This is a genomic window from Bdellovibrionales bacterium (assembly GCA_016714165.1).
In the GTDB taxonomy this organism is placed as follows: domain Bacteria; phylum Bdellovibrionota; class Bdellovibrionia; order Bdellovibrionales; family UBA1609; genus JADJVA01.
Genome location: JADJNU010000006.1, coordinates 1 through 41,363 on the forward strand (window position 1 = coordinate 1; position 41,363 = coordinate 41,363).

The 41,363-nt window shown below is 44.1% G+C and carries 41 protein-coding genes and 1 pseudogene; 34 read left to right on the forward strand and 8 right to left on the reverse strand.

Annotation, left to right across the window (positions count from 1 at the left end; translation table 11 throughout):
* The first annotated feature begins 1,571 nt into the window (after positions 1–1,571).
* From IPJ71_18085 to IPJ71_18110, 6 genes and pseudogenes are all read left to right on the forward strand, one after another.
* Positions 1,572–1,874: a hypothetical protein gene (locus IPJ71_18085; protein ID MBK7845558.1), complete on the forward strand. Its 303-nt coding sequence runs from the start codon at positions 1,572–1,574 to the stop codon at positions 1,872–1,874.
* 771 nt (positions 1,875–2,645) lie between these two features.
* Positions 2,646–2,927: pseudogene (locus IPJ71_18090) on the forward strand (hypothetical protein).
* Positions 2,928–3,211: 284 nt separating this feature from the next.
* Entirely contained in the window at positions 3,212–3,562 is a 351-nt protein-coding gene (locus IPJ71_18095; protein ID MBK7845559.1) for a hypothetical protein, read from the forward strand.
* A gap of 161 nt (positions 3,563–3,723) precedes the next feature.
* Positions 3,724–4,182 carry a hypothetical protein gene (locus IPJ71_18100; protein ID MBK7845560.1) on the forward strand — a complete coding sequence of 153 codons (459 nt, stop codon included), beginning with the start codon at positions 3,724–3,726 and terminating at the stop codon, positions 4,180–4,182.
* A 192-nt stretch (positions 4,183–4,374) separates the two neighbouring features.
* A complete protein-coding gene (locus tag IPJ71_18105; protein ID MBK7845561.1) occupies positions 4,375–4,788 on the forward strand; it encodes a hypothetical protein in 414 nt (137 codons plus the stop codon).
* A gap of 76 nt (positions 4,789–4,864) precedes the next feature.
* Positions 4,865–5,257, forward strand: coding sequence for a hypothetical protein (locus IPJ71_18110; protein ID MBK7845562.1), 393 nt, complete (start codon positions 4,865–4,867; stop codon positions 5,255–5,257).
* A 246-nt stretch (positions 5,258–5,503) separates the two neighbouring features.
* Here IPJ71_18110 and IPJ71_18115 read toward each other — a convergent pair whose 3' ends face one another.
* On the reverse strand, positions 5,504–5,926 hold the full coding sequence (locus IPJ71_18115; protein ID MBK7845563.1) for a hypothetical protein: 423 nt from the start codon (positions 5,924–5,926) through the stop codon (positions 5,504–5,506).
* A gap of 758 nt (positions 5,927–6,684) precedes the next feature.
* A complete protein-coding gene (locus tag IPJ71_18120) occupies positions 6,685–6,972 on the reverse strand; it encodes a hypothetical protein (protein ID MBK7845564.1) in 288 nt (95 codons plus the stop codon).
* A 1,210-nt stretch (positions 6,973–8,182) separates the two neighbouring features.
* Here IPJ71_18120 and IPJ71_18125 point away from each other — a divergent pair.
* Positions 8,183–9,073, forward strand: a complete 891-nt coding sequence (locus IPJ71_18125; protein ID MBK7845565.1) for an IdeS/Mac family cysteine endopeptidase — start codon at positions 8,183–8,185, stop codon at positions 9,071–9,073.
* A gap of 178 nt (positions 9,074–9,251) precedes the next feature.
* Here the strand turns inward: IPJ71_18125 and IPJ71_18130 are convergent, their stop codons facing one another.
* Positions 9,252–9,836, reverse strand: a complete 585-nt coding sequence (locus IPJ71_18130) for a hypothetical protein (protein MBK7845566.1) — start codon at positions 9,834–9,836, stop codon at positions 9,252–9,254.
* A 901-nt stretch (positions 9,837–10,737) separates the two neighbouring features.
* Between IPJ71_18130 and IPJ71_18135 the strand changes: the two genes are divergently transcribed.
* The 19 genes from IPJ71_18135 (at position 10,738) to IPJ71_18225 (ending at position 27,731) form a co-directional block, all read left to right on the forward strand.
* Positions 10,738–11,010 carry a hypothetical protein gene (locus IPJ71_18135; protein ID MBK7845567.1) on the forward strand — a complete coding sequence of 91 codons (273 nt, stop codon included), beginning with the start codon at positions 10,738–10,740 and terminating at the stop codon, positions 11,008–11,010.
* 4 nt (positions 11,011–11,014) lie between these two features.
* Positions 11,015–11,416, forward strand: a complete 402-nt coding sequence (locus IPJ71_18140) for a hypothetical protein (protein MBK7845568.1) — start codon at positions 11,015–11,017, stop codon at positions 11,414–11,416.
* 507 nt (positions 11,417–11,923) lie between these two features.
* Entirely contained in the window at positions 11,924–12,745 is an 822-nt protein-coding gene (locus IPJ71_18145) for an IS3 family transposase (protein MBK7845569.1), read from the forward strand.
* A 441-nt stretch (positions 12,746–13,186) separates the two neighbouring features.
* Complete coding sequence (locus tag IPJ71_18150; GenBank protein MBK7845570.1) at positions 13,187–14,224, forward strand: FAD-dependent oxidoreductase; 1,038 nt, start codon at positions 13,187–13,189, stop codon at positions 14,222–14,224.
* Entirely contained in the window at positions 14,225–14,641 is a 417-nt protein-coding gene (locus IPJ71_18155; protein MBK7845571.1) for a hypothetical protein, read from the forward strand.
* A 298-nt stretch (positions 14,642–14,939) separates the two neighbouring features.
* Positions 14,940–15,332, forward strand: a complete 393-nt coding sequence (locus IPJ71_18160; protein ID MBK7845572.1) for a DUF4337 family protein — start codon at positions 14,940–14,942, stop codon at positions 15,330–15,332.
* Positions 15,224–15,532: a DUF4337 family protein gene (locus tag IPJ71_18165; protein MBK7845573.1), complete on the forward strand. Its 309-nt coding sequence runs from the start codon at positions 15,224–15,226 to the stop codon at positions 15,530–15,532. Before IPJ71_18160 ends, IPJ71_18165 begins: the two co-directional genes overlap by 109 nt.
* A 527-nt stretch (positions 15,533–16,059) precedes the next feature.
* Positions 16,060–16,638, forward strand: coding sequence for a hypothetical protein (locus IPJ71_18170; GenBank protein MBK7845574.1), 579 nt, complete (start codon positions 16,060–16,062; stop codon positions 16,636–16,638).
* Positions 16,639–17,004: 366 nt separating this feature from the next.
* Positions 17,005–17,526: a hypothetical protein gene (locus tag IPJ71_18175; GenBank protein ID MBK7845575.1), complete on the forward strand. Its 522-nt coding sequence runs from the start codon at positions 17,005–17,007 to the stop codon at positions 17,524–17,526.
* A 78-nt stretch (positions 17,527–17,604) separates the two neighbouring features.
* Positions 17,605–18,003, forward strand: a complete 399-nt coding sequence (locus tag IPJ71_18180; GenBank protein MBK7845576.1) for a hypothetical protein — start codon at positions 17,605–17,607, stop codon at positions 18,001–18,003.
* A 577-nt stretch (positions 18,004–18,580) separates the two neighbouring features.
* Entirely contained in the window at positions 18,581–19,900 is a 1,320-nt protein-coding gene (gene aroA / locus IPJ71_18185; protein ID MBK7845577.1) for a 3-phosphoshikimate 1-carboxyvinyltransferase, read from the forward strand.
* Positions 19,897–21,378 (forward strand): hypothetical protein, encoded by a 1,482-nt coding sequence (locus IPJ71_18190; GenBank protein ID MBK7845578.1) that lies wholly within the window; start codon positions 19,897–19,899, stop codon positions 21,376–21,378. The genes aroA and IPJ71_18190 overlap by 4 nt, the downstream gene beginning before the upstream one ends.
* Entirely contained in the window at positions 21,375–22,529 is a 1,155-nt protein-coding gene (gene aroB / locus IPJ71_18195; protein MBK7845579.1) for a 3-dehydroquinate synthase, read from the forward strand. Before IPJ71_18190 ends, aroB begins: the two co-directional genes overlap by 4 nt.
* Positions 22,513–23,010, forward strand: coding sequence for a type II 3-dehydroquinate dehydratase (gene aroQ, locus IPJ71_18200; protein ID MBK7845580.1), 498 nt, complete (start codon positions 22,513–22,515; stop codon positions 23,008–23,010). Before aroB ends, aroQ begins: the two co-directional genes overlap by 17 nt.
* Before the next feature lie 50 nt (positions 23,011–23,060).
* Complete coding sequence (aroC, locus tag IPJ71_18205) at positions 23,061–24,140, forward strand: chorismate synthase (protein MBK7845581.1); 1,080 nt, start codon at positions 23,061–23,063, stop codon at positions 24,138–24,140.
* 41 nt (positions 24,141–24,181) lie between these two features.
* Positions 24,182–25,048: a prephenate dehydratase gene (locus IPJ71_18210; GenBank protein ID MBK7845582.1), complete on the forward strand. Its 867-nt coding sequence runs from the start codon at positions 24,182–24,184 to the stop codon at positions 25,046–25,048.
* Positions 25,045–25,923, forward strand: a complete 879-nt coding sequence (locus tag IPJ71_18215) for a prephenate dehydrogenase (protein ID MBK7845583.1) — start codon at positions 25,045–25,047, stop codon at positions 25,921–25,923. Before IPJ71_18210 ends, IPJ71_18215 begins: the two co-directional genes overlap by 4 nt.
* On the forward strand, positions 25,916–26,365 hold the full coding sequence (locus IPJ71_18220; protein ID MBK7845584.1) for a chorismate mutase: 450 nt from the start codon (positions 25,916–25,918) through the stop codon (positions 26,363–26,365). The genes IPJ71_18215 and IPJ71_18220 overlap by 8 nt, the downstream gene beginning before the upstream one ends.
* A 1-nt stretch (position 26,366) precedes the next feature.
* The gene (locus tag IPJ71_18225) at positions 26,367–27,731 is read left to right on the forward strand and encodes a 3-deoxy-7-phosphoheptulonate synthase class II (GenBank protein ID MBK7845585.1); all 1,365 of its coding nucleotides are present in this window, start codon (positions 26,367–26,369) and stop codon (positions 27,729–27,731) included.
* 80 nt (positions 27,732–27,811) lie between these two features.
* Here the strand turns inward: IPJ71_18225 and IPJ71_18230 are convergent, their stop codons facing one another.
* Positions 27,812–28,339 carry a hypothetical protein gene (locus tag IPJ71_18230; protein MBK7845586.1) on the reverse strand — a complete coding sequence of 176 codons (528 nt, stop codon included), beginning with the start codon at positions 28,337–28,339 and terminating at the stop codon, positions 27,812–27,814.
* Between the two features lie 390 nt (positions 28,340–28,729).
* On the opposite strand from IPJ71_18230, the gene IPJ71_18235 reads away from it, so the two are divergent.
* Both IPJ71_18235 and IPJ71_18240 read left to right on the forward strand, forming a co-directional pair.
* On the forward strand, positions 28,730–30,529 hold the full coding sequence (locus IPJ71_18235) for a hypothetical protein (GenBank protein ID MBK7845587.1): 1,800 nt from the start codon (positions 28,730–28,732) through the stop codon (positions 30,527–30,529).
* A gap of 385 nt (positions 30,530–30,914) precedes the next feature.
* Complete coding sequence (locus tag IPJ71_18240) at positions 30,915–32,249, forward strand: hypothetical protein (protein MBK7845588.1); 1,335 nt, start codon at positions 30,915–30,917, stop codon at positions 32,247–32,249.
* A 174-nt stretch (positions 32,250–32,423) separates the two neighbouring features.
* On the opposite strand, the gene IPJ71_18245 is transcribed toward IPJ71_18240, so the two are convergent.
* From IPJ71_18245 to IPJ71_18255, 3 genes are read right to left on the reverse strand one after another with little or no spacing between them, the layout of a single operon-like run.
* The gene (locus IPJ71_18245) at positions 32,424–32,681 is read right to left on the reverse strand and encodes a hypothetical protein (GenBank protein MBK7845589.1); all 258 of its coding nucleotides are present in this window, start codon (positions 32,679–32,681) and stop codon (positions 32,424–32,426) included.
* On the reverse strand, positions 32,662–33,717 hold the full coding sequence (locus IPJ71_18250) for an aminotransferase class V-fold PLP-dependent enzyme (GenBank protein ID MBK7845590.1): 1,056 nt from the start codon (positions 33,715–33,717) through the stop codon (positions 32,662–32,664). Before IPJ71_18250 ends, IPJ71_18245 begins: the two co-directional genes overlap by 20 nt.
* Positions 33,718–33,729: 12 nt before the next feature.
* Positions 33,730–34,689 carry a hypothetical protein gene (locus IPJ71_18255; protein ID MBK7845591.1) on the reverse strand — a complete coding sequence of 320 codons (960 nt, stop codon included), beginning with the start codon at positions 34,687–34,689 and terminating at the stop codon, positions 33,730–33,732.
* An 18-nt stretch (positions 34,690–34,707) separates the two neighbouring features.
* On the opposite strand from IPJ71_18255, the gene IPJ71_18260 reads away from it, so the two are divergent.
* The 3 genes from IPJ71_18260 to IPJ71_18270 all read left to right on the forward strand — a co-directional run bounded on the left by IPJ71_18260 (position 34,708) and on the right by IPJ71_18270 (position 37,516).
* Positions 34,708–34,866, forward strand: a complete 159-nt coding sequence (locus tag IPJ71_18260) for a hypothetical protein (protein MBK7845592.1) — start codon at positions 34,708–34,710, stop codon at positions 34,864–34,866.
* A 222-nt stretch (positions 34,867–35,088) separates the two neighbouring features.
* Entirely contained in the window at positions 35,089–36,177 is a 1,089-nt protein-coding gene (locus tag IPJ71_18265) for a hypothetical protein (GenBank protein ID MBK7845593.1), read from the forward strand.
* 430 nt (positions 36,178–36,607) lie between these two features.
* On the forward strand, positions 36,608–37,516 hold the full coding sequence (locus tag IPJ71_18270; protein ID MBK7845594.1) for a mechanosensitive ion channel family protein: 909 nt from the start codon (positions 36,608–36,610) through the stop codon (positions 37,514–37,516).
* On the opposite strand, the gene IPJ71_18275 is transcribed toward IPJ71_18270, so the two are convergent.
* Positions 37,513–38,514 (reverse strand): PAS domain S-box protein, encoded by a 1,002-nt coding sequence (locus tag IPJ71_18275; protein ID MBK7845595.1) that lies wholly within the window; start codon positions 38,512–38,514, stop codon positions 37,513–37,515. The two genes, IPJ71_18270 and IPJ71_18275, sit on opposite strands and share 4 nt — an antisense overlap.
* Before the next feature lie 268 nt (positions 38,515–38,782).
* On the opposite strand from IPJ71_18275, the gene IPJ71_18280 reads away from it, so the two are divergent.
* The 3 genes from IPJ71_18280 (at position 38,783) to IPJ71_18290 (ending at position 40,807) form a co-directional block, all read left to right on the forward strand.
* Entirely contained in the window at positions 38,783–39,469 is a 687-nt protein-coding gene (locus IPJ71_18280; GenBank protein ID MBK7845596.1) for a carbonic anhydrase, read from the forward strand.
* Between the two features lie 116 nt (positions 39,470–39,585).
* Complete coding sequence (locus tag IPJ71_18285) at positions 39,586–40,074, forward strand: hypothetical protein (GenBank protein ID MBK7845597.1); 489 nt, start codon at positions 39,586–39,588, stop codon at positions 40,072–40,074.
* Between the two features lie 403 nt (positions 40,075–40,477).
* Entirely contained in the window at positions 40,478–40,807 is a 330-nt protein-coding gene (locus IPJ71_18290; protein MBK7845598.1) for a hypothetical protein, read from the forward strand.
* The last annotated feature ends 556 nt before the right edge of the window (positions 40,808–41,363 follow it).

Here is a 41,363-nt window from a genome sequence, read left to right on the forward strand (position 1 = left end):
GATGGATCAACTTGAAAGAATACAGTTGAAAAAAATCAAGCAAATGACCTGGGATCAGGTATACTCGCCTCATCAAAGAACCCAAAAGCGAGGTCTCAACTGGGGAGCCGATTGAAGGCCAGCTCGCAGTCGGGTAAAACCATAGCTTCCAATCGAACATCAAAGAAATTTCGTGCGAGGGGTTGGTCAGAGATGGAAAATTCATGGTGTTCATTCATACATCCAGATCATGACAGTGCCTATAATGAAGGCGGTGGTGAAGACCTTTAGCTTCCCCAGTGCTTTCACGCGAGGACACCCTTGAAGGTGCACATTCGGCAAAATGACGGATTGGGCTTTCAAATTCGAGAGCCGCTGAGTCCTCGAGAGAGACGGTTATGGGCCTAAAAAAATCCAATCAGGTGACGGTTTTTCTTAACTCGAGTGAGGCTCATCCAATTAAAATGGCTTAATCGTGACGGGCGGAAGGACATTATCGCCGTCAAATTCTGCGCCTTGTTAGCGCGAATTGAATTGCATGAATATTGCTGGAGGGAGGACTAGCAACGGTGCCAGTCCAATTGAAATGGTTTACGGAGCCTTTTGCATGTCGATTATTGGATTTTTTGTGTGACAAAGTGTAACGGTAACTGGAACCAAGGAGACAAGGTGAAGAATTAATACTGGTAGCGGCCCCGACAAGGCGTAGTGCCTATCAAGTTTCGCAGAAGAAACTAAAGGAATCAAGGCCTTCACGGTATAACTGCAATATCGTTTCAGAGACTGGGAAATGCTGGGCCGTCTTACCTGTCAGGAAAGACAGTGTTGGCAGAATCTCAGAAACCAAGCCACAGCTACTTATCTCCTCACATTAAAGCGAGCACGGTATCCAGGCTGGTATCCGTCCCCCCGCATGACTGCGGGGACTACGATGGCCAAATACGCTTTTCTTTGCGCGAAGTATCTTGCGAGTTAATTAAATAGCTTTCTCCGCCGTAATGCTATTCTAAGGTGGGCGCATGGTGTTACGTATTGTTCTATGCTGGAAAGGCCCAGGAATCCTTACCTGGGCCTCTCCATAAACTCCCAGACCCGTCCATCTTATTGTTTACACGTTCACTGACCGCACCCTAACGCGAAAGAGATAGTGGTGAAGACCTTTAGCTTCCTAGCGCTTACGTTGAGAAGCCGTTCTTGAATGTAGGACTTTTCTTACGAACAGAGGATTGACACTGCGCATTTAATTGCACTAGATTCAGCCACCCTGATTTTGTTGGCTCCTCTCAATATTGCGGCCAATGGGAAGATTGGTTGGAAGGTGTCTTTTTTTCGGGCCCCATAATGGGAGCAAATCGGTGTCGTCTTGGAAGTATTTTCTTTTTTCAGCTACGATGATTCCGGTTTTGAAGTTGGTTTTGAAGCCAGAGCTTCTCGTTAAATTCTAAGTCTTGCAGATTATTTGTATCAACAGACTCATCCAAGCGTGATATCCACCCTTTCCTATGGTGACCTTTCCCAGTGGCTTTCAAAGAGCCTTTGTTTTCAAGTCTTCCTGGGTGGTGACCTCCAGAAGAGATAAGTCTTAAGGGTTGGTGGTTCAATCGACCGAGGAAGTTGAGGCAAGGCTTGTGATATCAACTGAGCTCAAGCGACTTTACTGGCCAAGTCGTGGCCTCACGGGTGGAGTCTCTCCCAGAGATATTATTCTACAAGCTTTAGTTGGAACGCAGTTTCATCCCTACAATTCAACAGCCGGTGGGCCAAAAATCCTAAAAGATTCTCAACGAGAGGCTGTTCGAGTCATAGAGTCTTTTCGCAACCGTGGTCGTGATAGAATATTGCTGGTAGCCCCTCCCGGGTTTGGCAAGACCGAGGTTGCAGTTGAATTTTTATAAGGCTAGATCTGCTTCTGGTCTTCGCCTTATTGCAGACCGAGTACTTAATCTAAGAGATTTTTCAAAGAGTCTGAATCTCAGGGTATTCCACATAGTCTGTGGTCAGCAAGTTCGCAAGAGCGTCCTAATTTAAGAGCGGCTGCGATCGAACGCAGGGGTCAGCTGAAAAATATGTCGTCACAACGACGGCCACCCTTAGAAATCAATTTAAAAGTTTGAAAGAGAAAGAAAGAGATGAACTCGCGAGCGTCTTAAAATTGATGGTCTATGATGAAAGCCAACATTTGGGAGCTCCTCTCATGCGTGAGTTTTGGAAGACGTGAGTGCCAGGGATATTTATTCTGGGTTTATTCTGGGTCTTACGGCAACACCTGTCCATCGAGATGTCTCTCTTCAGGAGATGTTCTACAATCAGAGCTTTTGGGTTCATCTTGATAGCGCTGAAAGGTGATGAATCAGACTGAATTTTTCGAAAGAAATGTCAGTGATGTGGTTGAGCAGCTTTATCAAACTTTTTCAAAGGAGAACTGACTCCATTTGATCAATTATTTTTCTCTCAAAAGAGATCTTTGAAATTGAGGATCTCTTCGTTCAAGGTCTGGACAGTCTTGATGTACCAGGCGGCCGCTACGTGATAAATCCAAAATACTACGAATATATTGCTCGCTTTTTTAAAGAGTTTGATTCAAGAGAAGAATAAGGTACTGATTGTTGCAAACTCAATTGAAGAGGCTGAGTCTTTGAGCAGGAGTTTTCAAAAATGTATTTACAGATTTTTTCGTCGAGTTTATCCACTCAAAACAAGAGGTTGATAGAAATATAGAGATTTTAGAAAAGTTTAAAACCCCAAAGGGAATCATTCTGTCAGTTCGTATGCTTGATGAGGGGGTTAATCTATCAGATCTTGATCTATTGGTCGATCTTAACTCCACGGCCAGTGTCACTCAGTTTTTGCAAAGACTTGGTCGTCTTCTCCGACTTAAGGAAGGAAAGTCTTGGGTAGATGCTGTAAGCCTTGTTGAAATAAATGAAGACACAGCAGGGAGTTGCTGAGCATCTTGAGTGAGCTAAAAAAACATAACTCAACCCAGATCAAATGGTCAAAAGCCATTGAAGAGGCAGTATCCATCAGTCTCGGCAGTAGGCATAGACCAACATATTTTCGCACAGGACTCGTGGAATAAGCTTGAATCAAGTATTCAACAGTTTTGGCAACGAAGGCAGTCCACGTGGCGGCCTTTTGAAGAGGCAAGAGAATGGGCGAGAAATAGCGGGATTAAATCCAGTCCTGAGTGGAAGAAGGCCTCAAAAGGGGCGTTTGCCTGTGGATATTCCGGGTGCTCCACATACTGTATATAAAGGAAAATTCAAAGGTTGGGGCGACTGGCTTGGGACAGGTAGGATTTCTAAACTTGGGACTGATTGGAGATCCTTTGAAGAAGCGAGAGAATGGGCGAGAAGTAGCGGGGATTAAATCCAGTCGTCAGTGGAGGGAGGCCACTAAAGAAGTGCGTTTACCTGATGATATTCCAAGCTATCCCGATGTTGTGTATAAGGAAAATTCAAAGGTTGGGGCGACTGGCTTGGGACAGGTAGGATATCTAAACTTGGGACTGATTGGAGATCCTTTGAAGAAGCGAGAGAATGGGCGAGAAGTAGCGGAATTAAATCCAGTACTGAGTGGATAAAGGCTTCAATAGAGGGCGTCTCCTGAAGATATTCCAAGTAATCCCAATGTTGTGTATAAAGGTAAATTTCAAGGTATGGGCGACTGGCTTGGGACTGAATGGCGATCCTTTGAAGAGGCGAGGGAATGGGCGAGAAGTAGCGGGATTAAATCCGGTCCTGAGTGGATAAAGGCTTCAATAGAGGGGCGTCTCCTGAAGATATTCCGGGTACTCCAAGTACCGTATATAAAGGAAAATTCAAAGGTTGGGGCGACTGGCTTGGGACTGAATGGCGATCTTTTGAAGAAGCGAGAGAGTGGGCGAGAAGTAGCGGGATTAAATCCGGTCCTGAGTGGAATAAGGCCTCTAAAGAGGGGCGTCTCCCTGAAGATATTCCAAGTAATCCCAATGTTGTGTATAAAGGTAGATTTCAAGGTATGGGCGACTGGCTTGGGACTGAATGGCGATCTTTTGAAAAAGCGAGAGAATGGGCGAGAAGTAGCGGGATTAAGTCCAGTTCTGAGTGGAAGAAGGCCTCAACAGAGGGGCGTTTGCCTGTGGATATTCCGGGCAATCCCTATGCTGTGTATAAAGGCAAATTTCAGGGTATTGGCGACTGGCTTGGTAGAGAGATCAAGTGACACAGAACTTGAGAAGGTCCTTTTTTACTAGGTTCAGACGGATGCCTTTAGCCAGAAGCTCCAGCACGTCACAATCATCCAGATAGATTATTGGAGTTTTCTTACGTCGATGGCAGAAATAATGCTTGACGTTATTTAGCTCAACGAGTCATATGGCGGAAATCTACTCGATACCAGCCGAAGGAGGCGAAAATGAGAGTATCTAAAACTGCCATGATTCTTCTCGCCGCTTTTCCGTTCATTGGTATCTCAGGCTTAGCTGGCGAACACATTCCCATCATCAGCATTACTCCATCACCTTCACAAATTCAATTGGGTGAGAAGATTAACACTGAAGTTTCTATTGAGAATTCGGATGAGATCTTCGGGGACAATAATGGTTACGCCATTAAGGTTGAGGGGCCTTCGGCTCGCAAAGCCTATGACATGTTGAAGAATGTCGCCGCTAAGAAGTGGTATGCGACCGTTGATGTAAAAACGGGAAAAGATGTTGTTTGTGTTCATGGGGTGCAGAAGTATGGGTTTCGAAAAACGAAAGAAAGAGATACTTATACATGTTGGTTTAAATTTGAAACTGAAGTGGGTTCAGTTGAGTCATCAGAATAATTAAAAATACGAAAGTAAAGTATAGATGAGCGCGTCCAATCGGCCTTCCTTAATTTTTTAACCGAGAGGTGAAGTGGTGGATAGCAAATTGATTTTGTGTATAGGCTTAGCTTTTGGGTCTGCAGCTGGAGCAGTGGAGTTGAAAACACTGAATGTCGGAGACCGTGGAATATTAACGGGTCCAATTGAGGAAGCAAAAATTACCTGTATAGATAAGCAAACACGTGAAGTAAATGAATTTTCAGCCACTCTCGCTCCCTTGAATTCGTTTGGTCTTGAAGTAATAGGTGTGGATGACCTGACCGTAGTTGCTGTATACTGGCCCAGAGGCAATTTGAGCGAAATATTTGCCAAATACAAAGTCACATTTAAAAGTGAAGGACTTGACATAGGGATGGGTGCCCTTTGTGCTATCAATGTTTCTAAACCGGAATTTGGATTTAGAATAAATAAAGACTCTTCCAAATGAAGTAGGGTGAGGGCAAACAGCGGTCCTCTAAATGCTTTTCCATATTTCCGCAGATAATGTGACAATTGAGGGTAAAAATTTTTTATAAATTTTACTTTGTGACTACCTGAAGAACTGATGCACTAAGTTGTGAATCGTCTCGACCGAGAGAGTCATGTCCACGCAACTAAAAACTTCCGCAATTGAAGAACCGAAACACATAACGATCAAGAATTCATTCTTCCGCCTCAGCTTCCTTAACCGATTTCAGTGGCAAACAACCGATTCCGTTTTACCCCAATATTTCCATTCAAGAATAAATTGCAAATTCTGATCATCCTCTTCATCTTCAGGTCCCTTAACTTCTAAGGAAGAATAACTCGTATTGAGTGCTACTAAGTCTTTAATCTTTCTAAGGCACTCTTCTGCGTTCTCTATCTGATAGGTGCTTCCTAAAATGGAGTCCGTTCTCGTTCGATAAGGAATTGTAATCTTATCGTTATCTATCACCTTAAGACGACTTAATAGATTCACAATATTCTCTGTTCCATCTATTATTGTGAGGGTCCCTTTCGGGAAGTCTGATCCGCCACCCATTACAACCCATCTTCCATAGCCATTCTCAGCGTAAAAAGAAAAAATAGAGAGGAAAATCACGATCGGGATTAATGGCACTTTCATCGTTCTCATTTGGAGAGCTCCTCATGTTACAAGTTAAATAGGCAAGGCCCTAGCTTTGTGACATTATGCATTAATTGACGTCAAGGATTATTCTTTCTGTCATGTAAGAAAATTCCTATAACCTTACAGTTTTAGGGGCCAACCACCCACCAGGTAAATCTATTTGGGCAGCCTCGGAACAAGTGCCGCTTTGACGGCACTCGTTTGAATCCCGGGTGTACAGAACACTATTTCTTTCTTGGCATGACCTGGGTTCTTTCTTGCTGATCATTTCCAAAGATTCTGGACCGGCTTTGCTCGGTTTTGTTTACCGATACACAAAAATCGCGCAATAAAATATCAGAGATCCAATCAGCTACTACTGCATATAGCGCCTTATAACTTTCGCTGGGATCTTATGGTTGTGTGCTCATCTCACAATTTGTGGCGTTCAGCTCGAGATTTCTGGTCTTCATGTTTAAACTCAAGTATCCGTAGCAATTCTCATGCGGTGCTCTTCGTCCTTGAGAGCCTTGACCCCGGATCCCATCCACTCTCTTTTGCCTGAGTGAGCATTGGTATATTTCACTGTCCACTCTTTGATTTATGGCAAAATCGGGGGGAAATTGTTAGTAAATTATCGAGCGCGAATAAAATATCCATGTCCATTTGATCCATCCAAGATTATCTTGAGATGTTTTGGAGTTCTTTGCCTAAACGCATGGGTAAATCATTACTTCAACTATTCCTGGGGCTAGCTCATAGCCGAGCTCGTTCTAACTAGGCAATTAACCAATAATGACTCCAGCCGGCTTACAAGCTTCTTTAGCTTTATTCTCCAGCTCTTCAATTCCATCTTGCTCAAAAATGTTAAAGTAATTAAATTTAAAGAACTCATCATGTGCATCTGTCGGGGTGTTATACATTTTTGGGCCTCTGCATACACAGCCAGCTACCATTTCATCAGTTGCTTCAAAGCAAGTGTAAAACAATCTATCAGCACCACTAATTGATTTCCAAAATATATAGCGCTTTACAGGATTTTCCCAAGAATCAATTCCTTTTTCTACCACCATTGGCCCTGGTCAGCTGCCATAGCGTGCAGTAAGGGCACACAAAAACCACCAAAATCAGTACGATCAATTTTTTCATAAAACCTCCATCCAAAACTCGATCAAATATATTTAAAAAACACCTTTAACGTACTCTTCCATCTACAAATAAAAATCTATTCTTTCGAAACCACGATAGTCTGGATCAATTCCTCAGGTCTTCCAAAACTAAAACAATGGGTTGTGCTGTCCACATCCCTCAATGCCGATCCCGAAAAAGAACAAACTACTATTCACTGGTCCTGACAATTCCTGAACCTAACAACCCGCTGCCTACAATGCCGCGAACAGGGAGAAAACAATTCACAACGAACCATACGGGTTCCTGACACATAATTCTCTTGGCGGTTAATTACTCAATGCATTTATATAATGTCAAGCGTCAAGTCTGTGTCGACGTAAAGAAAACTGCAATAATCATACATGACAGAACGCAGAATCCAGGGTCCAAAAAGGAAGTCACCTACTTGCGCAAGCAACTAGAAGGCAAAAATATAGCCAAAGCAAAAAAAGGAGGCCTGAACCAAGAAAACTTCTGCGCGTCTTTTTACCTTCAATGAAGGCTGCGCGACTTATTACTTTCTTCCTCGCTCTATAGTTATTGGCTCTCAAACTTCCAACACAAAGGTGCGTTCCGCTCCAGACTTCTGGGATTCGTGTTTAAACTGGAGTGCTCGTTGTTATACGTCTCGTATCCTTGAACTTAATCGATTCCCCCGAACCTTGCCGACTCTCGCGCCTGAGATAAAGACCCCCTCTTTAGAGCCTCCTTTGGAATCGAAGAACGGTCCTTGCGTTGCTATTTTTCACGGTCACCTTTGCTCGGAATGGGATATCAAAATAGTGGACATTTTGCCATAACAGGGCTACCAAAGACTAGAAAAACAGAGTTTATTGAAGTCTATATGGGCTCGCGGTGTTTTATTGGCTTCGGGCAAGTATACGTGCCGCTTTGACGGCACTCCTTGCTGCCGAGGAGAAAAAATGACTACCTATTGCTACCTGTTGCAAAAAAATGAATATCAAACGGGAAGGCTTGTTTGAGCTGCTCGCATTTTGTTTACCCATACACAAAAAAGCCAGATGACCAGGAGGGCAGTCGCCAAAATAATAGTCCAACCCATATTCATGGCCCTAATTATGCACTATGGTATCCAATATGAACAGACTGCGAATGACGCGCATATTGATGCTATTTGTAGTGACATTTATTGGCCTGCCTGTACTGGCTCAAGACAGTGTAACCAAAATTATATTGCCAATCTCTCGCGTAAAAATGCAGGGCCATACTACTCTTTGCTGGGTTTATTCGACCCTAGGAACCATTGAAACGAACTATCTCCTTGGTCATCCTGGACAATCCATCGATCTTTCCCCTTCCGCCCTTCAATTACAAACTTGGAAGGACCGCTATCTGCGTCGCCTTGATGGAACCGAAGAGCGCTTGATTGAATCTGGAGCGGCAATCGACGCGATTTCATTAATTCGAACTTATGGGCTCTTTCCCGAGGAGAGCTTCGCACGTCCAGTCAAACAATGGGATCGCGAGCCATTAGACCCATTCGGATACAATAACAATCCTTTTACCTTTCAGTCATTGAACGCTTTATTGAGCCAGATGTTCGGATCTCTGCCTCAAATCATAGAGTGGCAATCATTTTCGTGTTCACCTCGAGATTTTGCTTCCCTTATTTTGGGCGAAAGCACCTGGAAAGCGTATGGCGTTTCAAGAAATGGAAAATCCGGCGAGGGTGCTCACTGGGACATCGATGCTCGCAAAGGAGCCCTTGCCATTTATCTGCCCTTAAATGAAATTTTAAAACTTATAAGAAAATCTCTGGAACACGGACATGCGATGGTCGTTTCTTTTGGCCCTACTGATTTGAATGAGGGAGGCCACGCCGTGCAGGTTTACGGTGCAGAATATGATAGCCAGGGTAATCCTGTCCTTTACCACATCAAAGATTCTAACCAACGTGATGATCCGCGACAGAACATCTGGTCCATGGACGCGGAAGGCTTCAATTCGATACTGCGCGGAATAACAACTATATCTCTCGATTAAACGAACGTAACTGCTCCCTTGGTTATGCGAAAAAACCACCAAGGCCCCTAGTGTCCTAAGACAAAAACGGGCCACCGGCTTCAAACCTCTGCGGAAGTATTCTTGGTTCAGGCCTCCTTTTTTTTGCTTTAGCTATATTTTTTCATTCTAGTTGTTCGCGCAAGTAGGTGACTTCATTTTATGGAGCAACAGGGATCAAATGAAATCTTGTCCAATCTTCAACCTTCATATTTGCTTTGATTGGCACCTGTATTTTATCTCCTTCTCCTGTGGCATAAGAGTCTAATTGAAGCAAAAGCTGATTTACATTAGTTGTTAAAAGCTCGAATTCAAAAACTTTTTCGTAACCAGTATTTTCTATCTTAACTGGGGTATACTCCTTACCGTCAAAAACAATTTTCAGCTTGTGGCAAATACCCGGCTTTTTAAAGTTGATAAAATTCTCTACCCTACAACCTATTTTAAAATTTCTAGATTCCAACTCAAACTGATTTTCACTTAAATAGAAAATTGGAAAAAAAGGAATAATTATCCCAAATGTATAGTTCCCAGTTGCCGAGTTAAGGATTTCCATTCTCACACGTCCGACATTCTTGCCATTCTTTTTTAGGAAGTCAGACCAGTAAACATTACCTGGGAAAATTGCAGATATTGATTTTTTACCATATTGAGATTCCATATCCTTAAAATAGATATCACGACGAACCGTGGTACAGCTGGAAACAAAAATTACAAAAAGAATAAGTGATAACCTACTAATCATCGAGTAGAATTACCTCACACCTTCATGAAGAGTGCAAGGTAAGACCCTCACAGATCCCGGCGTGCGAATTTCCCGCACCGGGCTCTTCAAAATTTGATTCAACAACATTTCAGTAAGCATTTTGTTTACCCATACACAAAAATCGCGCAATAAAATATCAGAGATCCAATCAGCTACTACTGCACACATAGCGCCTTATAACTTTCGCTGGGATTTTATGGTTGTGTGCTCATCTCACAATTTGTGGCGTTCAGCTCGAGATTTCTGGTCTTCATGTTTAAACTCAAGTATCCGTAGCAATTCTCATGCGATGCTCTTCGTCCTTGAGAGCCTTGACCCCGGATCCCATCCACTCTCTTTTGCCTGAGCGAGCATTGGTATATTTCACTGTCCGCTTTTTGATTTATGGCAAAATCGGGGAAAATTGTTAGTAAATTATCGAGCGCGAATAAAATATCCATGTCCATTTGATCCATCCAAGATTATCTTGAGATGTTTTGGAGTTTTTTTGCCTAAACGCATGGGTAAATCAGTATTTTGTATAATTCTAAAAGGTTTTTCTCAATATCATCAAAAAAAGATCAGAAAAGAGAGGACTATGACTGGATCGAGATGCTATGGAAGCTAAGTTTGAGAGCCTCGGAGGAGGACTTGAGAAACGCCGATAAGCCAAAAAAATCAAATAGTTGAATCTTCATCTTGATGCGGATATATAATCTTAACGGGCGGGGAGAGCCTTTTGGGCCTCGGATTCTGCACTTAAATATGTCTGATTATGTGGCTCGTCTCAAATTTGTTAGCAAGTCAGATATAACCGCTTCTGTGACTCATCAATGATCTTCCGATAACAATTGCATAAAATCCTAAATTAGGATATCATGATTCGAGCTAAGGAGTTCTGATGGGAGTTAAAAACGTCAAATTATTAAAAGTTCCTGCTAATGGCCAAATCAGTATTGGCAAGGCTTGGGCTGGCAGACAGATTTTGGTCGAGGAACTCGATGGCAACGAAATACGAATTTCATCGGGGACGTTTATTCCTGATTCGCAGAAGGTGTTTCATACCAAAGAGGCTAATGAATCTTTGAATGAATTTAATGAGTGGGAATCAAAAAGAAGGCCAAAGGCGACAGACACGAAGAAATTATTTGCTTCTCTAAGAAAGAAGAAGTGATCGTGTGAAGTCAAAGAAGACGGAAAAGAAGTCGACTCCTAAGAGTGTTTCGTCTGTATCTACGCAGCATGAACTGATTGAATGCGATTTGGAATTTCCACGGTTTATTGTGGAACTGTCTGAGCTTAATTCTCCAGAGCTCGATCTACTCGAGGCCACCCTTGAAAAAATCAAGCAAATGACCTGGGATCAGGTATATAAGACCTCATCGAGAACCCAAAAGCGAGGTCTTAACTGGGAGCCTATTGAGGGCCAGGTCACGCAGTCAGGTAAAACCATAGGCTCCATCCGAATATCAAAAAAGTTTCGTGCCCGGGTTTGCCGAGATGGAAAATTCATGGTTTTCATTTCCCTACATCCGGATCATGACAGTGCTTATGATGAAAGTGGTGGCGAGGACCTTTAGCTTCCACAGCGCCTTTATTGCGAGGGTCCGTACCCTGAATGTGGCACATCCCGCAGTACGACTGAATGGGTTTTAAAATTCGAGTGCCGATGAGGCCTCGAAAAATTTCAATAAGACTTAAAAAATAGAATAGTTAAATCACTCTCTTAACCCGAGAGCGAGAGAGTCATGTCCACGCAACTAAATACTTCCGCAGCACGTGAAGTATATAAAAAAACTCGGCGAACTTGTAGCCTCAGGAAAATTTAAGGATCAAACAAGCGCAATTGAAGCTGCGATCGAACGACTCTAAGGTTCCGCTCAAGGTAGGGCATTGAATAAAGCTCTACCTGTGCAAAATTTCATCTGAAGAACTGGAGCTTGAGGTTCGAGAACTCAGAAAAGAAAATGAGTATCTGAACAAAGTCAGCGATGTTCTAAAAAAAAGCCTAGGGATTATATCAAAGGATCAAATGAGAAATTCCAAATGATTTTCGATCTTTCAAATGAAGTTCCTATCATCCGGCTATGCAGACATTTTGGAGTGAGCACCAGCGGGTATTACCAGTGGAAAAAAATGGCCAGTTGAAATCCATGGCGAGAAAAATGGAAATCTGCAAGAAAATTGAGGAGATTTTCAAGGCGAGTAAAAGTACTTATGGGTCACCTAGGATCTTTCATGAGCTGAGAAGCGAGGGGTTCTCTGTAAGTGAAAATACTGTCGCGAAGTATATGAGGGAGATGGGATTGGATGCTAGGTTAAAGAAGAAATATCGAGTGAGAACGACTAATTCGAACCACGAGGGTCCAATTGCTCCACGAGTTTTCAGGATCGAGGATGATCTGCCTAAAGAGTCTAATCAGGTCTTGGCCGGAGATATAACCTATCTAAGATTTGGATCTGGCTTTTTCTATCTGGCCATAGTTCTCGATGTTTGTACCCGAAAAGTTGTGGGTTGGTCGGTCACTGACAGTTTGGAAACCACCGGAGTCTTAAATGCTCTGCGGATGGCGTTGGCTAATTGCAGAAATAGGGCGAACATCGTCTTCCACTCGGACCGCGGAATTCAGTACGCGAGCAAATTATTTTTGGCTTTGCTGAACAAAAATAATGTGATTCCGAGCATGAGTCGCAAGGGAAACTGTTACGATAATTCGATTGTTGAGAGTTGGTTCAAGTCATTCAAGTCTGAGTGGCTTTACCGTCATGACTACAAAACAGAAGCGGAGTTGAGAACCTTGGTTTTTGAGTATATTGAAATCTGGTACAACAAAAAGAGATTGCATTCATCGCTTGGCTATCAGAGTCCTTTAGAGTATGAGTCAACACTAAACGTAAATGCCGCCTGAGAAACTATCCACTTTTTCTGGGGAATTCCAAGCCAGTTCCATTTATCGAGAAAGAAAAGGTGTGATATTTCTCATCGTTGATGGATCCCCTCTGATTGTCTCGATAAGGCTCATAGCCTATTGAAAGCAAAAAATGTTTGGAACTTCCAATTTCTAAACCGCGACTATTCCTGGGGTTAGCTCAATTGAGTATTCTTTGGGATTTATGTCAGGTAAATCATTTTTGAAAAAGGGTCCGGAGTATTTGAGAAATCTATCAAAACCACCCATCGCCTTTCCTACTGGCTAATAATTACAATCGCCACGTATGGTTTGCTCAAAAGTGGGTATCGTCAGAAAGTTGAAACAATAGATTTTAGATTTTAGATTTTAGATTTTATATTTTGATTTTATATTTTTGAAATATATCGGGCGGCGGGCTCGTCGCAAGGGGTGGGGAGCATGAACAGGGCGAATGTCATCTTGGCGTGGGTTTTATCCTGTCATGTTTTCATGCATCTATCTCTCGAGGCTTCAGCTGAACCTACTGAAACAGTGGATGTTGTGATTATAGGAGCTGGGGCTTCAGGTTTGACCGCAGCCAAAGAATTGAGCGACGAGAATATTCTCTACACTGTTTTGGAAGCCTCTTCTCGCGTTGGAGGAAGAATTAGAACTGACCCATTCCCGTTTGGTTTAAATATCATTTCCAATGCGGGCGCCGAGCTGATAGATAGCACTCATTGCGACGCTATTGGCCTCATAGAGGGACTGGGTTGTGAGCTTGTGGAACGGCCAAGAAAAGGCCTTGATATTTTTGAAATAAAGGGTCAGTTCTATAGTTGGGCAGATTTGACAGAAGAGATATTTGATACTGAATTGAATGCGCTCAGCAAGATTCAGCAAATAATCTCTGCTGCTCAGAGTAGCTTGCACGAGCACCGTGAGTTAGACGAGAAGAGCGCAGCCAGTGTTCTCCTTCTGATTGAGAATGCGCCGCTTTTGAAAGGACTCATCGAAACTTTACTGTTATCTGAATACGGTCTGCCGCTTTCTCAGCTTTCAGGTGCGATTCTTTCCGAGGTTATACACATAGATATAGAAGGCAAATGGATTGGACTCCTTCCCCAGAACGATGAAAGGTATATTGTAAAGGGCGGAACACAGATTTTTATTGATCGACTTTCAGATCGCTTGGGAAGGCAGATTCGGCTTAACCACCAGGTTACGGACATTATGGAAAACAGCGATGGGAGTTTTTTGGTTCGCTACAAGAATGGTGGAATAGTAAAAAATATCCAAACCAAAATCTTGGTATCGTCAGTCCCTTCATTTCAGTGGGTTAATATAAATCTACATGGTGATTCATTCAGTGGGATAAAGGCGGAAAAGGCCAGACAATTTGCTAGCAACGGCAAACTTATTCTGTATTTTTCAAAACGAATTTGGGAAGACTACAATATTTCTGGTAACGGAATGCTTGAAATGTTTTCTGCGTAAATGTGGGATAGTTCAGTTTTACAAGATACCTCATTTGGAAGTCTAACCCTTTATTTTTCAGACAAAATTCTCGAAACAAGTTCAGATGATGAAAGACTCTTATTATCAAAACGGATCCTCATTGAACTTGAGAGAATAATTCCGGGAATAACTCAGTATTTTATTCACGCGCGCTACTACTCTTGGCCCTCATCCTATTCGGATGCTCCTCGACCAGGAGAGAAAATGCTCCAGAAAAATATCGTCTCTCGGACTGGTCGATTTTTTAGAATCGGAGAAGAGCATGACGATCTATCGCAGGGGTATGTTAATGGCGCTGTTCGCTCAGCTAAGACAGTAGTGAAAGATGTCCTTTATTCTCTAGGTTTGCACAAGAGTTCTTCATGTCGATCGGCGATTGGTGCTGAAATCCGCTGAACATAGGTTTTGTTTTCCATTTAAGATCTCTTTTTTACGGACAATTTAATATATCCGTTCGCTGGCTCCTTAAAAGTACCCATAATTATTTGAGAGATCTTGTGATCGCCGATTGAATTGTTGCCTTTGAATAAAAAGAGCGAAAGGAAATGATTCAGAACTATTGGATTTGTGAGAAAATTGAGTGGATCAATGAACCGATACATTTCTTGGCTCTTGGTATTCTGTTGCCTTTGCATAGATAAATATGCCACATCAATGGAACGACTTTACATTTTTTCATGAAGGAGATTTTGCAGTGAGTGAGTTAAACGAAGCAATTTCTGAATCACTGGAACACGCCGCTGAAAGTCGTTTGAATGCCTATATCGCTATTTGCGTCGCAGTTACAGCGACCTTCATGGCACTTTGTAATATAAAGGGTGGAAACATTGTTCAAAATATGTCAAAAGAACAGTCAAAAGCTGTCAACGATTGGGCCTATTTTCAGTCCAAAAGTACCAAGCAAAATGTTGTTGAAAATACGATTGATCTTTTAACTTCGCAAAAGAAGCCAGCGAATCAGAGCTCGTTCGTACCGAGATACAAAAGAAAATTGATAAACTCAAAGAGAAATTTGATCGCTATGAAAAAGAAAAAACTGAAATCAAACTCTCGGCAGAATCTCACGAAAAATTCTATGATGACATGAATATCTTCGACGATCAATTTGATATGACCGAAGCAACGCTGTCGATTGCAATTGCGCTTTTTGGTGTCACGGCGTTGACGCAGAAAAGACCTCTGTTTTTCTTTGCTTTAATTCTTAGCTTGATGGGTTCCATTTTGGGATTGATCGGCTTTATGGGAATTTCCATTCATTTTAATATTATCTCAAATATATTGGGCTGATGAGATGTCACATTCCGCAGATTCCTTTTAGGAAAAGGCATTGTGCCTTACAGGATCGTCCCATAAGTTGGGATTTAGTTTCCTAAATCTCGCTCTAGCGTTTGACGCGGATTCACGAAATGCCTATTATGAGCGCGAAGGACACAGATGCAACGGGGGAATTGAAGATGGACAGTACCTCTTTTCCAAAATAGTTGTTTGTATAAAGTTTGTATAAAATTTACCCGAGCGCTGATATTGTAATGATTTGTATTCTTGCTGAGAGTGGCCTGGTTTTTGAATAGCCTTGAATATGCAGATTCAGAAGATTTCTTTAAAGGATTTTGGCGTCTCCCTTCAACAATCCATCAGTGTCGGTAAATCCCAATATTTTGTTCTTTTTACTGGGGCCCTGATTGCCTTGTCCATTGAAAGCGTTTTGAGTTTAACTAGTTTTGGGGGCCATTTCTTCAGTTATAGGTATGCTTTGGATTGTGGGTCATTCACTTGTCTCGCAGACGCTTATTGAGGAGAAGGGCATCCCTAAGGTGTCACAATTTTTTGCCGCATTTCATAAGACTTCACTTTTAAAAAAGCTTGTTCCAGCTTTCGTCGCTACGGGGGTCGTTACCCTGATTTTCTTTGTGATTTATAGTGTCGTTTTTGGAGGTCTCGCGATGAATCTTTATAAAGATGGAAGAATGGCAGATCCTTCGGAAATGGCGAGTTTTTTTGCGATCATAACTATGGGACTCACCGTAATTTCATTGATTTGTTCGTCCCCTATCTTGTTTTTTTCTCAAATTCTGATCTTTCAGAATTTGGGGTGGAACGATTCATTGAGGTTGAGCATCAAAGCGACTTTGAAGAATTTTTGGATCATGATGGTCGTGTTTCAAATTCCAGCGATTTTGGTTCTATGTGCTGCTTCATTTGGCCTAGTACTGCGAGCTGATCCTTCGGCTGAGGGTCTCTTCGCAGCGACCTCATTTTTAAAATTGGCAGCCGATGGGTTAAAGATCATTCTGCTATTCTTAACACCATTGGTGATGACACTTTCATACCTCATCTACAAACGAACTTTTATATTTGATCAACCTGACAATAACCTTGAGTTGGCGAAATAGCTCTGAAGGGTCCATGAGTGCCAGCTTCAAACGATATTGGGAAGAGTTATAAAGTTATATTGATCTGCATATTGGAATCGTTTGAAGCAAAATAGAACTGGGTCAATGAATGGTACCGACGGATCTTTCTGTGATAGGTGGCTGAAATGAGCGCGATTTTTGAACTTCCGTCAATGGTACCTCTCTTAAGGTGACCAGTGATTCTACCTTGGAACTTTATGATTTTTTCAGGTTGAGAAAAGGGTGGATCTGGAGATGTGACCGAGCCCATTTTTCATGATCGAAACATAAGGCTTGACTGTAAATAACTTTGCGTGTCAAAGAGTGGCCTGCCCGGTTTAACCTGTAAGCTGAGGAGCTCTAAATATGAAAGCGATAAAGACTTCGTTACTCCCGATCTTGTTTTTAGCTTCTATTTTTTCGATCTATGCTGAAAGTAGCTATGGAAGAATGTGCTGCAACGACGAACAATATGGCCCGAACGATGCCATCAGGACCTTTGCATCCCCCGGTGCATGTTCCCGGGCTGGCGAAACGATCTCCATCATCAACTTTTCGCCGTCATCTTCACAAATTCAATTTGACCAGAATGTGAAAACTGAAGTCAGTATTAAACAAAGAAATGAGAAGTCCGTCGAGAATCAAGGAGATTATTCCTTGGTAGTAGAAGGTAGTAAAAGGTCCCGTGCAGAGGAGGTATACGGTTTGTTAAGGAAATTTGACGGCCCCACGGAGAGGTATGGAGCGACTGATGTCGATACCAAAATTGGAGAAAATGTTGTTTGTATTCATTCCTTCCAAAGGTATGGGGTCAAAAGTGAGGAAGAAAGAGACTATTACCGCTGCTCGTTTAAGTTTGGAACTGCGGACAATCAAGGTGGTCATTAGAATGATTAAATGTGGAAATAGCGATAGTCCATTCTATCGAATTCGATAATGGTAATATTTTAACGGAGAAGTGAAGCGATGGTTAGCAAATTAATTTTATTTTTGAGTTTGATCCTAGTTTTCGGTGCAGCAGCTGGAGCAGTGGAGTTGAAGGAACTGAATGTCGGGGATCGGGGAACATTAACGGGTTCAATAGAGAATGCGGAGGTTACCTGTATCGATAACCAAACGCGTGACTTGTCCAGCGTTTCAGCCACTCTCGCCCCCATGAATTCGGTAGGACTAGACGTAATAGGTGTGGATGAACTGACTGTCGCCTCCGTATACTGGCCTAGAGGCAATTTGAGCGATATTTTTGCCAAATACACAGTCACGTTTAAAAGCGATGGACTCGACTTGGGAATGGGTGCGATTTGTGCAATAAAAGTTACTAAACCGGAAATTGGATTTAGAATAAGAGTTCGTTCTTCCAAATGAGTTGGGACAGGGGAAATTAACTGATTGTTTTGTGACAAAAGGCAAACCAAGCAAAAAAATTGACCTTCGGTCGCGGGTTCAAATTGTTGATTCTCCTGAGCGCTAGTCTCACAAGGTCGACAATTAAAATCTTCCTGTTGCTTTATCAATTGAAATTGACCCACCGGCCGAGATATCGCTGTTTGAAGTGAGGCCTCGTCAAAGACAGTCAAAAGACCTCAAAAGGCATTCGTCCCCTCGTTATTTGAGACCAATCTTATACTTCTGATCCGCACGACGAGCAACTACGACAACATTTTAGAGTCGAGTCTGGCAGTTCCCAACAGCGCCATTCGCAAACGACCACCGGGTCACAAGATGGACGAACTTTTCATCGTTACCGAAGAAGATCGAAAGTGGAACCATTCCTTTCCTGACTTCATTTTTAAAACGAGAGAAAACGCGGTATGAAAACAAGGTCGAGAACTATCTCGGCATGATTCAGCTTGGTGCCATTGCCAAGAGAGGTTTCATGAGTGGGGACCAAGTTTCCTGAATCTTGCTCTAGCGTTTGACGCGGATTCGCGAAATGCCTATTATGAGCGCGAAGGACACAGATACAACGGGAGAGATGACAGTGGACAGACGCGTGGGCCCAGCAAGGAATTTTCGCGGATCTTTGAAATTGCCGGGAGATAAATCGATCTCCCACCGCAGTCTGATTTTTGGTGCGCTTAGCCAGGGGCGAACGGAGGTTCATCATATTTTAGAAAGTGCTGATGTACAATCCACAGCCCGCGTACTGGGACAGCTTGGAGTGCCCATCCGCAAAGAAGGGCATGTGACCATTATCGACGGAAGAGGCCCTGAAAGTTTTATAAGTCCCACGAAAATATTGGATTGTGGGAATTCAGGGACAACCATGCGCTTGATGATGGGTGTCCTGTCCGCTGTCGATGGTTTACGGGTGAAGATGACAGGTGATGAGTCCCTGATAAAACGGCCGATGAGAAGGGTGGCAGATCCATTGAGAGAAATGGGCGCGCAGATCGAATTGACCGGCAAGGATTTCGCTCCTTTGGAAATCCAGGGTCGTCGTCTCCACGGAATCGACTATGAACTAAAGATCGCTAGCGCCCAAATCAAAACGGCGATTATTTTGGCTGGTTTGTTAGCAGACGGTGATACGCGGATTTGGGGCGAGATTCATAGTCGTGATCACACAGAGCGGCTGTTGAAACATTTCGGAGTGCATATTGACTCTAACTCCGAGGAGGTGCGGGTCCGTGGTGGTCAACAATTTTCGGCTAATATTTTACACGTGCCTGGCGATCCGTCCACCGCAGCATTTTGGCTGGCGGCCGCCGTGTTGGTTCCCCAGTCGGATTTGTGTCTGCGGGGCGTTTCACTCAATCCCACACGCACGGGATTCATTGAGGTGTTACGGCGCATGGGTGCGACAATCCGTGTGGCCCTGACAGAGGAAGATCCAGAGCCTATGGGCGACATTCAGGCTTGCCATGGAAAACTGGTAGGTGTTGTGGTGGAGGAACACGAGATCCCATCGTTGATTGATGAGTTGCCCATCCTCGCAGTAATGGCCACACAATCACACGGAACAACGAAGGTCACTGGCGCCGAGGAATTGCGTGTGAAAGAGACCGATCGGATAGAGGCCCTGGCCGCCAATCTTCGGGCGATGGGGGCCGTGATTGAGACAACCAGGGACGGATTTGTGATTGAAGGCCCACAGAAGTTGATTGGCGCAGAAATCAATAGCTTTCACGATCACCGTATCGCGATGGCCTTCAGCGTGGCGGGATTGATCGCCGAAGGGGAGAGTCTGATCCGCGGATCTGATTGTGTCGGAATTTCTTACCCGGAATTTTATTCTACATTGCAAGACCTCACAAAATGAATTTACGTGCGGCTGTTATCGGACATCCCATTTCGCATTCGCTTTCTCCTCAGGTGTTTAGCTTTATTGGCGAAACTTTGGGGGGCAATCATCGATTGCAGTATGAGGCGCTGGATGTGGAATCACAGCAGCTTGAGAAATTCTGTCAGCAATTGCGCGAGCAGTCTGAGGGGGCGCAATGGTTGGGTCTTAATGTCACAATTCCTCATAAAGAATCTATTTTGTGTCATCTCGATGAACTGGCCCCAGAAGTTCAGGCGCTTGGCGCGGCCAATGTTGTTCAGGTCATTGGCGAGCGGCTACATGGTTACAACACTGATGTAGCAGGCATAGAGGTCACTTTGGAAAAAGTTGGATTTGCCTGTTATGGGAAAACTATTTTGGTTATTGGGGCCGGTGGGGCCGCACGTGCGACCGTTTACGCTTGTGCGAAAGCTGGTGCGAAGAAGATTGTTGTGGTCAACCGTGGAGTGCAAAGGGCGCAGAAACTCCTTAATGACCTGTCGGCTGTTTTCAAATCAACAGAATTTTCGTCGGTGGCAGCGGCCGGTTCGATCGATGCCATGGCTGATCTGGTGGTGCAGGCGACTCCCGTGGGAATGGCCCGTTATGACGATCGTATGAACGGGGATCTAGCGAATTCTTTCCCGACCGGTAGTGGCACAGGATCTATCGATTTTCCAGAAATATTTCGTCACTGTTCTCAGCGCGCTTTGGCCTTGGACTTGATTTATCGGCCGCAGCAGACCTTGTTTTTGCAGGAGGCACAGCGTGCAAACTTGCGGGCCATTGGTGGCCTGACCATGTTTGTTGGTCAAGCTTTGGCGACCTGGCAAATTTGGTTTGGTCCATTGTCGGCTAGGACCAGAGAAGTCTTGGGGAACGACTTGACTGCTCATTTGCGGGACATTTTACGATTTGAGAGTATCCAGCCCGTGCCGCGGGCCGATTTCCAGCGGCCGATTTTCTTGTGTGGATTTATGGGTGTCGGAAAGTCGGCGACGGGAAGAATCCTAAGCCAGAAATTGGCTTGCCCTTTTTTTGATTTAGACGCATTGATTGTCGAGTTGGCGGGAAAATCAATCCGACGAATCTTTTCTGAGGATGGTGAGGTCGAATTTCGTCGATGGGAAGGCGAGGCATTGCAGGATCTTTTACGCCGGATTTCGGTTGGCGGTGTTTGTGCGCTGGGAGGTGGTGCCTTGATCAGTCCAGAGAATCGCCGCCTCATAGTCCAAGCGGGTGATTTGTTTTATCTAAAGGCCAGCCCCGAAAGCCTGTTGGGGCGTCTTTCAGGCGAATGGGAGGAACGTCCACTTTTAAAGACGAGCGGTGATCGAATCACCCACTTGCAAAATCTTTTGCGGACTCGTGAGCCCCAGTATGCTGAGGCATCTGCCCATATTCAAACTGACAATAAGTCACCGAGCGAAGTGGCTGACGAAATAATTGATATTTTGAGGGGTAAAGTTTCGTGAAGTTGAAATCCAATGGCAAAAAGGAATTCCGAACCCAAGTTAAACTCGGGGCCCGTTCCTACAGTGTTTTTGTGGGCCCAGGAGTGACGAATCGGCTGGATCAAGTGCTTCGTCAGTTGCGGAGTCCAGCTGGCTGTATCTATTCCCAACGAGGGATATTGCTCGCTGATGAGAGATTAACGCGTCCAGCGCAAAAGGTGCTGGCGGTTTTGCGGAAATCAGGTTGGCAGATGGACGTAATCAAAGTGGCAGCCGGTGAATCCCTAAAGGATTTTCAGAGCATTTTGCCTCTTTATGGTGAACTTTTAAAATTGGGCATTGATCGTTCCTCCACGGTTTTTGTTCTGGGTGGAGGGACTCTTGGTGATGCCGGAGGCTTTCTCGCTTCCACCTACCTCCGCGGTCTGAGATGGGTGGGGATTCCCACGACTCTACTGGCGCAGGTTGACAGTTCAATTGGCGGTAAGACAGCGGTCAATCATTCTCTGGGGAAAAATTTGATAGGAACATTTCATCAGCCCGCGCTGGTCGTTTGTGACACAAATTTTTTGAAAACATTGTCCCTTCGTGAAATTATTTCTGGCCTCGGTGAAGTTATCAAGTACGCGCTCACCTATGACAAAGAGCTTTTTGTGTATCTGAACAAGCAATGGCGAGCGGTTTTGGATTCGGATTCTAAAGTGCTAAGCAAATTGGTGCATGAGTCCCTGTCTTGGAAGGCTAAGGTCGTGGCCGCCGACGAGTGGGATCGCAAGGGTCGGCGCGAGATTTTAAATTTTGGCCACACATTTGGGCACGCGCTCGAGGCCGTGACAAATTACGAAGTGTTTCAACACGGCGAAGCGGTTATCTGGGGTATGCGTTTTGCTACTTGTTTGTCAGAGACAAGGGGTCACTTATCTCTGAAACAGGCAAAAAAAATAAGGGCATTTTTAAATATGATCGAGGTACCGTCATTGCCGAAGCACATTGGATTTGACGAGCTCACACAGGCGATGGCCAAAGACAAGAAAAAGCAAGAGGGCCGCATTCGTTTTGTCTTGCTTAAAAGGTTGGGACGAGCAGTTTTGGACGTGAACGTGACTGGGGATGATCTCAAGGCCGCTTACAAAAGACTGTTAACGGGAGGTCATCATGCGGAAGAAAGTTGAGGGGCAAAAAGTTGAGGAGAATATTGTTGTTATTCATGGCCCGAATCTCAACCTGTTGGGTCAACGTGAGCCGCACGTTTACGGTCAGATGACCCTTGCTGAATTGAACAAAGGATTAAGAGCGGACGCTCGATTGAGTCGGTATAAATTGCGGGTGTTTCAATCTAATCATGAAGGAAAATTAATTGATTTTATCCACGCGCAACGCAAGTGGGCTGACGCAATTGTGATCAATCCAGGAGCTTTCACCCATTATTCCTATGCGATTCGAGACGCCTTGGCAGCTGTGGATTTACCAGCTTATGAGGTTCACTTGACTGACATACACAAAAGAGAAATGTTTCGCAGAAATTCGGTTATTCGTGATGTGTGTGTGAAGCAGATTTCTGGATTTGGCAGCAAGTCTTACGAGAAAGCGATCCACCACTTTCTGGCTCGCTCAAGAACATCTCGATCAAGACTTTCTCGTAGGCTAAGGTGAGAACGGATTAGAATAGCCAGTAGAGAAGAGGAAACGAAAGGTAAACTTTTATGCGCGGTAATACATTTGGCCAAATATTTCGTATCATGACCTTTGGCGAATCCCATGGTCCCATGATTGGTGTGGTGGTTGACGGATGTCCAGCTGGCTTGAAAATCGACCACAACTTTATTCAGGCACAGTTGGATCGTCGCCGACCCGGACAGTCGCATTTGACCACTCAACGCAAAGAGAGTGATCAGGCGAGAATTGTCTCCGGCGTTCTCAATGATGTCAGCCTCGGCACACCCTTGGCGGCTTTGATTCCCAATGAGGACAGTCGCGCGCACGATTATGACCATGTTGCCAATTCATATCGTCCATCGCATGCTGATTATACCTACGATGCCAAATTTGGTTTGCGCGACCATCGGGGCGGTGGGCGTTCCAGCGCTCGGGAGACGGCAGCGCGGGTTTTTGCTGGAGCCTTGGCGCAGCTCCTTTTGCGCCAGCATAACATCGAAGTGGCAGCCTATGTTTCTCAGGTAGGAGAGGTGTGTTTGGACAAAACCTACTTGAATTTGGATCTGTCGCGAAGGGATGAAAATCCTGTACGTTGTCCAGATTCAGCTACAGCCGAGAGAATGATTCGTGCTATAGAGGATGTCCGCAAAGAAGGAGATACCTTGGGAGGAGTCGTGACAGGCCTTGTGCGTGGCTGTCCAGCTGGACTGGGCGAGCCAGTTTTTGATCGCTTAAATGCCGATTTGGCTAAGGCGATGTTAAGTATCAATGCGGCGAAGGGATTTGAAATTGGCTCTGGCTTTGCGGGCGTAATTCGGAAGGGCTCAGAACATAACGATCCGTTTGAGGCCGTCAACGGTCAAGTTCGGACACGCACGAATAACTCTGGAGGAATTCAGGGTGGAATTTCGAACGGTATGGATATTTATTTTCGTGTCGGATTTAAACCCGTGGCGACGATTATGAAAAAGCAAACCAGCATCGATAAGAGTGGTAAAAGCCTGGAGTTGGCTGGGCGCGGTCGCCATGATCCCTGTGTGGTTCCGCGAGCGGTAGTTATTGTTGAAGCCATGGCGGCCTTGACTGTGGCAGATCATTTGTTGCGACAAAGGTCGGCGAGAATATAATGGAGGAGAGTTGGCTGAGGATATGCGATTGAGGCGAGAAAGTGAAAATTGAAAAAAAGCCAAAAATTGGGATCCAGGGCATTCGCGCTGCCTTTCACGATGCAGCGGCCCGTGAGTATTTCTCGCATCTTCCCATCGAATTAGTTGAATGTTCTTCATTTAGGCGTTTGGCCGAGGCTTTGCAGGGGAGTGAAACCGATTTTAACGTGATGGCAATAGAGAATTCCTTGGCCGGAAGCATTTTGCCGAACTATCAGTTACTTGAAAAGTTTCGATCACAAATCGTCGGTGAGGTTTACTTGCGCATTGAACTGAATTTAATGGCATTGCCAGGTCAGACAATCGAAGATGTATTTGTTGTCCAGTCGCATCCCATGGCGCTTTTGCAATGCGAGGATTTTCTTGCTAACTATCCTCACCTGCAGGTCTTGGAAGGTCCTGATACAGCTGAAAGTGCAAGGCGAATTGCCGTTGATCAGATGCCCGGACACGCGGCGATTGCCGGCAAAGGCGCAGCCGAAGTCTACGGTTTAGAGATAATAAAAGCGGGAATTGAAACGAATAAATTGAATTACACTCGCTTTTTAGTCTTAGCCAATAAGAGAGAGGATTTGCGTGACTGGGGTCTGCCAGTTGTTAACTCTGATAAAGCCTCTCTGCGCTTCGAAATCGCACACGAGCCAGGTAGTCTGCTAAAAGTTTTAAAAATCTTTGAAATGCGCAATCTGAATATGACAAAGCTGCAATCGGTGCCCGTATTGGGCCGACCTTATGAATATTCCTTTCATGTGGACCTTGAGTTTCTGGATATAGTTGATTATCAGTTGGCTTTGAATGAGTTAAAAGCCAACACCATTAATTTGATTCAATTTGGCGATTACAAACGAAGTGAGAGACCTTGGCTATGAACCTTACCGTGATTGGTTTAGGATTAATCGGAGGATCGCTGGCTCTTGATCTTAGGGCAAAAGGCTTGGCAGCAAGTGTTGTTGGCGTTGATGTAAATCTTGAGCATTGTCGATTGGCACTGAACCGCGGTATCGTCGACAGAATTGCGCCACTAGAGGAAGCCTTGAGGGGCTCCGATATGGTGGTGTTGGCGATTCCAGTCGATAAGATCATTTCACTTTTACCAGATGTTTTAGACAGGGTAAGTGCTGAGACCACCGTCTCTGACATGGGCTCGACCAAGAAGGCAATTTGCGGACTTGTGGCGGGGCATTCAAAAAGATCTCAATTTGTAGCCGCTCACCCCATGGCCGGCACGGAACATTCTGGGCCTGCGGCTGCGCTGCGTGGCTTGTTTGCGAATCGTTCTGCCGTGATTTGTGAAGCGGAGCAATCCGCGTCATGCCATTTGCGTCGAGTTGACGAGATGTTTGAAGTCTTGCAGATGAAGAGGGTCTACATGTCGGCGGATGAGCATGATTTGCACACGGCATTTATCTCTCACCTATCCCACGCGATTTCATTTGTTTTGGCAAACACGGTGCTCAATAAGGAAAATAGCGTCAGCACTATCTTTGATCTGGCTAGCGGAGGATTTGAATCCACCTCACGCCTGGCAAAAAGCTCGTCGGCCATGTGGCTGCCAATTTTTGAACAGAACCGCGAACACGTGCTTTCGGCGCTGGAGGCTTATATGGAAAATTTGAGAATATTTCAGCAGTCGCTGTTGAATAAGAGCTTTGATGAAACAAAGGCCTTAATGGAAAATGCGAATGGCATACGCCGAGTTTTACAGAATATTCGGCAGGCCAGTCGTGGTGTGGTCCATGAGTAAAGTTCGTAAAAAAAGAAAGGCCCTTAAAGTTTCTAAGTCCTCTAAGTCTCATAAGGCCTCTAAGGCTTCTAAGTCTCATAAGTCCTCTGAGTCTCATAAGGCCTCTAAGACTTCGAAGGATTCGTTCGACCGCCGCTTGCGGCTCTTGCGCCGGGACATCGATAGGGTTGATCGGCAGGTTTTGGCGGCTTTGCAGCGGAGATTTCGGATCGTTGCAAAGGTCGGTCATTTGAAAAGACAGGGTCGTCGCAGCATTGTCCAGAATCAGCGGGAGGTCGAGGTCTTGCGTAACCGCTCTCAGATTGGTGCAAATGTGGGCCTTCGAAAAAGTTTTATTCGTGGAATTTTTGAAATGATATTGGCGGAGGCTGCTTTTCAGCAGAAAAAGGCGCCCTCTTTAAAAAAATCACGTCGCAATGAAGTGAAAGTGAAAGGTCAGTAAAATGAACCAGGCTTTATGGACGCCGCGAAGTTGGCGTGACAAAAAAATATCACAGATGCCTGATTATCCCGATCCTGGAAAGTTGGCGGAAGTGGAAGCAAGGTTGGCCGTTTACCCGCCGCTGGTGTTTGCCGGCGAGGCTCGTTGCCTCAAAGAGCGTTTGGCCGAGGTTGGTCAAGGTGATGCCATTTTACTTCAGGGTGGCGATTGCGCAGAAAGCTTTAATGAGTTTCGTGCGAATACCATTCGTGATACGTTTCGAGTGCTCTTACAGATGGCGGTGATTTTAACCTACGTTAAGAAAAAACCGGTCATCAAAGTGGGACGGCTGGCTGGGCAATTTGCTAAACCTCGCAGCAGTGATGTAGAGATTCGAGATGGAGTGAAGCTCCCGTGTTATCGAGGAGATATTATCAACGGAAGTGATTTTGATCCGATCACACGAACGCCAGATCCGGCACGTATGGAGCGGGCCTATGTGCAGGCTGCCGCCACATTAAATCTTCTCCGCGCATTTTCCCATGGTGGATATGCCGACCTGAAACAAGTCCATGCTTGGAATCTTGATTTTGTGAAAACAAACACGGCCCAGAGCAGCCTTTACGAGGACATTGCCGGTCGTCTGGACGAGGCCCTGGCTTTTATGAAAGCCTGTGGCATTACCAATGAAAACACTCCACAGATTCATCAGGTCGAGTTTTACACTTCCCATGAGGCTTTGTTGCTACCTTATGAACAGGCCCTAACTCGGCGGGATAGCACCACAGCTAGACCTGAGCAGGATTATGAAGGTGACTGGTATGATTGTTCAGCGCATCTCCTTTGGATTGGTGATCGCACCAGAGAGCCCGACGGAGCTCACGTTGAATTTTTGCGTGGAGTGAACAACCCCATTGCGGTAAAGTGCGGGCCCTCATTGACCACCAATGAACTGTCACGCCTGATGGATATTCTCAACCCGCGAAATGAGATGGGACGCTTGACCCTTATTTCGAGGATGGGTTTTGAAAAAATCGATGAGTTTTTGCCGAAACTGATTCAGCATGTTCAGAAGGAGGGTCGCCAGGTTGTTTGGTGTTGTGACCCCATGCACGGCAATACAATTACGGCAAAGAATGGTTACAAAACGCGGGCTTTCGGCGCGATCATTTCTGAAGTCAAAAAATTCTTCAAGATTCATGAATCCTTTGGGACCGTGGCTGGTGGAGTGCACTTTGAGTTGACAGGTAGAGACGTCATTGAGTGCATTGGCGGGGATCAGGCCATTTTGGAAGAGCACCTAGCGGAGGGGCTTTACGAAACGCTTTGCGACCCACGACTCAACGCAAGTCAGGCGTTGGAGCTGGCTTTTCAGATTAGCAAATAAATTACACTTTGTATCGGAGATCGAGGGCCGAATACAAATTTCTAGTGTTTAGGTGAGATTTGTTACATAACTCGGTAAACTCATTGAAGTCGGTCTCTCTTCTCGCGGTGAAATTCCGATATCTCAATCAATGAAATACCAATCGAAATACCAAATTTAAGTTCATATAGATCGTACCTCTCGAAATATTCGCCAATCAAGGATATGCTCAAGGTGCGCAAAAATGAATCCTTCAATTCTCTATTGAATTCCCAAATGGGGATGCCATCGCCTATACGTATGCGATATGATCTACCCTCAGTTTTTGCTACTGGGTGGCCAATCGAGAGATGCAGGAGGCCCATGAGACTGGGGCCAAAATAGATTCGAGACTCAGGAGATGAGGACCCGTGGCCTGCAAAAAGTGACTCGTATCCTATGTGACCAATCACGAAATAACTATTGAAGCCCGCGCCTGTTCTCGACGGCAAAAGATACACGGGAACATAAACATTTGTATCAACTAGGGCCCGAAGCATGCCATCTGCCATCTCGGCTGAACCTGTTTGCACCAAACCGTTCACCAAGCAAAACACTGCCGTGCAGCTGTGTAGAACGAATTTTTTCATCCAATCTTCAATCTTTCAAAGTTTTTCGACTTTTCCATTTTGGCCTCGTGAAATTCTGTCCTGTAACAGATTAACAGAAGGAAGCGTTCACGTCTTAAAATCTCTGATGGTCTTGTTATCGAAGCCAAAGTTCAAAAAGAGAATATCCCCTTATGCTAGCGGTTGACAATCTGGATTAGAATTCATGCCTGTGCGAGAACCATCGTATTTGAGAAATCTGAATTAGAAGGGTTCGGGGCTCCCGAGGCCTTTCAGCAATCTGGGGTCTTCTTCCAGGGATCACGAATTATAAAAATGAGATTGACCTTGAGAAAAAATAGGGTGAGTAGTTGAGACCACTTTGTTTCAAACATCAACTGTCAGCGGGACCTGATCCCAGGGGGCTCTTCTGTGAACTATCTCTATTCCCTTCTTTTCTTGGGGTTTTTTTTGAATTCTGTCGCTTTCTTGCCAAGTGTTCAAAGTCATGCCGAGGAAGCCCCTTTCGTAGAAGGAGCGGCTCAAGATTGCGGTACTTCCTTCATCACCCAAGTGGCAAAGACCGGAGACGGACATTTTGTGGCCTTAACAGAGCGTCTTTGTCGTTTGATTTCACCTGAGAGCTCTCCATCGCCTAAGAACAGAATTGAGAGCGTGCAATTGGTAGTTTTTGATTCTGACGGGAAGCGCGAGAAAAGCTGGGATGTGCCGAGTCTCTTTTCTGGGTCTGGAAGTTCCTCCAAAGATCAACCGAAACCCCTCATTCAGCAGATTAAAATTTTCAGTGGTTCAGTTGCGAATCAGTTTTTTATTACGACTAATGGTGGCACTCGGATCTATTCAGCAAACACGGAAGGAGTTCTAGAGTCATTCTATTTGGATACTCCGCCGAACAATGAATTCTTCACTTTATTCGGTAGTCATATGATGTGTCATTCAACTCATTATCAAATTGAAGAGCTCCACTCATTCCGATCTCCCGATAGCCAAGTTTGGTTGGTTGGCAAAGGATTTGCTGTGGGTAACGACTGTCTGAATACGAAAACAAACAAAAGGGTGAATGAATGGCGTGAGGCCGTTATCTTGAGTAATTCATTCATGTCGTCATCTGAGAATAAGGGCGATGATGTCATCCTCTCGAAGGCCCCATCGTCATTTTCACAGGTTTTTATTCTCTATCCTGATGAGGATAATAAAGAGGGAGCTCGGTTATTTGGCGGTTTGGGCATAGATTGGCCCACGACCATCCCTCCAACAAATCCTAGTCCCCGCTTTCAGACCTTGGTTGACGATGATGGTTACGTAGGAATTTTGGCTGTGCCAGCAGATGGTAGCAGTTATTCGAATAAGCTTGAAAGCAGAGATCGCCAGTGCGGCAAAGACGGATATTTTCGTGACACCCGGTTTCGGTGCAAATCAGAAGAGGAATATCAGGTAGGTCCCAATTCCCTCCGACAGTTTTTCCCCTTAAGTCTAACTGTAGAGAGCGGTGCTAGTTATAAATTAATCAAGAGCAGTGAGGTTATTGAATATCTTTATGCGACTTTCTTTTATTCTCCAAGGTCAGTGCAATTCGTTCATCAGCATGGTCTGACCTCTGAGGGTCAATGGATAACTGCTTTTGTTGAAAAAAAAGAGAAATCCAACATTTCGAAAGGTCTAAATAATAATTACTATCAACTTGGCACCCATATTTTCCTTCCCTATTACCCATCTAGAAAAAATCGTAGGAATTTATCGATATTAAACTATCTCCTAACTGCTTCTTCCCGTTTTAGTGAAGATTTGCATAAAAGTTTGGACATTGATATTTTTGAAGATCCCTCAGCCGTTTTTGTATTGTTGAAAACTTCTGACGGACCGAGTGATGATTATGCTCCTTTTAACTTAGAATTAGATATCAATGTAGCCTCTAAGCCCAAGCATGCGGGAGAAAAATCAGAGAGTGGAAGCGAAGAAAACGATGATGCAGGTCAAGAGACGCCTCAGCCGGTATTCGAGAAAATGACTTCGGATTTTAATTTGATACGCTTCAACAAGACTGAACAGGGTTTGGAAGTTAACAGGGGCTTTTCAACTCAGCTCTCTCAATCCTTGAAAGGAACAATGTCACGGATCACTGCTGCAGCTGTAGGAGACGATGGGGTTCTTTTTCTGGCAGGAATATCTGCGGACGGGAAAAAAAGCGTCCGGTTGGTAAAAACGAAATGATCTCGGCAAACCGGAGGTTTGTGGTGCCCATCGGATTCGAATTTTCACCCAGGTTGAGGATTGATTTTCTCCTTGAGATCATTTAGGTCTCTCATTTTACCGTTGGGGTTAGCTCGGCGAAGAAGCTCGATGCAGATGTCTGGCTACCTCAACCTCAATAGCCGTTTTACCTGGACATCCGTTTAAAAAGGGAAGAAGCCTCACAAGATGTGAAGTGTCGCCACCTGCCAAATGCTTGGCCACAGTTCGGATTACTAATCAGAGTTGAGATCCCGCCACAACACCCCGAAATAACTCAAATTAATGAATTCTAATTCTAGGCGGTTTGCTTGCTCGATCCGGCATGTCTTTTGCGGGATATAGATCGTAATCGAGGGAGGTGCTTTTGCAATCAAATACAGGTCGCCGCCTCTTGATCTTATCAACTAGAGTTACCCTTATTTTAATCGGAGGGTCTGTATTATTTCAGTTTGTTAACTGCGATCATTTTTTTCCTTTGAAGAACGGAGATGAAGATCAATTCAATGAAGAGATAGAGAATAATGCTGATGACGGCATCAGTAACAGCAATGCCAGCGGTGGAAATTCGTCTGGCAGTAAACCCTGGGTTTTTGTATTGGCAGGACAATCAAATATGGTTGGGCAGGGTCAGTTTTATGACTATTTGAAAAATGAGAAGTTGGCCAAGATTCCTCCTAACGTGGAATTTTATGTTGCTAACAGGAGGGTGGCCGACTGGGACCATCAGCAGGACTTGGATCAGGATGGAGTTTCTGAATTCGGTCCCGAGATTTCATTCGTATCTGAAATAGGACGTCTTTTTCCTAGCAAAAAAATTATTGGTATCAAATATGCCGTCAATGGAACAAGTCTGGCACAATGGCTTCCTAAGTACCAAAATAATCAGGGACAGACAATCACCCAGAATGATCCTCTCTATCTAAATTTGCTTGCTTACATTCGTTCCGCCGTAAATAGGAGAGACGTTGAGTACAAAGCAATGCTTTGGATGCAGGGAGAAAGCGATGCTCTGGAATATTCATCAATTGGGAGAAGCTACCAGGCCAACTTAAGCGCCCTCATTGAAAGTATTCGTACCGATTTAGGAGAGAAGGATTTGGCCTTTATTTTTGGGCGAATTTACCGCTATGCGCACTTGCCACTTGAGTCAGTTGTTGGGATTCGATCTGCCCAAGAAAGATTGGCGAAACAAGTAAAAAATATTTTCTTGTTGTCTACGGATAACTTTGTCTTGAGCGATACTTGGCATTTCAACGGAACGGGTCAATTTTCTCTGGGAAAATGCTTTGCAACGATTTTCAATCAAGCTGTGATTCTAAAGCAGTCTGTCGATTTGTATAATTGCCCCTTGGCGAGTGGTCTGGATTTGGCTCCGGTTTTGACTTTTTCTGATTCCTACAATGGACCTGCTCAATATTATTTCCCCCTTTCGAGGGGTGGATTTCTATATTCAAAGGCTGAAAATGCGGGGTCGGATCCAAGCAATATCGAAGCTTGTCTTGAGGTGTTGGGCTCCAGATCCTGTGAGCTGGATCAAGCAAAATGGACTCAATCTGCACCCTGGACTTACGACGCTTCTTCATCGGTATGGAGGAGTCAATTACCTATTTCTACATTTCCAGCCAATACATATCGGGGTTGGTGGCGATTTAAGGATTCAAAGAATATTTCATTCACCTCTACTTTCAATACCTTATAGGCTAAAGAAAAAGAGAAAGGGAAATGAAAGCTCTCCGGAATTCGCGAGCGCACCATGAATTGGCACGAGACCGGCCTGTTGTGTCTTGAAGCTCATAGAATTCCTTGGATTAATTAAAAGGTTCCTTGTTGCAAGTGAACTTCTTCAGTATGTAGTCAAGGTACCTAGATATTTCTATGCTTTAATTTTATTTTGAATCACTTTTAAAACAGTCTCTACATCTGCCTCACAAGTGAGAAGACTGGGAAATAAACGAGCCGTTGTTTTCAGTCGAGAATTTACGCTGGAGACTATGTTCTCCTTTGCAAGGGCCTGCACAACATTCTCGGGAGTCATGCCAGCAACCTCAAAGCCAATAAGACCAGCAGAAAGACGTTCATCTAATGGAGTAATAAGGTTAACATGCGGAATTTTAAGGAGACCCTGCTTCATCTGGGTGGCTAGAGAGTGGATTCTTTTTCGATTCTATTTTTGCCAATTTTAAATGTAGATCAAAAGCTTCGTAAACGACCCAACGATAATCAAAAGTGTGCATTCCGCCAGGGGACATAGCTTGGCCAAAATAGTTTGTGCCAAAAAAAGAAGGGATCGTTGCCTCAATGTCTGCGCTCGGCCATTTGGAATCTTTAGCCCATAATATACCGGTACCACGGGGGCCGAATATTGCCTTATGAGTTCCAGCCGCAAAAAAATCACAACCTATCTCGGCGGGAGTCATTTCCTCCACTCCAAGTCCGTGAACTCCGTCAATACAATAGAGCAGACGATCTTTAGAGTCACGATTCCGATTCACATCGGCAACAATTTCACCAATACCTTTTACAGGAATCTTTAGCCCAGTATCTGACTGAACCCAAGTGGCCGCCAAAACTCGAGTTTGTGGCTTTATGTTTTTACGAATATTAGTAAGTATTTCGTCTTCTGAAACGTGCTTTATCGATTTGTAGAGCTCGTATTTACGGACCAATGCGCCAGTGTTATTGGCTCTCAATCTTAGACTTTCTATGGTCGAATAGAAGTCATGGTCAGACACCAAGATCTCTTTGCCTGGATAGAGTTTAATTCCATTGTATAATAAGCCTAAGCCCATTGTGGTGCTGTCTGTAAAGGCGATATTTTTGAAATCGGTCTTTAGATAGGTTGCAGTCGAATTGTGCATTTTTTCAATGAAAACACTAAAATGCTCCTTGCTGGCCATGGGGTCCGAATCGAATTGCTTCTGTAGACGCTCGATTTCCCTTCTGACGGGTGCAGGGTGGGAGGGCAGTACGAAGCTTGCAAAGTGCAGCTTTTGTCTATCAAGGTTAAAGAGATCTCTGACAGCATTCCAGTCATTCTGAATGTCTGGTTCTGAGATTGAATTTGAAGGTGGCAAGTTACCATGCGTGCAGGCAGAGAGAGTGAAAGACCCTGCCGCCAATGCCAAAGCCTTTAAAGATTCTCTTCGATTATATTTATATGAGCTCATTGCCCAATCCTCCTACTCACCAGTATTGGGTTCTAATTTTAAAGATAATCGAGAGATCTCGGTCTTTTCAGGGCCGTTTTCTAGAAAACCCTCCAGTGCGGATTTCTTGTGATTTCCATTTCGGACCATTTTGATCAGGAGTGCGTCGATGTAGTAGTGGGTAAAGGAGAAGCTCACTGAAACTCCTATCAATACGGAGGAGCTAAAAGAACTCAAATCGGGAAAAAGCCAGTTCAAGACCGGCATTTTGCTATAGGGGGTCAGCAGTAGACCAACGGCGAGGAGAAACAACAGCCATGTTCCGATGCTCATCCATTGAACCCCATTTGCTGATTTCTTCTTGGTAGTGCTATAGATACACCAGTATTCCATTCCATGGCAGGAACTCATTACCAGGGTCGTGATCGGGGTAATATAAAAGAGCGGGAACGCAATTAGCCTCAGCAAATAAATAAGCTTGTTGATATTCCATGGTCTCGGATATCGGAAAAAGTTAACAAGTATGCCAAGGCAGGGGATGAAAAGAATCAAGGAGAGAATTCTAGCTATTTCGGAATATTCAAAAGGAAGTCTTTCCCCCACGATAGCGTACCAAACAGAACCGATGAAAAAGAAAGACGCTATAAGAAGAATAAATAGCCTTTGTTCGATTCTCTGCGCATTATTCATTATTTCCGTTGAATCTCGAACTCCACTCATTTTTGGCGTATATTTCGCGTCGTACAATCTGGCGAGATATCTGACTTGCGAGAGACTGTGATGCACCTTGAGTCCAAAAATAACAAATGAAACAAGTATGCCCGCATACAGACTGTAGTCCACGATTCTGCCAATTGGAAAACTTGTCTTTTGGATAACAAAAAACGCCACAAAAAACATCTGAACAAAAACTATGCTTCTCAAAAGCCCTAAGTTTTTGAAAATCCTATTTTCTTTGAGCCAGGTTCTGATCTCAGAACTTCGAAAAATCATAATGTAGGTCAATAGAACATGAATAGTATTGAGAAAAAGAATATTTCGGACGAAGTTCCAAAACATGTCGGAACCAAGGTTGTAAAGACTGGGTTGGAAGAAGAGCTCAATTATAAAGAGAGGGATCCAAACAAAGGGGATAGCCAAGTTCAATTTCTCAAGTTGATTCTCAAATAGGGAATTGCTTATAAAAAATTTTTTTCCGACGTTTTCTGTTCGAAAAAAATGCAAGAAAACATTTTTCAAAGAATAGTGACCCTTTAAATAGCGCAAAGAATTGTCTTGATCGAGAGACACAACTTTTACCTACATTCTTTCTATGCTGATTGCACTTGACCAGCTTATTATAGTAATTTTAGTGTAAGTAGGAAAAAGTGAAAGAGGTCTTGGGGGCGGTGCATGTCGCGAATTCTGGGTTCGACATTTGGTCTGACTGAGGAGTCTGTCAATTTGCTGCTTCCCTTTGGTTTTCTTGCACTCTCTGTCGCTGAGCTTACGCTGTTAAGGCCTTTGTCCTTGGTTGGATTCGTACTAGCGCTCTCAACTTTGGCAGCCGCGCATCATATGTTTTCGCTCTCTCTTCTTTTAACAGTGCCTGAAATGAAAGGGTGGATTAATACAAAGACAAAGGGTAAGCCATTTCTTTTTTGGATACCACTTGGGTTAATTTTTGCCTTACTTCTCGTGGTTTTTGGTGTGTCGTTTAAAAAGTTTAAAATTGACAACTATTTGTTGGCTCTATTGGTGGCGTCTTTCTATTTTTTGGATTCGGTGTTATTTTCTTCTTTCCATATGATCTATCAGAGTATGGGAGTATCCTTTCTTCACTCAAACAAGGTTATTCAGGGATCCTCTCAGCCAGAAGAAACTCGGAGTCATTTGAGGTCGTATCTGGAAATTGAGAGAAATCTTGTTAGATTGTTATTGTTTAGTGTCGTTCTGAGCACGATCGTTTTTAGGGGATATTTGGACGGTTTCGAACATTTTTTGGCCTACATGATGTATTACAAGATTATTGCTGTTGTTTTTTCTTTGTGTGTATCAACTGGACTTATTTTCGTGGGATACAGGTGCTTCAGACTGGGTCTGCCCATTAAATTGATTTTTTCAATCAGATATCTTGTGTGGCCATTTTACGCCTTTTCAATGGCTGCTGTTTCGGGTGTGCGAATCATTCATGGCTATGAATATTTTCTTGTATGGAAAAAAATCAAGAGATCTAAGAAAGAGCGTGTTCTGATGTATTCTTCATTTTTTGTGATCGGTATAACTACTATTTATTTTTTTCTTCTTCTTTTCAGAAAAAATGGAATGGCCGATTATTTTCTTTCGACGGGACCTGGTCCGAAGAGTGATTTCATTATCTGGAGCTGGTCCATTTATGCAGCGACAAACATTTTGCATATTATCATCGATTCGATGATATTTAAAATGCGGGATAAATCTGTACGCAAAGCATCGATGAAACTTTTGTTGAATTCGAACTAAATAGCCTATGAGTGTCATAATTGACATTCTTGCGCAGTCTATAGAAGTACTAATTGTTCAAAAGGTCTGGCCTGATTGTTCTTGATAGACCTTCGTCTTGGCATGAGATAAGAGATTAGCCTCAACTACAAGGGATTGGTCCAAACCGAAATGACATTCCCTTGTTTGTGCCGATAAACTGTAGTCAACAACAATGTGATAGTTCTGTTTAGCTATATTAAAAGTAGCAGCCTCATTGTAGGAGGAAAGATTTGTGACTTCCTGGTTTGAGCATTTAAGTGAAATTTTATCGGTGAGGGGTGAAATTAAATGGCTCTTCGCGATAAGCGTGGCAATCGGTTTGACGGCCCTTATAAAAATTGTGCTCAACCTTGTGTCTGATCGTTGGCGGCATTTTACAAAAGACAAGGACGGGGTCTTTCATGCGTTGATGGGAGACTGTTTTGATGGATTTAGGAAACTCGTTATATTTACGTGGATGTTCAGTTTTTTGGCTCAAACTCTCAATGTCACTGAGACCATAGACCGAATTCTACATGTTTCGGTCGTTTTACTCACTGCCTATCAATTTTGCATTTGGGGATTGAACTTGCTCAGCAGGTGGAGAGAACACCTTCTCACGAAGAAAATATCTGGCAATGGGTCTTCGAAGTCGGCAATAGGATTGATCTATGTGGGTGCTCAGACACTTCTGATTTGTGTCGCGAGTTTATTGGCTTTAAGTAACATCGGGGTGGATGTTGGAGCTTTGGTAGCTGGGCTCGGGGTGGGAGGAATCGCTGTAGCTCTCGCTGCTCAAAATGTGTTGGGAGATTTGTTGGCTTCTTTGTCAATCGTATTTGATAAGCCTTTTGTGATAGGAGATCTCATATATGTTGGTAATGAGAAAGGTACAGTGGAGCACATTGGAATCAAGACGACCCGACTTCGTAGTCTTTCGGGAGAGGAGCTAATTTTTTCAAATAAGGACCTGCTGGAAAGCCGGATTCAAAATTTCAAGCGAATGTCTGAACGTCGTGGTGTATTGAATATTGGAGTAACCTATTCGACTCCGGCTGATAAGTTGGAGTTGATACCAATTTGGATCAGAGCCATTGTGGAGAATATCAGTAATCTTAGATTTGAACGCTGTCATTTTTCAAATTATGGAAATTCGTCGCTTGATTTTGAGATTGTATTCTGGGTCCTGGACCCAGAATTTCAGATCTATATGGATCTGAAACAGACGCTTCTCATTGGTATATTCAAGAAATTTCAGTCAGAGAAAATTGAATTTGCGTATCCGACCCAAACTCTCATCGTCGAAAAATTTCCGCAGCCTCCGGCAGGGGGCAGCTAAGCTTTTGAGATTTGTTTGGGAAGGTGAGATAGTCCCATCTCTTGTATTTCCTGTAAAAAGGAATTGAGTTCTTCCTCTCCAAGGCTTTCTTGATGAAGCAGTCCGCGGAGTGCTCTGAGAATGGTATCCGAATTTATTGGTCGTGAAACAGAAATTGTGGCAAAAAATTCTCCATCCGGAGTTTTGATTGCAGATGATGCTATATCCACCCTGAATGGTTTCCCGTCTTTCGTCAGCATTGTTGTGTAAGTACTGTTGTGAAAACCATTGTTAGCAATATTTTTTAGTCCTTTGTGGGCATCAGCAACATGATCTTTGGTGTAGAGCTCATCAATATGTTTACCAATTAGCTCACCGGGGTTGTATCCGAGTGCTTGATGGATACACTGGTTTGCCATGACGATGTTGCCTTCCGCATCCACCGAGTGCATTAGGACTGGAGTTTTTTCGTAGAAATTTTGGTACCTAATTAGGACTTCTTTTGTGTCCTTGAGCTGGGACATGACTTCCCTTAGCTTTTCATTTGCCTTCTCTAATTGAGTGTTCAAATTTTTGGATTCGTCATATTCTCCTAAAAGAAATCTGAGTACATCCTTTGGGCTAATAACCCCCACCATTTGTTTGCCCAGATTCTGAACGACTACGCGGTGTGTAGGGGAGTTAACCAAAGCTTTCAAGACTCCAGCAATGGGCGTGTCTATGCTAACAAAAAATGGTTCTTCCAGAACATCAGAAAAATGTCCAATTCGAACAACCTTCGACTCCTTTAGGCTTTGGCGAACAAAAGTTTTTACGAGTGAGAGCTCAGACAGAATGCCTAAAACGTCACCCATGTGGTCGAGAACGGGCGCCGTGGTCACTCCGTATTGAAGAAAATCTCTGATGACTGTAGCCAACTCATCTGAGGAATTGATGGAATAGACTTGCGAAGTCATAAGGTCTTGAGCCGTTTTCATGGCTTCATTTTGACCCAATGTCGATGCATAAATCCAGGTCATTTTGGAATAAGTAGATTATTGTGGTAGCTGACGCTATAAACTGGACTTGTTCGGCCTTTTGTCTTCCTATTTTGGTGGGTGTTTTCTCAGTAGGAGGGAGTAAGCCCTCTCTTGCGTGTATCCACCTTGCGTGATAAGGGTCTTGTCGTAGCTTGGGATCGGGTATTATTGATATCGATCAGAGGGGACACTGTTAAAGAGTGGAGAGTGTCAATTTGAACTTTGTTAGTTTCGCCAGGAATCGAGTTGATCGAGAAGGCTTGTTGCCATGAAGAAACTTGTGGACGGAATTATTGAATTTCGGCGGAATTTACAACCGGAGTATAGAGAGAAATTCTCTCGGCTAGCCTTGGGACAATCTCCAGATACCTTGTTCATTGCCTGTTCTGATAGCCGGGTTGTTCCGAATTTATTTGCATCCACTGATCCTGGCGATCTTTTTGTCATTAGGAATGTGGGAAACTTAATTCCTATGTGCAAGAAGGACGGTCACTCTTCGGGAGATGTATCGGAAGGGGCGGCAATCGAATTTGCGTTGATGAATTTGAATGTGTCGGATGTCATTGTTTGCGGCCATTCCGAATGTGGGGCCATGCATGCTATATTGGAAGGACGAAGTGGGGTTGCAGCACCAAACTTGCGATCCTGGTTGCGTCATGGCGAGCCATCATTGGAAAAGCTTTCTATAGTGAATTCAAAACTGAGTCCAATCAATCGACTCTCGCAGTTAAATGTGCTGCAGCAAATAGAACATCTGAAGACCTACCCGATTGTACGAGAGAGATTGGATCAAGGGAAGATCAAGTTGCATGGATGGTGGTTCGAACTGAGCACTGCAAATGTCTATGCCCATGAAGGGGAATCCAATGAGTTTGTTCTCATTGGTGAAGAGCCGCCCCGGTCCAGGCCTAGAGTAGCCAGTGAATGCATCCATGCGGATTTTGCATCAGTCTAAGTTTGGGTTGCGATCTTATTCGTTTTGGCTAAAGCGGCCAAATAGGAATGGATTTTTATAATTTTCCATAATTATAATGTCATGGCGTGGTTAGAGGGGTTGTAGAGGGGAGTGACATGAGGTTGTTGGCTGTCCTTTTAGCGGTTGTCTTTGTGTTTAATGTACGGGCGTCGGAGGAGCTTCGGTCTTTAAAAGACAGTTCTTCTTTGGATATTAAGTTCATGTACATTGACATTGTTAAGAAAAAGATTGAAGGAGAAGGAAGGACGGAAACTCTTCGCAAGAGGATTTCCTACCTCAGATCCTCTTTGGAGCGCTATCGTCGACTCTCTCAATCCGATGATTCTTCTCAGATCGAATTATTAATGGCGCAAGTTAAACTGGAAACTGAGGTGTTCGAGGAGGAAATCAATGGACTCGAGCTCCTCAGGTACGACGTCATCATTGATCTCCTGCAGATTATCTCTAAAGGTAATGGCAGCGACTCTGAGGATAAGGAAAGAATTAAGGAGCTCTTTAAGAAATCGCAAGGTCTGGCCTTGGAAGCGGAGATTGTTAATTTGAAAAAAATGGAGAACCAGTTGCTTCATGCTTTAACTTTGTAAGAAAGGTATCGTCTGCTCATCGAAAAGAGGGCGATTTCCAAGGCTGAGTATTTGCAAAAAAAGACAAACCTAGAGCTCCTTGAAATTGAGGCAAGAACTCAGAGAAGAAAAATCGATTTTTTGAAAGCCCAAATTTGAATTCTAACCTACTCTATTAGTTTTGAATTTTTCGAATCTATCGCTGTCGCTCGACATCGGTCCTGCAGAAAAAATTAGTTTACACTAAAAATAGGTAGATCTGCCGCCACCATATGTTATCGTAAGGTATTGATATTACACAATTATATATTAATTGTCATCCCATATGCTAATTTATGAGTAAATACTCAAAAATATTATTTGTGGTTGGAGTGACCTTGATGTAGTGTCCGCCAAAATTCTTAATGGATGAACGGGAGGAAATATGAGAGTCGGCTTATTAAGTCTTCTTATTGGGCTTGTGGTTATGGGACACGTAAATATTTTTGCTCAGGATCAGTCTGGCGCGGGAGCGATTCTTTGTATTGGGGCGGGAGCTTCTACACCTTGGCAAGGAGTCGATGAAGTTAATATTCAGCTAATTGGAACTGGTCCAGAGCGATTTATGTCCGTCCAAATCCTACCGGGAGGGAGTGCTCAGGAATACTCGGCCAAGCTTATTTCTGAACCGTCACGAACTGGTGGTCAAACTTTTCTTGGGACATTTGGTTCGGGCCTAACTGGCATGCAGCTTGAGCAACAATCAGGTGGGTGAGGCCTATCCCTATGAAATCCCGAAAGTTTTGCATCGGGACAAGGCGCAAAGCAGCGGATCGATTCTTCAGTTACCTGGGCCCGGGAAGGGGCGCCGGCCTTTTTTTTAAACCCAGTGCCACCCAACATGGATAGAACCCTCCCTACCAGTCCAGTGACTCTGCTTCGTTTGGCAATATTTTCAGGTTGCGTGCACCACGGAAACCCAGCCAGATCAAATCTTCAGTGCCAGCTGTCGCTTCAGCGCATGAGGGAGAGGAGTCTAGAGCTGGCACGCGTCCAATCGGCGAGCAGCCAGCGCAACCTGTTCAACAGGAATCGGACCCCCAGAAACTGCTGCGGTCTCGCCTTCCCGACTGGACGAGCGTCTGAAATGTTTGAGTGGTACCAAAGGGGCAATGATCTTAAAGCTCAAGTGGGGCTTAGTTGTTGGTACCCTTGGATGGTATTGAGAAGGATACCACAAGGATTGGCGGCATCGCTTGCGATGCCGTCTTTGCCAGGAGATGAGAGCGTTCAATCGCGGATCGAATCTTTTAGTGAAGGCTTTTCTAATA

Bases quoted from the DNA above. Each gene is read 5' to 3' on its own strand.
- IPJ71_18105 (MBK7845561.1), top strand. From the start codon at position 4,375: ATGAGAGTATCTAAAACTGCCATGATTCTTCTCGCCGCTTTTCCGTTC.
- IPJ71_18115 (MBK7845563.1), bottom strand. From the start codon at position 5,926: ATGAGAACGATGAAAGTGCCATTAATCCCGATCGTGATTTTCCTCTCT.
- IPJ71_18120 (MBK7845564.1), bottom strand. From the start codon at position 6,972: ATGGTGGTAGAAAAAGGAATTGATTCTTGGGAAAATCCTGTAAAGCGC.
- IPJ71_18125 (MBK7845565.1), top strand. From the start codon at position 8,183: ATGACGCGCATATTGATGCTATTTGTAGTGACATTTATTGGCCTGCCT.
- IPJ71_18130 (MBK7845566.1), bottom strand. From the start codon at position 9,836: ATGATTAGTAGGTTATCACTTATTCTTTTTGTAATTTTTGTTTCCAGC.
- IPJ71_18135 (MBK7845567.1), top strand. From the start codon at position 10,738: ATGGGAGTTAAAAACGTCAAATTATTAAAAGTTCCTGCTAATGGCCAA.
- IPJ71_18145 (MBK7845569.1), top strand. From the start codon at position 11,924: ATGCAGACATTTTGGAGTGAGCACCAGCGGGTATTACCAGTGGAAAAA.
- IPJ71_18150 (MBK7845570.1), top strand. From the start codon at position 13,187: ATGAACAGGGCGAATGTCATCTTGGCGTGGGTTTTATCCTGTCATGTT.
- IPJ71_18155 (MBK7845571.1), top strand. From the start codon at position 14,225: ATGTGGGATAGTTCAGTTTTACAAGATACCTCATTTGGAAGTCTAACC.
- IPJ71_18175 (MBK7845575.1), top strand. From the start codon at position 17,005: ATGAAAGCGATAAAGACTTCGTTACTCCCGATCTTGTTTTTAGCTTCT.
- IPJ71_18180 (MBK7845576.1), top strand. From the start codon at position 17,605: ATGGTTAGCAAATTAATTTTATTTTTGAGTTTGATCCTAGTTTTCGGT.
- aroA (MBK7845577.1), top strand. From the start codon at position 18,581: ATGAGCGCGAAGGACACAGATACAACGGGAGAGATGACAGTGGACAGA.
- IPJ71_18190 (MBK7845578.1), top strand. From the start codon at position 19,897: ATGAATTTACGTGCGGCTGTTATCGGACATCCCATTTCGCATTCGCTT.
- aroQ (MBK7845580.1), top strand. From the start codon at position 22,513: ATGCGGAAGAAAGTTGAGGGGCAAAAAGTTGAGGAGAATATTGTTGTT.
- aroC (MBK7845581.1), top strand. From the start codon at position 23,061: ATGCGCGGTAATACATTTGGCCAAATATTTCGTATCATGACCTTTGGC.
- IPJ71_18215 (MBK7845583.1), top strand. From the start codon at position 25,045: ATGAACCTTACCGTGATTGGTTTAGGATTAATCGGAGGATCGCTGGCT.
- IPJ71_18220 (MBK7845584.1), top strand. From the start codon at position 25,916: ATGAGTAAAGTTCGTAAAAAAAGAAAGGCCCTTAAAGTTTCTAAGTCC.
- IPJ71_18225 (MBK7845585.1), top strand. From the start codon at position 26,367: ATGAACCAGGCTTTATGGACGCCGCGAAGTTGGCGTGACAAAAAAATA.
- IPJ71_18230 (MBK7845586.1), bottom strand. From the start codon at position 28,339: ATGAAAAAATTCGTTCTACACAGCTGCACGGCAGTGTTTTGCTTGGTG.
- IPJ71_18245 (MBK7845589.1), bottom strand. From the start codon at position 32,681: ATGAAGCAGGGTCTCCTTAAAATTCCGCATGTTAACCTTATTACTCCA.
- IPJ71_18250 (MBK7845590.1), bottom strand. From the start codon at position 33,717: ATGAGCTCATATAAATATAATCGAAGAGAATCTTTAAAGGCTTTGGCA.
- IPJ71_18255 (MBK7845591.1), bottom strand. From the start codon at position 34,689: ATGATTTTTCGAAGTTCTGAGATCAGAACCTGGCTCAAAGAAAATAGG.
- IPJ71_18260 (MBK7845592.1), top strand. From the start codon at position 34,708: ATGAATAGTATTGAGAAAAAGAATATTTCGGACGAAGTTCCAAAACAT.
- IPJ71_18265 (MBK7845593.1), top strand. From the start codon at position 35,089: ATGTCGCGAATTCTGGGTTCGACATTTGGTCTGACTGAGGAGTCTGTC.
- IPJ71_18270 (MBK7845594.1), top strand. From the start codon at position 36,608: ATGGGAGACTGTTTTGATGGATTTAGGAAACTCGTTATATTTACGTGG.
- IPJ71_18275 (MBK7845595.1), bottom strand. From the start codon at position 38,514: ATGACCTGGATTTATGCATCGACATTGGGTCAAAATGAAGCCATGAAA.
- IPJ71_18280 (MBK7845596.1), top strand. From the start codon at position 38,783: ATGAAGAAACTTGTGGACGGAATTATTGAATTTCGGCGGAATTTACAA.
- IPJ71_18285 (MBK7845597.1), top strand. From the start codon at position 39,586: ATGAGGTTGTTGGCTGTCCTTTTAGCGGTTGTCTTTGTGTTTAATGTA.
- IPJ71_18290 (MBK7845598.1), top strand. From the start codon at position 40,478: ATGAGAGTCGGCTTATTAAGTCTTCTTATTGGGCTTGTGGTTATGGGA.